47 protein-coding genes, 2 tRNA genes and 3 rRNA genes (2 of these 52 cut by a window edge) are annotated in these 57,671 nt (G+C 40.3%); 38 read left to right on the top strand and 14 right to left on the bottom strand.

Going from position 1 to position 57,671, the window contains the following annotated elements:
* The 4 genes from LW139_RS16875 to map all read right to left on the bottom strand — a co-directional run.
* On the bottom strand, positions 1–2 hold a 2-nt sliver of the coding sequence (locus LW139_RS16875; RefSeq protein ID WP_006535910.1) for a DUF3461 family protein. It extends 385 nt beyond the left edge of the window; only 2 of the gene's 387 nt are visible here; the start codon is cut by the window's left edge — 2 of its three bases fall inside, at positions 1–2; its stop codon lies beyond the left edge, outside the window.
* Between the two features lie 70 nt (positions 3–72).
* Positions 73–897: a 2,3,4,5-tetrahydropyridine-2,6-dicarboxylate N-succinyltransferase gene (gene dapD, locus LW139_RS16870; protein WP_247850280.1), complete on the bottom strand. Its 825-nt coding sequence runs from the start codon at positions 895–897 to the stop codon at positions 73–75.
* A 34-nt stretch (positions 898–931) separates the two neighbouring features.
* Positions 932–3,577 (bottom strand): bifunctional uridylyltransferase/uridylyl-removing protein GlnD, encoded by a 2,646-nt coding sequence (gene glnD / locus LW139_RS16865; RefSeq protein ID WP_247851235.1) that lies wholly within the window; start codon positions 3,575–3,577, stop codon positions 932–934.
* Positions 3,578–3,731: 154 nt separating this feature from the next.
* Positions 3,732–4,529 (bottom strand): type I methionyl aminopeptidase, encoded by a 798-nt coding sequence (map, locus tag LW139_RS16860; RefSeq protein ID WP_072070011.1) that lies wholly within the window; start codon positions 4,527–4,529, stop codon positions 3,732–3,734.
* A 598-nt stretch (positions 4,530–5,127) separates the two neighbouring features.
* On the opposite strand from map, the gene rpsB reads away from it, so the two are divergent.
* The 19 genes from rpsB (at position 5,128) to tilS (ending at position 27,183) form a co-directional block, all read left to right on the top strand.
* Positions 5,128–5,853 carry a 30S ribosomal protein S2 gene (gene rpsB, locus LW139_RS16855; RefSeq protein ID WP_036934040.1) on the top strand — a complete coding sequence of 242 codons (726 nt, stop codon included), beginning with the start codon at positions 5,128–5,130 and terminating at the stop codon, positions 5,851–5,853.
* 135 nt (positions 5,854–5,988) lie between these two features.
* Complete coding sequence (gene tsf / locus LW139_RS16850; RefSeq protein ID WP_109409066.1) at positions 5,989–6,840, top strand: translation elongation factor Ts; 852 nt, start codon at positions 5,989–5,991, stop codon at positions 6,838–6,840.
* Positions 6,841–6,976: 136 nt separating this feature from the next.
* Positions 6,977–7,705 carry a UMP kinase gene (pyrH, locus tag LW139_RS16845; protein WP_198623361.1) on the top strand — a complete coding sequence of 243 codons (729 nt, stop codon included), beginning with the start codon at positions 6,977–6,979 and terminating at the stop codon, positions 7,703–7,705.
* Between the two features lie 112 nt (positions 7,706–7,817).
* Complete coding sequence (gene frr / locus LW139_RS16840) at positions 7,818–8,375, top strand: ribosome recycling factor (RefSeq protein WP_166539365.1); 558 nt, start codon at positions 7,818–7,820, stop codon at positions 8,373–8,375.
* Positions 8,376–8,566: 191 nt separating this feature from the next.
* Positions 8,567–9,760, top strand: a complete 1,194-nt coding sequence (gene ispC, locus LW139_RS16835) for a 1-deoxy-D-xylulose-5-phosphate reductoisomerase (protein ID WP_166539364.1) — start codon at positions 8,567–8,569, stop codon at positions 9,758–9,760.
* Between the two features lie 283 nt (positions 9,761–10,043).
* The gene (gene uppS / locus LW139_RS16830; protein WP_208105101.1) at positions 10,044–10,745 is read left to right on the top strand and encodes a polyprenyl diphosphate synthase; all 702 of its coding nucleotides are present in this window, start codon (positions 10,044–10,046) and stop codon (positions 10,743–10,745) included.
* Between the two features lies 1 nt (position 10,746).
* Complete coding sequence (cdsA, locus tag LW139_RS16825; protein WP_166539363.1) at positions 10,747–11,610, top strand: phosphatidate cytidylyltransferase; 864 nt, start codon at positions 10,747–10,749, stop codon at positions 11,608–11,610.
* Between the two features lie 9 nt (positions 11,611–11,619).
* Positions 11,620–12,972, top strand: a complete 1,353-nt coding sequence (rseP, locus tag LW139_RS16820; protein ID WP_109409061.1) for a sigma E protease regulator RseP — start codon at positions 11,620–11,622, stop codon at positions 12,970–12,972.
* Between the two features lie 39 nt (positions 12,973–13,011).
* Positions 13,012–15,405 carry an outer membrane protein assembly factor BamA gene (bamA, locus tag LW139_RS16815; protein ID WP_166539362.1) on the top strand — a complete coding sequence of 798 codons (2,394 nt, stop codon included), beginning with the start codon at positions 13,012–13,014 and terminating at the stop codon, positions 15,403–15,405.
* A 92-nt stretch (positions 15,406–15,497) separates the two neighbouring features.
* Complete coding sequence (locus tag LW139_RS16810; protein ID WP_036934019.1) at positions 15,498–15,995, top strand: OmpH family outer membrane protein; 498 nt, start codon at positions 15,498–15,500, stop codon at positions 15,993–15,995.
* Positions 15,996–15,998: 3 nt separating this feature from the next.
* Complete coding sequence (lpxD, locus tag LW139_RS16805; RefSeq protein ID WP_227336009.1) at positions 15,999–17,027, top strand: UDP-3-O-(3-hydroxymyristoyl)glucosamine N-acyltransferase; 1,029 nt, start codon at positions 15,999–16,001, stop codon at positions 17,025–17,027.
* Positions 17,028–17,151: 124 nt separating this feature from the next.
* Positions 17,152–17,604, top strand: a complete 453-nt coding sequence (fabZ, locus tag LW139_RS16800; protein ID WP_006535887.1) for a 3-hydroxyacyl-ACP dehydratase FabZ — start codon at positions 17,152–17,154, stop codon at positions 17,602–17,604.
* A 3-nt stretch (positions 17,605–17,607) separates the two neighbouring features.
* Positions 17,608–18,411 carry an acyl-ACP--UDP-N-acetylglucosamine O-acyltransferase gene (lpxA, locus tag LW139_RS16795; RefSeq protein ID WP_109409058.1) on the top strand — a complete coding sequence of 268 codons (804 nt, stop codon included), beginning with the start codon at positions 17,608–17,610 and terminating at the stop codon, positions 18,409–18,411.
* Positions 18,412–18,418: 7 nt separating this feature from the next.
* Positions 18,419–19,591 (top strand): lipid-A-disaccharide synthase, encoded by a 1,173-nt coding sequence (gene lpxB / locus LW139_RS16790; RefSeq protein ID WP_247850279.1) that lies wholly within the window; start codon positions 18,419–18,421, stop codon positions 19,589–19,591.
* Positions 19,591–20,181 (top strand): ribonuclease HII, encoded by a 591-nt coding sequence (rnhB, locus tag LW139_RS16785; RefSeq protein WP_006535883.1) that lies wholly within the window; start codon positions 19,591–19,593, stop codon positions 20,179–20,181. The genes lpxB and rnhB overlap by 1 nt, the downstream gene beginning before the upstream one ends.
* Positions 20,182–20,202: 21 nt before the next feature.
* Positions 20,203–23,685, top strand: a complete 3,483-nt coding sequence (gene dnaE, locus LW139_RS16780; protein WP_166539359.1) for a DNA polymerase III subunit alpha — start codon at positions 20,203–20,205, stop codon at positions 23,683–23,685.
* A gap of 12 nt (positions 23,686–23,697) precedes the next feature.
* Positions 23,698–24,657: an acetyl-CoA carboxylase carboxyl transferase subunit alpha gene (gene accA, locus LW139_RS16775; RefSeq protein WP_166539358.1), complete on the top strand. Its 960-nt coding sequence runs from the start codon at positions 23,698–23,700 to the stop codon at positions 24,655–24,657.
* Between the two features lie 240 nt (positions 24,658–24,897).
* Positions 24,898–25,641 carry an SDR family NAD(P)-dependent oxidoreductase gene (locus LW139_RS16770; protein ID WP_247851234.1) on the top strand — a complete coding sequence of 248 codons (744 nt, stop codon included), beginning with the start codon at positions 24,898–24,900 and terminating at the stop codon, positions 25,639–25,641.
* A gap of 213 nt (positions 25,642–25,854) precedes the next feature.
* The gene (tilS, locus tag LW139_RS16765) at positions 25,855–27,183 is read left to right on the top strand and encodes a tRNA lysidine(34) synthetase TilS (protein WP_210813411.1); all 1,329 of its coding nucleotides are present in this window, start codon (positions 25,855–25,857) and stop codon (positions 27,181–27,183) included.
* Positions 27,184–27,219: 36 nt separating this feature from the next.
* Here the strand turns inward: tilS and LW139_RS16760 are convergent, their stop codons facing one another.
* Positions 27,220–27,480 carry a Rho-binding antiterminator gene (locus tag LW139_RS16760; RefSeq protein ID WP_109409052.1) on the bottom strand — a complete coding sequence of 87 codons (261 nt, stop codon included), beginning with the start codon at positions 27,478–27,480 and terminating at the stop codon, positions 27,220–27,222.
* A gap of 262 nt (positions 27,481–27,742) precedes the next feature.
* Here LW139_RS16760 and nlpE point away from each other — a divergent pair, with 262 nt between their 5' ends.
* Positions 27,743–28,423 carry an envelope stress response activation lipoprotein NlpE gene (gene nlpE, locus LW139_RS16755; protein ID WP_247850278.1) on the top strand — a complete coding sequence of 227 codons (681 nt, stop codon included), beginning with the start codon at positions 27,743–27,745 and terminating at the stop codon, positions 28,421–28,423.
* A 326-nt stretch (positions 28,424–28,749) separates the two neighbouring features.
* Here nlpE and LW139_RS16750 read toward each other — a convergent pair whose 3' ends face one another.
* The 7 genes from LW139_RS16750 to metN form a co-directional block, all read right to left on the bottom strand.
* A complete protein-coding gene (locus LW139_RS16750; RefSeq protein ID WP_166539356.1) occupies positions 28,750–29,145 on the bottom strand; it encodes a YceK/YidQ family lipoprotein in 396 nt (131 codons plus the stop codon).
* A 353-nt stretch (positions 29,146–29,498) separates the two neighbouring features.
* Positions 29,499–31,214, bottom strand: a complete 1,716-nt coding sequence (gene proS, locus LW139_RS16745; protein WP_166539355.1) for a proline--tRNA ligase — start codon at positions 31,212–31,214, stop codon at positions 29,499–29,501.
* Positions 31,215–31,422: 208 nt separating this feature from the next.
* Positions 31,423–32,130 (bottom strand): tRNA (N6-threonylcarbamoyladenosine(37)-N6)-methyltransferase TrmO, encoded by a 708-nt coding sequence (tsaA, locus tag LW139_RS16740; protein ID WP_247850277.1) that lies wholly within the window; start codon positions 32,128–32,130, stop codon positions 31,423–31,425.
* Positions 32,127–32,537: an Rcs stress response system protein RcsF gene (gene rcsF / locus LW139_RS16735; protein WP_166539353.1), complete on the bottom strand. Its 411-nt coding sequence runs from the start codon at positions 32,535–32,537 to the stop codon at positions 32,127–32,129. The genes tsaA and rcsF overlap by 4 nt, the downstream gene beginning before the upstream one ends.
* A gap of 130 nt (positions 32,538–32,667) precedes the next feature.
* Positions 32,668–33,483 carry a MetQ/NlpA family lipoprotein gene (locus LW139_RS16730; protein ID WP_036933990.1) on the bottom strand — a complete coding sequence of 272 codons (816 nt, stop codon included), beginning with the start codon at positions 33,481–33,483 and terminating at the stop codon, positions 32,668–32,670.
* Positions 33,484–33,549: 66 nt separating this feature from the next.
* On the bottom strand, positions 33,550–34,203 hold the full coding sequence (locus LW139_RS16725) for a methionine ABC transporter permease MetI (protein WP_036933988.1): 654 nt from the start codon (positions 34,201–34,203) through the stop codon (positions 33,550–33,552).
* Entirely contained in the window at positions 34,196–35,227 is a 1,032-nt protein-coding gene (gene metN, locus LW139_RS16720; protein ID WP_227336005.1) for a methionine ABC transporter ATP-binding protein MetN, read from the bottom strand. Before metN ends, LW139_RS16725 begins: the two co-directional genes overlap by 8 nt.
* A gap of 194 nt (positions 35,228–35,421) precedes the next feature.
* On the opposite strand from metN, the gene gmhB reads away from it, so the two are divergent.
* The 10 genes from gmhB to LW139_RS16670 all read left to right on the top strand — a co-directional run bounded on the left by gmhB (position 35,422) and on the right by LW139_RS16670 (position 45,885).
* Positions 35,422–35,988 (top strand): D-glycero-beta-D-manno-heptose 1,7-bisphosphate 7-phosphatase, encoded by a 567-nt coding sequence (gene gmhB / locus LW139_RS16715; RefSeq protein ID WP_166539351.1) that lies wholly within the window; start codon positions 35,422–35,424, stop codon positions 35,986–35,988.
* A gap of 396 nt (positions 35,989–36,384) precedes the next feature.
* Positions 36,385–37,927, top strand: a 16S ribosomal RNA gene (locus LW139_RS16710).
* Positions 37,928–38,011: 84 nt separating this feature from the next.
* Positions 38,012–38,087 (top strand) — tRNA-Glu (locus LW139_RS16705).
* 367 nt (positions 38,088–38,454) lie between these two features.
* A 23S ribosomal RNA gene (locus LW139_RS16700) occupies positions 38,455–41,531 on the top strand.
* A 119-nt stretch (positions 41,532–41,650) separates the two neighbouring features.
* Positions 41,651–41,766: ribosomal RNA gene (rrf, locus tag LW139_RS16695) — 5S ribosomal RNA — on the top strand.
* The 16S, 23S and 5S rRNA genes sit together here with 2 tRNA genes alongside, the layout of an rRNA operon.
* 51 nt (positions 41,767–41,817) lie before the next feature.
* A tRNA-Asp gene (locus tag LW139_RS16690) sits at positions 41,818–41,894 on the top strand.
* A gap of 217 nt (positions 41,895–42,111) precedes the next feature.
* The gene (locus LW139_RS16685) at positions 42,112–42,897 is read left to right on the top strand and encodes an endonuclease/exonuclease/phosphatase family protein (RefSeq protein WP_072070197.1); all 786 of its coding nucleotides are present in this window, start codon (positions 42,112–42,114) and stop codon (positions 42,895–42,897) included.
* Between the two features lie 183 nt (positions 42,898–43,080).
* Positions 43,081–44,274 carry an NAD(P)/FAD-dependent oxidoreductase gene (locus LW139_RS16680; protein WP_247850276.1) on the top strand — a complete coding sequence of 398 codons (1,194 nt, stop codon included), beginning with the start codon at positions 43,081–43,083 and terminating at the stop codon, positions 44,272–44,274.
* 11 nt (positions 44,275–44,285) lie between these two features.
* Positions 44,286–44,684, top strand: a complete 399-nt coding sequence (locus tag LW139_RS16675) for a hypothetical protein (RefSeq protein WP_109409738.1) — start codon at positions 44,286–44,288, stop codon at positions 44,682–44,684.
* 19 nt (positions 44,685–44,703) lie between these two features.
* On the top strand, positions 44,704–45,885 hold the full coding sequence (locus tag LW139_RS16670; RefSeq protein WP_166539742.1) for a methionine gamma-lyase: 1,182 nt from the start codon (positions 44,704–44,706) through the stop codon (positions 45,883–45,885).
* A 94-nt stretch (positions 45,886–45,979) separates the two neighbouring features.
* Here the strand turns inward: LW139_RS16670 and LW139_RS16665 are convergent, their stop codons facing one another.
* Positions 45,980–47,347, bottom strand: coding sequence for an amino acid permease (locus LW139_RS16665; RefSeq protein ID WP_247850275.1), 1,368 nt, complete (start codon positions 47,345–47,347; stop codon positions 45,980–45,982).
* Positions 47,348–47,513: 166 nt separating this feature from the next.
* On the opposite strand from LW139_RS16665, the gene queE reads away from it, so the two are divergent.
* On the top strand, positions 47,514–48,185 hold the full coding sequence (queE, locus tag LW139_RS16660) for a 7-carboxy-7-deazaguanine synthase QueE (protein ID WP_166539743.1): 672 nt from the start codon (positions 47,514–47,516) through the stop codon (positions 48,183–48,185).
* Between the two features lie 81 nt (positions 48,186–48,266).
* Here queE and queD read toward each other — a convergent pair whose 3' ends face one another.
* Positions 48,267–48,629, bottom strand: coding sequence for a 6-carboxytetrahydropterin synthase QueD (gene queD, locus LW139_RS16655; RefSeq protein ID WP_198622798.1), 363 nt, complete (start codon positions 48,627–48,629; stop codon positions 48,267–48,269).
* A gap of 301 nt (positions 48,630–48,930) precedes the next feature.
* On the opposite strand from queD, the gene cysJ reads away from it, so the two are divergent.
* The 7 genes from cysJ to cysC all read left to right on the top strand — a co-directional run.
* Positions 48,931–50,742, top strand: a complete 1,812-nt coding sequence (gene cysJ, locus LW139_RS16650) for an NADPH-dependent assimilatory sulfite reductase flavoprotein subunit (protein ID WP_247850274.1) — start codon at positions 48,931–48,933, stop codon at positions 50,740–50,742.
* Complete coding sequence (gene cysI / locus LW139_RS16645; RefSeq protein WP_247850273.1) at positions 50,743–52,473, top strand: assimilatory sulfite reductase (NADPH) hemoprotein subunit; 1,731 nt, start codon at positions 50,743–50,745, stop codon at positions 52,471–52,473.
* Positions 52,470–53,201 carry a phosphoadenylyl-sulfate reductase gene (locus LW139_RS16640; protein ID WP_247850272.1) on the top strand — a complete coding sequence of 244 codons (732 nt, stop codon included), beginning with the start codon at positions 52,470–52,472 and terminating at the stop codon, positions 53,199–53,201. Before cysI ends, LW139_RS16640 begins: the two co-directional genes overlap by 4 nt.
* Positions 53,202–53,407: 206 nt before the next feature.
* Positions 53,408–54,832 carry a siroheme synthase CysG gene (gene cysG / locus LW139_RS16635; RefSeq protein WP_247850271.1) on the top strand — a complete coding sequence of 475 codons (1,425 nt, stop codon included), beginning with the start codon at positions 53,408–53,410 and terminating at the stop codon, positions 54,830–54,832.
* A gap of 11 nt (positions 54,833–54,843) precedes the next feature.
* Positions 54,844–55,752: a sulfate adenylyltransferase subunit CysD gene (gene cysD, locus LW139_RS16630; RefSeq protein ID WP_109409747.1), complete on the top strand. Its 909-nt coding sequence runs from the start codon at positions 54,844–54,846 to the stop codon at positions 55,750–55,752.
* Between the two features lie 11 nt (positions 55,753–55,763).
* On the top strand, positions 55,764–57,215 hold the full coding sequence (gene cysN / locus LW139_RS16625) for a sulfate adenylyltransferase subunit CysN (RefSeq protein ID WP_247850270.1): 1,452 nt from the start codon (positions 55,764–55,766) through the stop codon (positions 57,213–57,215).
* A gap of 2 nt (positions 57,216–57,217) precedes the next feature.
* Positions 57,218–57,671, top strand: partial view of an adenylyl-sulfate kinase gene (cysC, locus tag LW139_RS16620; protein ID WP_166539749.1) — the 5' portion only. The gene runs 158 nt beyond the window's last position; the window shows 454 of its 612 coding nt (coding positions 1–454); the start codon lies at positions 57,218–57,220; the stop codon falls past the right edge of the window.

The following is a 57,671-nucleotide window of genomic DNA, read 5'->3' as shown; positions in this document are numbered from 1 at the left end:
ATATATTGGCACCTGATAGAAAAATGGGTGAAAGAATAGCGAACAGAATTAATTCTATCCGCTGTTCTTATATTAGTCGATAGTTCTTAACAATTCATTAATACCAACTTTTCCGCGTGTTTTAGCATCCACTTTTTTTACGATCACTGCACAGTACAGACTATAACTCCCATCTTTAGACGGTAAATTACCTGACACAACGACAGAGCCGGCGGGTACTCGGCCATAATGTACTTCGCCCGTTTCTCTGTCATAAATTTTGGTACTTTGGCCAATATAAACGCCCATTGAAATAACTGCACCTTCTTCGACAATTACGCCTTCAACAATTTCAGAGCGTGCGCCAATAAAACAATTATCTTCAATAATGGTTGGGTTTGCTTGTAGTGGTTCTAAAACACCGCCAATTCCTACACCGCCAGAGAGGTGAACATTTTTACCGATTTGAGCACATGAACCTACTGTTGCCCATGTATCGACCATGCTACCTTCATCGACGTAAGCACCAATGTTGACATAAGATGGCATTAAAACAGTGTTGCGGGCGATATAAGCACCTTGTCTAACGGCTGCTGGAGGGACAACACGAAAACCTTCTTTTTCAAAACGATCTTGGTCATAGTCAGCGAATTTCATAGGTACTTTGTCAAAATAGCGACTTTCACTGCCATCTATCACTTGATTGTGATTAATACGAAAAGAGAGTAGAACCGCTTTTTTCAACCATTGATGAGTCACCCACTGACCGTCAATTTTTTCCGCCACTCGCAGTTTCCCGCTGTCTAACTGTGCAATAACGTTATTAATTGCGTCACGAATATGAGGCTCAACGTTGTTTGGAGTGATATCGGCACGATGTTCAAAGGCGTTATCAATAATAGATTGTAATGCTTGCATCAATAGTATTTCCTATATGTATTGTCGTGGGTTCCTATATTTTATCCTTTGAAACTAGGGCTTTTGTCAACCTTTCTACGACTTCATCCTTCATTTTTTGGTTTAATGCCTTATTTTCGCTATCGGTTAATACGAAGAAATCCTCAACACGTTCACCTATTGTGGTGATCCTTGCGCCATGTAATGACAATGAAAGATCAGCAAAAACTTTACCAATAATTGCTAATAATCCTGGGCGATCTCGTGCAAATAATTCCATATAAGTGCGTTTATTATGATTAGACGCAACAAAGTTAATTTTTGTTGGAACATCAAAGTGGCGTAATTTTGCAGGCAGAGAACGTGTTTTCGCGTTGTTGTTATAAGGAGCTGATACAACTTGGATCAAAGCGTTGCGGATAGCATTATATCTATCAGTAGCTAGAGGCTTACCATTAGGCTCTAACACAATAAAGGTATCCATAGCCATATTATCGCGGTTAGTAAATATTTGTGCGTTATGGATGCTTAAATTACGTCTATCAAGTTCACCTGCAACGGAGGCAAAAAGAGAGGGTCTATCTGCGCACCAAATAAATATTTCTGTGCCACCATGTTCTGTTTGTTGGCTGATTAATACCATGGGATCAGCACTATTATGTTTAATTAAAGCAAGGGCATGCCATGCAATCTGTTCTGGTGTGTGCCGCAAAAAGTAATCGGCGTGACAACGCCCCCAAATTGCTTGCAATTTTTCTTCATCAACATGCTCTGTACGTAAAATAGTTAGTGCTTGCAAACGATGATGACGGATGCGTTCACGTAAATCAGGAATAGAATGCATACCTTGGCGTAATTGGGCTTCTGTAGATAGAAAAAGCTCACGTAATAAGCTCTGTTTCCAACTATTCCATAGACTACTGTTGGTTGCGCAGATATCAGCAACAGTCAAACATAAAAGGTAACGTAATCGACTTTCATTTTTTACTTCTGATGCAAATTGAAAAATGATGTCGGGATCTTGAATATCACGTCTTTGTGCTGTGACAGACATAAGTAAGTGATGACTAACTAACCATTCAACTAATGCTGATTCCCTTTGATTTAAACCATGTTGTTGGGCAAAGTGGGCAACATCTTGAGCACCTAGCACAGAGTGATCACCATGCCGACCTTTAGCTATATCATGAAAGAGTGCAGCTAAACGGAGCAATTCAAGCTGTGGCAGTTGTGGGTAAATATCAACACAGAGTGGGTGTTTTTCATGATTTTCTGGGGAACCAAAGCTTTCGAGCTTTTGTAAAACACGGATAGTGTGTTCATCAACAGTATAAGCATGGAATAAATCAAACTGCATTTGCCCCACAATGTTATTCCATTGTGGAAAATAAGCTGCGAGTACACTGTGTTTGTGCATAGGAATAAATGCACCAGAAACAGCATGAGGATGACGCAAAATCTGCATAAAAACTTGGCGTGCTAGTGGGTACTCACACAAAGGCTGAACTAAATGACGGCGCGCATAACGTAAATGGCGTAATGTTGTAGAATAAATTCCAGTGATCTCTTTATGCTCTGCCATACGCAAAAATAGGCGCATAATGGCGATAGGATCATCAAGAAAACAGCTATCATCGATAACATCAATCAAAGAGCCTCTTAGCTGGAATTCATTATCTAATGGTCGAGGTTTTACATTGGGTTGTAAAGCAAGGATGGCTTCATCAAATAACTGAAGCAGCATATCGTTTAACTCACTAACACGGCGAGTAACGCGATAATAATCCTTCATCATTTTTTCAACCGGCTGATTGCCTTCTCCTTGATAATTTAAGCATTGAGCAACGTTAAGTTGTCTATCAAATAGTAGGCGATTATCGTAGCGAGAAAGCACTAGGTGTAATGCAAAACGAATTTTCCACAGAGTGTATTGGCACTCTAGTAATTCTTGTCCTTCTGCGGGAGTTAAAAAGCCAAAGTTCACCATTTCTGAGATGGAGGTTGCACCAAAATGTCGATGAGCGACCCAAATTAAAGTATGAATATCGCGAAGACCGCCAGGGCTACTTTTAATATCTGGTTCTAGGTTATAGCTGGTACTATGAAATCGTTGATGTCTTTGTTTTTGTTCTTCTATTTTGGCTGCGAAAAAATCAGGTGATGGCCAAAATCCTTGGCTGAAAATATGATTAATTAACTGTTGATAAAGTGATTGATTACCACAAACCAAGCGAGCTTCTAGCAAATTTGTCGCTACCGTTAAGTCAGAGAGACCTTCTAAAAGACACTCTTCCATTGTTCTAACACTGACACCGATCTCAAGACGTACATCCCAAAGTAAGGTAATTAATTTACTGATTTTTTCGGCTATTTCTGGTGATAAAGCTGAATCACTTAAAAATAGAAGGTCAATATCAGAAAGGGGGTGTAGCTCTTCTCTACCATAACCACCAACAGCAATAATACTAAGGTCAGGATAATCAGATAATTGAGTATAACGCCATAATTGAGTTAAGAGTTGGTCAATGAAATGGCTACGGGCTTGAAGCAATAAAGTTACATCGACATTGTGGTGAAAAGCATCAGCTAACCAAGACTGAAATTGTTCGATAGATTGTTTTAGTTCAGTGTGATTTTGTGTGTTTTTCGTCAGCAAAAAAGGGGAAGGGGGCTGTGTTTGAAATACGTTATTAGTGGTCATCATTCGTCTTCTTACTCAATGTTTGCTTATAGCATTAAGACTAATGTTAAAACGATAACCTGACTAGCAATTCTGTTATTCCATTATAAATAAAATAAAAAAAGCGACACATCTCGAAAGAATATGTCGCCTTTACACTGTAAACTGAAGAGTATTATTCGTTAATTAAAACCGCAGAAATAAATGGTTCTTCTTCTTTGCGTAATGTCATGATTTCACAGCCGTTATCAGTAACGACTAAGGTGTGTTCATACTGTGCAGACCAGCCTCTGTCTTTGGTTTTAACAGTCCAGCCATCTTTCATTGTACGAATACGGTAATCACCAGTATTAACCATAGGTTCAATGGTGAATGCCATCCCTTTTTGTAACACCACACCACTATCATCTGCATCATAGTGGAGGACTTGTGGTTCCTCATGGAATCCTTCGCCAATACCATGGCCGCAGTATTCACGAACAACAGAAAAATCATGCCCTTCAACAAATTTTTGAATAGCTTTACCCAGTTCACGTAAGCGAATACCTGGTTTTACCATTTTAATTGCTAAATATAGGCTTTCTTGGGTGATGCGACATAAACGCTCACCTTGAATGGTCGGTTTTCCTACGATAAACATTTTTGAGGTATCACCATGAAAACCGTCTTTAATAACAGTGACATCAATATTAACAATATCACCATCTTTAAGGATTTTTTCTTCGCTAGGAATTCCGTGGCAAATAACATCGTTAACAGAAATACAAACTGATTTAGGGAAACCATGGTAGTTCAGACAAGCAGGGATTGCTTGTTGTACATTAACAATATGTTCATGACAAATACGGTCTAATTCAGCGGTATTTACGCCAGGTTTTACGAAAGGTGCGATAATTTCAAGAACTTCTGCCGCAAGACGACCTGCGACGCGCATTTTTTGAATATCTTCTTCTGTCTTGATTACAATAGCCATTTGAGTTCTTCGTCTAGATTAAGGCCACAATACGCATGACATAACACAAGTTGGTTGTTTCATATTTTGTATTGCAGGTTAAATGAATGATGATGAGAAATAATTCTGATTACCATTTATGATATCAGCAGAAAGTAGGCATGCCAATAAAGAGGATGTGTGTAATCTGTCTAATATCGAGAATAATTACGAACATTACGCCTTCTGAATCTGATTGTCTTTACATATTGCGCTTTTCTCTTTGGCTTTTTTTATAGAGATTTGATATTAGAGCAATATTCATAGTAATCACTTTAATAATCTCTTTTTTTCTCTATTTAATATCGCCAGTTTTATGTCAAATTCGCCATTATCAAACACAAGTAATAGTGGTTTCTTAAGGTTATTTATGGTATAAAGCGCGCCGGAGTTCTGTTATTGCATCACATCTAGAGCAGTAACAGTAAATCTGAACATTCAATTGTGTTAATTACACACACAAATCGGCACATAACGCCGGGGTGCTCTTATGTAAAGGTTAAACCTTTACAGCTGATGAGTCGGTCGTATGGGATTTGTGGACGAAATAACCCCAAATTTAAATTTATAGAGGTCTAAAATGGCAACTGTTTCAATGCGCGATATGCTGCAAGCCGGTGTTCACTTCGGTCACCAAACTCGTTACTGGAATCCAAAAATGAAACCATTCATCTTTGGTGCGCGTAACAAAGTTCATATCATTAACTTGGAAAAAACTGTTCCAATGTTCAATGAAGCTCTGGTTGAACTGAACAAAATTGCTTCTCGTAAAGGCAAAATCCTGTTTGTTGGTACTAAGCGCTCTGCCGTTGAAGCTGTTAAAGAAGCAGCAGAAAGCTGTGACCAGTTTTTTGTAAACCACCGCTGGTTAGGCGGTATGCTGACTAACTGGAAAACTGTTCGTCAGTCAATCAAACGCCTGAAAGATTTAGAATCTCAGTCTCAGGACGGTACTTTTGACAAACTGACCAAGAAAGAAGCGTTAATGCGTTCTCGTGAACTTGGTAAGTTAGAAAACAGCCTGGGTGGTATCAAAGACATGGGCGGTTTACCTGACGCTCTGTTTGTTATCGATGCTGAACACGAACACATTGCTATCAAAGAAGCAAACAACCTGGGTATCCCAGTATTTGCTATCGTTGATACTAACTCTGATCCAGATGGTATCGACTTCATTATCCCTGGTAATGACGATGCAATCCGTGCGGTTAAATTATATCTGACCGCTGCAGCTACAGCTGTTCGTGAAGGTCGTTCTCAAGATCTGGCTGTTCAGGCTGAAGAAGGCTTAGTCGAAGCTGAATAATAAGGCATGCTCGTAAGAGCCCTTATTTAACCAGGTATTGCTATATATTGGTTAGGGGGCCTCAATAGGCCCCCTTTACACATCTGCTATGAGAACATCTATGGCTAGTCCATAGAAAAGTCGAGGAAGAAACAAATGTCTGGAATTACCGCTGCATTGGTAAAAGAACTGCGTGAACGTACTGGCGCAGGCATGATGGAATGTAAAAAAGCGCTGGTTGAAGCTAATGGTGATATCGAATTAGCAATCGACAATATGCGTAAATCAGGTCAAGCAAAAGCGGCTAAAAAAGCAGGCCGTGTTGCTGCTGAAGGTATCATCCTTGCAGAAGTTGCTGCTGATGGTAAATTCGGTGCGCTGGTTGAACTGAACTGTGAAACAGACTTCGTTGCTAAAGATGCTGGTTTCATCGCTTTCGGTAAAGAAGTTATGGCTACTGTATTAGCAGACAAAACTGATGATATCGAAGCTCTGAAAGCTAAATTTGAAGAAGCTCGTACTGCATTAGTTGCTAAAATCGGTGAAAACATCAACATTCGTCGCGTTGCTGTATTAGAAGCTGAAGAATTAGGTACTTACCTGCACGGTGCTCGTATCGGTGTTTTAGTTTCAGCTAAAGGCGCTAACGAAGAACTGATCAAACACATTGCTATGCACGTTGCTGCAAGCAAACCAGAATATGTTCGTCCTGAAGATGTTCCTGCTGACGTTGTTGAGCATGAGCACCAAATTCAGATGGATATCGCAATGCAATCAGGTAAACCACGCGAAATCGCAGAAAAAATGGTTATCGGTCGCATGAACAAATTCACCGGTGAGATTTCTCTGACTGGTCAGCACTTCGTAATGGAACCAAGCAAAACTGTTGGTGAACTGCTGAAAGAAAACAATGCTGATGTTATCAACTTCGTTCGTTTCGAAGTAGGTGAAGGTATTGAGAAAGTTGAAGCTGATTTCGCAGCAGAAGTTGCTGCAATGAGCAAATAATAACGCTTAGCGTTAATAGAGCCGCCTAATGGCGGTTCTGTTTTGTTTTAATCTCCACTGACCGTTTGCTTTTTTTTGTTAAAAAGAGAAGCTATCTAAAACCTCCAATTAACTAATCTGCTTAGGACAGAACACCATGGCAACCAATGCAAAACCCGTATATCAGCGAATTTTACTAAAGCTGAGTGGCGAAGCTCTACAAGGCGCAGAAGGTTTCGGTATCGATGCGAGCGTACTTGATCGCATGGCTCAAGAAATCAAAGAACTCGTTGAATTGGGTATACAAGTCGGTGTCGTAATTGGCGGTGGTAACTTGTTCCGTGGCGCAGGTCTTGCGGCGGCAGGTATGAACCGTGTTGTGGGCGACCACATGGGAATGCTCGCGACAGTAATGAATGGCTTAGCAATGCGTGATGCATTGCATCGTGCTTATGTTAACGCACGGCTTATGTCAGCATTTCCACTAAATGGTGTCTGTGATAACTACAGTTGGGCGGAAGCAATTAGCTTATTACGCCATGGTCGAGTCGTTATTTTCTCGGCTGGTACAGGCAATCCATTCTTTACTACCGATTCAGCTGCGTGTTTACGCGGTATTGAAATTGAAGCTGACGTTGTATTAAAAGCAACGAAAGTGGACGGCGTTTATTCAGCCGATCCAACCAAAGATCCTGATGCAGTACTTTATGAACAACTAACTTATCAGGATGTATTAGAACGTGAATTGAAAGTCATGGATCTTGCTGCATTCACATTAGCCCGAGATCATAATTTACCTATCCGCGTATTCAATATGAATAAACCGGGTGCATTACGTCGGGTTGTAATGGGTGAAAGTGAAGGAACTTTGATTTCTCACGCTTAATACACAGAGACAACGGTATAATTTGGCGTTAACATCAAGAGTACGCCAATTCATTTATGTCGATATAGTTTGATATCGACTGGAAGATAACCAGTTCCCAAGGGTTTATAACGTGATTAATGAAATCAAAAAAGATGCTCAAGAACGCATGGATAAAAGCGTTGAAGCACTAAAAAGCCAGATTAATAAAGTTCGTACTGGTCGTGCGTCTCCAAGCCTTTTAGACGGTATTGTAGTGGAATACTACGGAGCGCCAACCCCATTAAACCAAGTTGCTAACGTTGTTGCAGAAGATGGCCGTACACTGGCAATTACGGTTTTCGACCGTACTTTAGCTCCAGCTGTCGAAAAAGCGATTATGGCATCAGATTTAGGTTTAAACCCTTCATCTGCTGGTACGATTATTCGCGTTCCACTGCCACCATTAACAGAAGAACGTCGTAAAGACCTAATCAAAGTTGTTCGTGGTGATGCAGAACAAGGCCGTGTTTCTGTTCGTAATATCCGTCGTGATGCTAACGATAAAATAAAAGCATTACTGAAAGATAAAGAAATCAGCGAAGATGATGAACGCCGTTCTCAAGATGACATTCAGAAATTAACTGACATGTTCATTAAAAAAATTGATGAAGCATTAGCACTGAAAGAAACAGAGTTAATGGAATTCTAATTTTATATCTTTTTTTGATAATGCCGCTTTTAGCGGCATTATTTTTGGTTATTTATTTGAAATTTCGTGCTTAATATCTTCTTTTTGTCACATTATTTATTAAAGTTTTCATCTTTCTCCCTCATTTACCTTGTCATACTGATATAATTCTCTTTAATTAAAACGTTGTAGACATACTGATTGATTAATAAATGAAACAAATAACTATATTAGGCTCAACAGGGTCTATCGGAACGAGCACACTTTCCGTTATTGAAAATAATCCTGGTGAATATCAGGTTCTTGCCCTAGCAGCAGGAAAAAATGCAAATAAAATGGCGCAACAATGTGTCACTTTTCAACCTAAATATGCTGTGATGTCTGATGAACAAAGCGCAAATCAGCTTAGACAGTTACTCGCCAATACATCCTGTAAAACAGAAATCTTATCCGGCTCCCATGCAATTAATGAGATAGCAGCACTCGATGAAGCTGATCAAGTCATGTCTGCGATAACCGGTGTTGCTGGACTAAAACCAACACTTGCAGCTATAGAGAAAGGTAAAAGAATTTTATTAGCCAATAAAGAATCACTGATAACCAGTGGGCGTCTTTTTTTTGATGCGGTGGCTAAATATGGTGCAACTGTATTGCCGATTGATAGTGAACATAACGCGATTTATCAAAGTTTACCTAAAGCTATCCAAGAAAATTTAGGCCATGCATCTTTAGCTGATGAAGGCGTGACCAGTATATTACTAACGGGTTCAGGTGGGCCTTTTCGTTATACCCCGTTAGAAGAACTAGAGGCAATGACGCCAGACCAAGCTTGTGCACATCCAAATTGGTCGATGGGGCGAAAAATCTCAGTTGATTCAGCAACAATGATGAATAAAGGGTTGGAATATATTGAAGCTCGCTATTTTTTTAATGCTTCAGAAGAAGAAATGGAAGTAATTATTCACCCTCAATCCGTTATTCATTCAATGGTTCGCTACCGTGATGGCAGTATTATTGCTCAAATTGGTGAACCTGATATGAGAACACCGATTGCGTACTCAATGGCTTATCCTCATCGTACTCAATCAGGTGCAAAAGCATTAGATTTTTTTGAGATTCAATCGCTAGAGTTTATTCGTCCAGATTATCAACGTTACCCTTGTTTAGCACTTGCCATTGAAGCATCTAAGCGTGGGCAAGCGGCAACAACAGTGTTAAATGCGGCTAATGAAGTCGTTGTTGATGCTTTTTTACACGAAAAAGTGAAGTTTACTGATATTGCTAAAATTAATCGCAAAGTTGTTGAACATTTTGACCTATCAGAGCCTCAAAGTATTAATGATGTTCTAGAAATTGATAAATTAGCCAGATTAGAAACTCATCAGATAATCACTCAATTTGTATAATGGTGATTATATTTAATATAGGGTGTTTGTTCGTCTTTCTGGCTAATGGTATAGTTGCCGAATCACTAAAGACAATAATGAAAATTAACAGTTCATTACTAAAGCTACTGCTTTAGCAACTTTGAGGCTTTGCCAAAGGCCGTGGGTGACACGGTTTTTTTTTGTGCATGGGTTATCCGAAGAGGACTGTCTGTATCAGTATCAGATTAGCAAAGGGTTAAATTGAGTGAACTTATCCAGTGACGATTCATCCGCATCAAAACCAAAGCATGTTGCTATCATTATGGATGGCAATGGACGCTGGGCTAAAAAGCAAGGGAAACTCCGAGTAACGGGGCATCGCGCGGGAATTAAAGCAGTTCGGGATGCGGTTAGCTTTTCCGTAAAACACAAAATTGAATCACTGACGTTATACGCATTTAGTAGCGAAAACTGGAATAGGCCTGAGCAAGAAGTCAGTTCTCTCATGGAATTATTTGTCTTCGCCTTAGACAACGAAGTGAAAAGCCTACATAAACACAATGTTAAACTTACGGTTATCGGCGATATCAGTCGTTTTAGCCGTCGTCTACAAGACAGAATTAAAAATTCTGTTGCACTAACTGCGAATAATACAGGACTTAATTTAAATATTGCTGCTAATTACGGTGGACGATGGGATATTACTCAAAGCGTAAAACAATTAGCGACCTCTCTCTCAAAAGGAGAAATTAATCTCGAAGATATTAATGAAAATGCCATATCTTCACATCTTTGCTTGCATAATCAACCTTGTGTCGATCTTGTGATCCGTACAGGTGGTGAGCATCGCATAAGTAATTTTCTTATTTGGCAGATAGCTTATGCTGAGCTTTATTTTACACAGGTTTTATGGCCTGATTTTGATGAACAAGTTTTTCAGAATGCACTAGATGCTTTTGCTAAACGGGAAAGACGTTTCGGTGGTACTACATCAGAAACAGATACTATAAATCTGGGAGGATAACTTGCTTAAGTATCGTGTCATCACCGCATTAATTTTAATCCCTATTGTTATTGCAGCACTATTTCTACTGCCTCCGGCAGGTTTTGGGTTAGTGATTATTGCAATATCAGGCTTAGCAGGTTGGGAGTGGGCGCAATTTATTGGCTGGCATTCTCAAGGTAAACGTATTGCAACAGGGATGGGTTTTGCTGCATTGTTGTTAATTATGCAGTTATCTTTACCCAATTATGACCACCTACTCGACACTCCAATGATAAAAAATGGTTTGTGGGCTGGTTTAATTTGGTGGGTAGCCGCAATTTTATTAGTTGTAAGTTATCCTAATTCAGCCAATATGTGGAAAAATTCAGTTTTTATTAAGCTATTGTTCGGTATATTGACGATTGTTCCTTTTTATTGTGGCATGATGGCATTACGCATGTTGGGGTATAGCACTGATACTTACACAGGCGCATGGTGGTTATTGTATGTCATGATATTAGTTTGGGCTGCTGACTCTGGTGCTTATGCATTTGGACGCTTAATGGGGAAACATAAAATGGCCCCTAAAGTGTCGCCAGGTAAAACCCTTGAAGGGTTGGTTGGTGGATTGATTACTGCTGGTGTGGCTTCGTGGTTATTTACCCATTTTGCACCCGTAATTGAAGTTCCCAATAATTTATTATTAATATCAGGTGTTGTTGTCATTGTATCGGTATTTGGTGATCTGGCTGAAAGCATGTTTAAACGTGTTTCAGGCATAAAAGATAGTAGCCAATTAATACCTGGGCATGGTGGTGTGCTTGATAGAATTGATAGTTTGACTGCAGCTATCCCAGTTTTTGCAGGATTGGTCTTCCTGATTTCTTCTGGCTTTAAACTATAAAGGTAAGTAATGGGTATCCTGTGGAATCTTGCCGCATTTATTATCGTTTTAGGTATTTTGATTACGGTACATGAGTTTGGGCATTTTTGGGTAGCTAGGCGTTGTGGGATCTATGTTGAGCGTTTTTCTATAGGTTTCGGAAAAGCTATTTGGCGAAAGGTAGATAAACACGGCACTGAATTTGTTATCGCATGGATACCTTTGGGTGGCTATGTAAAAATGTTAGATGAACGTGTTGGTGAGGTTCCTCCTGAGCGACGTCATCTAGCTTTTAATAATAAAACGGTAGGGCAGCGAGCTGCCGTTGTTGCTGCAGGACCTATTGCTAACTTTTTGTTAGCAATCGTCGCCTATTGGATTGTTTTTATGATAGGTGTTCCTGCATTAAAACCTGTAATTGCAGACATTCGTCCGAATTCTATCGCAGAACAAGCAAAATTAACGCCTGGAATGGAACTAAAATCCGTTGCAGGTATCGAAACGCCTGATCAGAACTCAGTTCGTTTAGCATTAGTCAGTAAAATTGGTGCCAAAGAGGTTTCATTCGTTGTATCAGATCCAAATTCTCTCTCAGAGAGTGAGAATATACTGAATTTACAGCAATGGAATTTTGATCCTGAGAAACAAGATCCCATCTTATCTTTAGGGATTATGCCTGTTGGCGCGAGATTGGACTCGAAAATTGTTGAAGTAACGGTGGGTTCTGCTGCTGAAAAAGCAGGTTTACAGGCAGGGGATCGTATCGTTACAGTTGATGGTCAGCCAATTGATACATGGCATCCATTTACTTATTTTGTTCGACAAAGCCCAAATAAAACATTGGCGCTTCTTGTTGAACGCAATGGCTCGTCATTGGAATTAATGATTACACCGACAGCTATTGCACTGAAAGACGGCACTGAAGTAGGGCAAGTTGGTGCGCAATTACAAGTATTACCTCCTGATGAGCAATACTTGATAATGCAACAATACAACCCATTTTCAGCACTGTATGAAGCTTCTGATAAAACATGGCAGTTGATGGGTTTAACTGTCAAAATGATTGGCAAGTTAGTGGTTGGTGACGTCAAACTAACTAACCTTAGTGGACCTGTTTCTATCGCGAAAGGCGCAGGAATGTCTGCTGATTCTGGGTTTGTTTATTATTTGATGTTTATGGCGCTTATTAGTGTCAATTTGGGGATCATTAACTTGTTTCCCCTGCCTGTCTTAGATGGCGGGCACCTGCTTTTCCTGGTTATCGAAAAGATAAAGGGAGGGCCGGTATCTGAGCGTGTACAAGATTTCTGTTATCGTATTGGTATTATGGCACTGATGCTTTTAATGGGACTTGCACTTTTCAATGATTTCTCTCGCTTATAATTGGTAAGCAGGGACCGGTTAGGAAAACACAAAACAACGATGGCGATGAAAAAGTTGCTTATAGCGTCGCTGCTGCTGGGCAGCGCCACTGCATACGGTTCAGACGGATTCGTAGTTCAGGACATTCAATTTGAAGGTCTTCAACGCGTCGCCGTTGGTGCAGCATTACTGAACATGCCTGTCCGGGTTGGAGACTCGGTTAGCAATGATGATATCAGTCGAACAATCCGTTCGTTATTTGCGACAGGAAACTTTGATGATGTCCGTGTTCTACGTGACGGAAGTACATTAATTGTTCAAGTAAAAGAGCGTCCAACAATTGCCAGCATTACTTTCTCTGGTAACAAAGCAATCAAAGAAGATATGCTAAAACAGAATCTTGAGGCTTCTAATATTCGTATCGGCGAAACGCTCGACCGTACAATGTTAGCGAACATCGAAAAAGGGCTTGAAGATTTCTATTATAGTGTTGGTAAATATAATGCAACTGTAAAAGTGGTTGTTACACCTCTTCCTCGTAACCGTGTTGATTTAAAACTCGTGTTTGCAGAAGGTGTATCAGCAACAATTCAGCAAATCAACATTGTTGGTAATAAAGCGTTTTCTACCGCTGAGCTCGTTAACCGCTTCCAATTACGTGACGATGTGCCTTGGTGGAACTTAGCTGCGGATGAAAAATATCAGAAACAAAAACTAGCTGGTGACTTAGAAACATTAAGAAGTTTCTATCTCGATCGTGGTTACGCTCGTTTTGATATTGAATCAACTAATGTCAGCTTAACGCCAGACAAAAAAGGAATTTACATTACCATTAACCTGAAAGAAGGTGATAAATACACGGTAGAAAATACCGAAATCAATGGTAATACGGCAGGCTATACCAAAGATATTGAAGAGCTTATCCAAATTGCTCCAGGCTCTCTTTATAATGGCGCACAAGTGACTAAAACAGAAAATGATATTAAAAATCTGTTAGGTCGTTATGGATATGCCTATCCTCGTGTTATGACTAACCCTGAAATTAATGATGAAAATAAAACGGTTAAACTGCATGTAAACGTAGATGCAGGAAACCGTTTCTATGTTCGCCAAGTACGTTTCGCAGGTAATGACATCACGAAAGACTCTGTTTTACGCCGTGAAATGCGTCAAATGGAAGGTGCATGGTTAGGTAGCGATTTAGTTGAACAAGGTAAAGAGCGTTTAAATCGTTTAGGGTATTTCGAAACGGTTGAAACAGAAACGCAACGTATTCCGGGTTCACCTGATCAGGTTGATATTGTTTATCGTGTAAAAGAGCGTAACACAGGTTCTCTTAACTTTGGTGTCGGTTTCGGTACTGAAAGTGGTGTGAGCTTCCAAGTGGGGGTTACTCAAGATAACTGGTTAGGTACAGGTAACGCAGTCGCGATTAATGCGAGTAAAAATGATTACTCAACTTACGCAGAATTGTCTGTTACTGACCCATACTTTACCGTTAATGGTGTGAGTTTAGGTGGTCGAGTTTTCTATAATGACTTCCGTGCAAATGATGCTGATTTATCAGGTTATACCAATAAATCTTATGGTGTAGATGGTACGTTAGGCTTCCCAATTAATGAATATAACTCAGCCCGTCTTGGCTTAGGCTATACTCATAATGGTCTGTCACGTATGGAACCTCAGGTTGCTATGTGGCGTTATCTTGAAAGTATGGGTGAAAACCCAGGCTTTGATAAGCGTGAATCCTTTAATGCTGACGACTATACTGTCAGCCTGGGTTGGACCTTTAATAACTTAAACCGTGGTTTCTTCCCAACTTCGGGTGTGAGAAGTAACTTAAGTGGGCGTGTGACTGTACCTGGCTCCGACAACAAGTACTATAAAGTAACTTGGGACGGTATGGCTTATTACCCAATTAATGAAAAAGAATCTTGGGTAACCCTGTTTAAAGGCCGTTTAGGCTACGGTGATGGGTTAGGTGGTAAAGAATTACCATTCTATGAAAACTTCTATGCCGGTGGTTCTGGTACAGTTCGTGGTTTCCGTTCAAATAACATTGGTCCTAAAGCGATTTATCTTGATGCAAATGGCAAGCCAAAACCAGGTGAACCATCAAGCGATGCAATCGGTGGTAATGCTATGGCCGTGGCAAGCTTTGAGCTGATCACACCAACGCCATTCGTAGATGATAAATATTCATCTTCAGTTAGAACGTCGGTGTTTGTTGATGCGGGTACAGTGTGGGATACCAATTGGAGTAGTACAAACTCTGCTTGGACCGCAGGTATGCCTGATTATAGCCGTGCAAGTGATATACGTGTTTCAACGGGTGTTGCGTTACAATGGTTATCACCGTTAGGTCCGTTAGTATTCTCTTATGCTAAACCAATAAAAGATTACGAAGGCGATAAATCAGAGCAATTCCAGTTTAATATTGGTAGAACGTGGTAGCGATGTAAGTAAGGTTGATGCCTGATTCACTTTGTTGAAAAAGGCATCCGATTTCTGACAAAAAATTATTTTTGGTTTTAAGGAGTTTAATCGTGAAAAAATTGTTATGTGCCGCTGCCCTAGGAATGGCATTGACCATGTCAGCAGGTGTTCAAGCCGCAGATAAAGTAGGTGTTGTGAACATCGGTCAAGTTCTCCAACAAATTCCTAACCGTGATGCGGTAGAGAAACAATTGGAAAATGAATTCAAATCACGTGATACTGAATTGCAAAACTTAGGTAAAGCATTACAGACTGCTGTTGAAAAATATCAAAAAGATGCACCAACCATGAATGCAACACAACGTGCAAATACAGAGAAAGATCTGGTTGCTAAACGTGAAGCATATGCACAAAAAGCACAAGCTTTTGAGCAAGACTTTAGCCGTCGTCAAGCTGAAGAACGTAACAAAATCATGAAACGTGTATTAGACGCTGTTGACGCAGTAGCGAAGAAAGAAGGTTATGATGTAATTTTAGATGCTAACACTGTACCTTATTTCGCAGACGGTAAAGATATTACTGCTCAGGTTCAAAAACAGGTTAAATAATAGATGTTTTCAATTCGATTAGCTGATCTTGCTCAGCAATTGAATGCACAGTTACACGGCGATGGTGATATCACTATCGCCGGTCTTGCTTCAATGAGCCTAGCAAATAGCGAACAAATTACATTTCTTTCTGATAGTCGTTATCGTGAGAAATTGACTGAATGCAAAGCAGCTGCCGTTGTATTAACAGAAGCTGATCTTCCATTCTGCCCAGTTGCCGCACTTGTGGTAAAAAATCCGTATCTTGCCTATGCTCAAATGGCGCAGATTATGGATACAACCCCACAACCAGCACAAAATATTCACCCAAGCGCTGTGATTTCTCCTGATGCTAAATTAGGAAAGAATGTGTCAGTGGGTGCAAATGCCGTTATCGAGTCAGACGTTATCCTTGGTGATAATGTTGTGATCGGTGCAGGTTGTTTTGTTGGTAAAAAAGCGCATATCGGCGATAATAGCCGTTTATGGGCAAATGTATCTATTTATCATGAAGTTATTATTGGTAAAGATTGCTTAGTTCAATCAGGAACAGTTATTGGCTCTGATGGTTTTGGTTATGCTAATGAACGTGGTAATTGGATCAAAATTCCACAATTAGGTTCTGTTGTTATTGGCGATCGTGTAGAAATCGGTGCATGTACAACAATTGACCGAGGCGCATTAGATAACACAGTTATCGGTAATGGTGTTATCATTGATAACCAGTGCCAAATCGCACATAACGTCATTATTGGTGACAACACCGCTGTTGCGGGAGGCGTCATCATGGCGGGCAGCCTAAAAATAGGCCGTTACTGTATGATTGGTGGAGCAAGTGTTATCAATGGTCACATGGAAATCTGTGATAAAGTAACGGTAACAGGAATGGGTATGGTAATGCGTCCTATCACTGAGCCGGGAGTTTATTCTTCAGGTATCCCGCTACAACCGAACAAAGCATGGCGTAAAACCGCAGCACTTGTGTTGCGAATTGATGAAATGCAAAAAAGACTTAAGTCGCTTGAACGTCAAGTAGAAAGTAGCGACAAGTAACAAAGTACGTCATCGACGGTTGTTACCTATTTTGCGACCTGCGGGTTAACTCACTTTTTTGAGTCACAGCAGGTCGTGTTATTATTAATTAGACGCAGTTTTATTAGACAGGAAGAGTATTGCAATGAGTGAGAATCATACTCTGCAAATCGAAGAAATTTTAGATTTACTTCCACACCGTTACCCATTCTTATTGGTTGATCGTGTCCTTGATTTTGAAGAAAAGAAATTTCTAAGAGCAGTAAAAAATGTATCTTTTAATGAGCCTTTCTTTCAAGGTCACTTCCCAGGAAAACCTATTTTCCCAGGTGTATTGATCCTAGAAGCCATGGCACAAGCAACGGGTATTTTAGCATTCAAAAGTGTAGGAAAGCTGGAACCTGGTGAGCTCTACTATTTTGCTGCTATTGATGGTGCTCGCTTTAAACGTCCTGTCTTACCAGGGGATCAAATGATCCTAGAGGTAGAATTCATTAAAGAACGCCGTGGTGTTGCTCGCTTTAAAGGCGTCGCTAAAGTTGATGGGGAAATTGCCTGCGAAGCTGAAATGATGTGTGCTCGCCGCCGTGAGGTCTAGCCTATGATAGATAAATCCGCAGTCATTCACCCTTCCTCAATTATTGAAGAGGGTGCGGTAATTGGTGCTAATGTTCGCATTGGCCCTTTTTGCGTTATTGGTGCAAACGTTGAAATTGGTGAAGGTACTGATATCAAATCTCACGTTGTTATCAATGGGCATACGCGTATTGGTCGAGAAAATCAGATTTATCAATTTGCTTCTATTGGTGAAGCTAATCAGGATCTGAAATATCGTGGTGAACCAACACAAGTTATTATTGGTGATCGTAACCTTATTCGTGAAAGTGTGACTATTCATCGTGGAACAACCCAAGGTGGCAATATCACAAAAATTGGCAATGACAACTTACTGATGATTAATACGCATGTTGCACATGATTGTATTATTGGTGACCGCTGTATTATTGCTAATAACGGAACACTTGGTGGTCACGTCACTTTAGGTGATTTTGTGATTATCGGTGGTATGAGTGCGGTTCATCAGTTTTGCCAAATTGGCTCTCACGTTATGGTGGGCGGATGTTCAGGTGTGGCACAAGATGTTCCTCCTTTTGTTATTGCACAAGGAAACCACGCAACCCCTTATGGGCTGAATATTGAAGGATTAAAACGCCGAGGTTTTGCTAAAGAAGATCTTCATGCAATTCGCAATGCTTATAAGGTTCTTTATCGTAATGGTAAAACTCTGGAAGAAGCACGTGAAGAGATTGGACAACTGGTTACTGATAATAATAATCCGTATGTTAAGTTGTTCAGTGATTTTCTGGAAAACTCAGCAAAATCTAACCGTGGCATCATTCGCTAATTAGGATATGACCTTGTCAGGCCAATTATCTACTGTTCAGCGTCCGTTAGTTATCGGCTTAGTCGCTGGTGAAACGTCCGGTGATATCTTGGGCGCGGGATTAATCCGCGCTCTAAAACAAATGCATCCCAATGTCCGTTTTGTCGGTGTTGCAGGGCCTCTTATGCAAGCTGAAGGCTGTGAAGCTTGGTATGAGATGGAAGAGCTTGCCGTCATGGGGATCGTTGAAGTTCTTGAACGTTTGCCTAGATTATTAAAGATCAGAAAAAATCTCACTCAACGATTTTCAGCATTAAAGCCGGATGTCTTTGTGGGAATTGACGCGCCTGATTTTAATATCACACTTGAAGGTCGTTTAAAGCAAAAAGGGATCAAAACTATTCACTATGTCAGTCCATCTGTGTGGGCTTGGCGTCAAAAACGTGTTTTCAAAATTGGTAAAGCGACAGATCTCGTCTTAGCTTTTCTGCCTTTTGAAAAAGCGTTTTATGATAAATATCAGGTTCCTTGCCGTTTTATTGGCCATACAATGGCGGATGCAATCGCTTTAAATCCAGATAAAAAAGCAGCTCGTAAACATCTTGGTATACCTGAAAATGTCTCTTGTTTAGCTCTCCTTCCTGGTAGTCGTCATGCAGAAGTTGAGATGTTGAGCGCTGATTTTATAAAAACAGCACAGTTACTAAAACAACAAATACCAACACTTCATATTGTTGTGCCTCTGGTGAATACTAAACGACGTATTCAATTTGAGCAGATCCACCAAGATATCGCTCCTGAACTCGACATTCAGTTACTTGATGGGCAAGCAAGAGAAGCAATGACAGCCAGTGATGCGACGTTGTTAGCGTCAGGTACAGCAGCATTAGAATGTATGCTGACAAAATGCCCGATGGTTGTTGGCTATCGCATGAAACCATTTACTTTTTGGTTAGCAAAAAAGTTAGTGAAAACACCTTATGTTTCATTACCCAATTTATTAGCTGGTAGAGAAATAATTAAAGAGTTATTACAAGAAGAGTGTGAGCCAAGAGCGTTGGCAGAACAACTTTTACCTCTTTTAACGGATGAAGAAAAAGTACATCAATTAAAAGAAGTATTTTCACAACTTCATAGTGCTATTCGTTGTAATGCGGATGAGCAAGCAGCAAATGCAGTATTAGAATTGGCAGAGAAATAATGGAATTTGTATATCCAAAAGCAAATCTTATTGCTGGAGTTGATGAAGTCGGCCGGGGACCTCTGGTTGGTGCTGTAGTGACGGCCGCTGTTATTCTTGATCCGGCAAACCCGATTGAAGGATTAACAGACTCTAAAAAACTAACAGAAAAAAAACGTAATGCCTTGTATGACGAAATAAAAGAAAAAGCATTATGTTGGGCAATTGGTCGTGCAGAGCCTGAGGAAATAGATGAGTTAAATATTCTTTGGGCAACGATGAAAGCAATGGAACGTGCGGTTGCAGGATTATCTATTACACCTGATATGGTTTTGATTGACGGTAATCGCTGCCCTAAATTACCTATGGCTTCTCAAGCTGTTATAAAAGGTGATAGCTTAGTTCAAGAAATTAGCGCAGCGTCTATTCTTGCTAAAGTCACTCGTGATAGAGAAATGGAAGAGTTAGATAAGCTTTACCCTGATTATGGTTTTGCTAAACATAAAGGGTATCCAACAGTTTTCCATATGGAAAAACTGGCCTTATTAGGGGCAACCCCTTATCATCGAAAAAGTTTTGCGCCTGTAAAACGAGCATTAAATTTAAAGTAATCCACAGAGTAATTAAATATTATGGCAGATCCTCGTTTTATCCATCTTAGGGTACACAGCGATTATTCAATGATCGATGGATTGGCAAAAACAGGGCCTCTTGTGAAGAAAGTGGCTTCGCTGGGAATGCCTGCTTTTGCGATTACTGATTTCACTAACTTATGTGGGTTAGTGAAATTTTATGGTGCCGCACATAGTGCAGGCATTAAACCTATCATTGGTGCCGATGTTTACCTCGAAACAGAATTATTAGGTGATGAATATGCACACCTCACTATTCTTGCCCGTAATAATGTAGGTTATCAAAATCTTACCTTACTGATTTCAGAAGCTTACAAACATGGGTATGGTGCTGCAGGGCCGATTATTAAACAAGAGTGGCTAACAACCTATAAAGAAGGACTCTTGTTGCTTTCGGGTGGAAGAATGGGCGATGTAGGCAAGTTCTTGCTTCGTGGAAATCGTGCCTTAGTTGATCAATGTCTTGAGTATTATCAAACTCACTTTCCTGATAGTTATTATTTAGAACTTATCCGAACTGGTCGCCCTGACGAAGAAAGCTATTTGCATGAAGCTGTAGCTCTCGCTTCTGAAAAAGGTTTACCCGTTATTGCAACGAATGACGTCTGTTTTCTTGATAGTGATGATTTTGACGCACATGAAATTCGCGTTGCAATCCATGATGGGTTTACACTCTCAGATCCCAAGCGTCCAAAAAATTATAGCCCTCAGCAATATATGCGCACAGAAGAAGAGATGTGTGAATTATTTGCTGATATACCTGAAGCATTAGAAAACAGCGTTGAAATCGCCAAACGTTGTAATGTTACCATTCGTTTAGGGGAATACTTTCTTCCTCAATTCCCAACAGGGGATATGAGTACTGAAGATTTTCTCGTTAAAAAATCTCAAGAAGGTTTGGAAGAGCGTTTGGCTTTTCTGTTTCCAGATCCCGAAGAACGAAAAAAAAGACGTCCTGAATACGATGAACGTCTTGATATAGAGCTAAAAGTAATCAACCAGATGGGATTCCCTGGTTACTTCCTTATCGTGATGGAGTTCATTCAGTGGTCTAAAGATAACGGTGTTCCTGTAGGGCCGGGACGAGGTTCGGGGGCTGGATCATTAGTTGCTTACTCACTCAAAATTACTGACCTTGATCCTCTGGAATTTGATTTACTTTTCGAACGTTTTCTTAACCCTGAACGTGTTTCAATGCCTGACTTTGACGTTGATTTCTGTATGGAAAAACGCGATAGGGTAATTGATCACGTTGCAGATATGTATGGTCGTGATGCGGTATCTCAGATCATTACATTTGGTACGATGGCGGCAAAAGCGGTTATCCGAGATGTTGGACGTGTTTTAGGACATCCTTACGGTTTTGTAGATAGAATTTCGAAGCTTGTACCGCCTGATCCTGGAATGACGCTAGAAAAAGCATTTGCAGCAGAACCTCAGTTACCTGAAATTTATGAAGCTGATGAAGAGGTTAAATCTCTTATTGATATGGCTCGTAAATTAGAAGGGGTGACACGTAATGCCGGAAAACATGCGGGTGGTGTAGTTATATCACCAACAAAAATTACCGATTTTGCGCCGCTTTATTGTGACGCAGAAGGAAATAACCCAGTTACACAATTTGATAAGAATGACGTTGAATATGCAGGTCTTGTTAAATTCGACTTCTTGGGATTAAGAACACTCACTATCATTAACTGGGCATTAGAAATGATTAATGCCCGCCGTGAAAAAAAATCACTGGAACCTATTGATATCTCTGCGATCCCATTAACAGATCAGCGTAGTTTCGATATGCTGCAACGTTCTGAAACGACCGCGGTATTCCAGTTAGAATCACGTGGTATGAAAGATCTTATCAAGCGTCTACGTCCTGACTGCTTTGAGGATATGATTGCGTTAGTGGCCTTATTTCGCCCAGGTCCATTGCAATCAGGTATGGTGGATAACTTTATTGACCGTAAACACGGCGTTGAAGAGATCTCTTATCCAGATGTTAAATGGCAACACGAGAGCTTGCAGCCTGTTTTAGAACCTACCTATGGCGTTATCTTATATCAAGAACAGGTTATGCAAATTGCGCAGGTTCTTGCTGGATATACGCTGGGTGGCGCGGATATGTTACGACGCGCAATGGGTAAGAAAAAACCTGAAGAGATGGCAAAGCAGCGCTCTGTATTTGAAGAAGGGGCTATCAAAAACGGTGTAGATGGCGAACTTGCCATGCGGATCTTTGACTTGGTGGAGAAATTTGCCGGTTATGGATTTAATAAATCGCACTCAGCTGCTTATGCTTTAGTTTCTTATCAAACGTTATGGCTAAAAGCCCACTATCCTGCTGAATTTATGGCTGCTGTAATGACGGCTGATATGGACAACACAGAAAAAGTGGTGGGATTAGTTGATGAATGTTGGAGAATGGGATTAAAAGTTCTTCCTCCTGATATTAATAGTGGTTTATATCATTTTCACGTAAATGATGAAGGTGAAATCGTTTACGGTATTGGTGCGATTAAAGGAGTGGGTGAAGGTCCAATTGAGGCAATCGTAGAAGCGCGTCAGCAAGGCGGCCACTTTAAAGATATTTTTGATCTCTGTGCTAGAACAGAAACGAAAAAATTGAATCGCCGAGTGATGGAAAAACTGATAATGTCAGGCGCATTCGATAAGCTAGGGCCTCATCGTGCCGCATTGATGTCTTCATTAGAAGATGCATTAAAAGCTGCTGATCAACATGCCAAAGCTGAAGCAATAGGGCAATCAGATATGTTTGGCGTGTTAGCAGAAGCTCCTGAACAAGTCGAGCGTTCTTATGCCAATATACCTAAATGGCCAGAACAAGTTGTTTTAGAAGGTGAGCGAGAGACATTAGGTTTATATTTAACAGGTCATCCGATCACACGTTATTTAAAAGAAATTGAACGATATGCAGCAGGAACGCGTCTAAAAGATTTAGTACCAACGCCACGCGGTCAAATGGTGAAAGTCGCGGGCTTAGTGCTCGCTTCTAAAGTATTTACGACAAAACGAGGAAATCGAATTGGCATATGTACCTTAGATGATCGTTCAGGTCGCTTAGAAATTATGTTATTTTCTGATGCATTGGACAAATACCAACATTTATTAGAACAAGACAAGATTTTAATTGCTACTGGGCAGGTCAGCTTTGATGATTTCAATGGTGGGCTTAAAATGACAGTCCGCGAACTTATGGATATCAACGAAGCCCGTGAAAAATATGCACGAGGACTTGCTATCTCATTATCAGACAGGCAAATTAATGAGCAATTATTAAATCGTCTTCGCGGCGTTTTAGAACCTTATCGTTCAGGCACGATACCGGTTCATCTTTATTTTGAAAAGCATGATGCCTGCGCACGTTTACGATTTGGTGCGTCTTGGCGTGTAACGCCAACTGATATGCTTTTAACAGATCTGCGAACTCTGCTGGGTAATGAGCAGGTAGAATTAGAATTTGACTAAAATAGGAATGTTATGAGTCTTAATTTTCTGGATTTTGAACAGCCAATTGCCGAGTTAGAAGCGAAAATTGATTCGCTAACCGCAGTTAGCCAACATGATGAAAAAATTGATATTAATATCGATGAAGAAGTTTCACGCTTAAGAGAAAAAAGCCTAGAGCTAACGCGTAAGATTTTTTCTGATCTTGGTGCATGGCAAGTTGCACAACTTGCACGTCATCCATTAAGACCTTACACACTGGATTATATTCATCGTATCTTTACTGATTTCCAAGAATTAGCAGGCGATCGTGCTTATGCTGATGATAAAGCGATTGTGGGTGGTATTGCGCGTTTAGATGGCCGTCCTGTTATGGTTATTGGCCATCAAAAAGGGCGTGAAACAAAAGAGAAAATCCGCCGTAACTTCGGTATGCCAGCACCGGAAGGTTATCGCAAAGCGCTTCGTTTAATGGAAATGGCACAACGTTTTAATCTTCCTATTATCACCTTTATCGATACTCCAGGTGCTTATCCAGGCGTTGGTGCAGAAGAACGTGGTCAATCAGAAGCGATCGCACGTAACTTACGTGAAATGTCACGTTTTGGCGTGCCAATCATCAGCACTGTCATTGGTGAAGGTGGTTCTGGTGGTGCATTAGCTATTGGTGTGGGTGACAAAGTGAATATGTTGCAATACAGCACCTATTCTGTTATTTCACCAGAAGGTTGTGCTTCTATCCTTTGGAAAAGTGCAGACAAAGCACCATTAGCGGCAGAGGCAATGGGAATTACTGCAAACCGCTTAAAAGAGCTTAAGCTGATCGATAACGTTATTTCTGAGCCTTTAGGTGGCGCTCATCGTCACTATGACGAAATAGCAGCTTCATTAAAAGCACAAATCCAATCTGATTTAAAAGAATTAGATGCATTTGATTCAGAAGAGCTGACTAATCGCCGTTACCAACGTTTAATGGAATACGGTTATTGCTGATCTCGTGATATTTGAATAAATTCTAATAAGCCTCATGTTGATTACATGGGGCTTTTTTATTGGTCCATTTTAAACTATCTCTATCGAAACAATTAGAATTTGTGATATTAACTATAATATATTATATATCAATGTGTTAACTCGATCTCAAAACTAATATTAATTCACTTTTTTACTAAAAGAATAATAAGTCATATCTATCATTTTATAGGGCATTAAATCTTTAATGAGGATAAAGTGATGATATCGTTTAGTGGCAAAGTGGGAATTATTACAGGTGGTAATAGCGGTATTGGTTTAGCCTCTGCGGAAAAATTTTTATCCTTGGGTGCATCTGTGGTTATTACAGGTAGTAATTTAGCACGAGGACAAAAAGCAGAAAAATATCTAAAAGTGAAAGGATTTGTCGGTGAATTCGTGCAAATGGATGTGACGAGCGAGAAAGAAAATAAACAACTTGTTGATTATGTTGTAAATAAGTATGGGCGAATAGATTTTGTGTTTGCTAATGCGGGGGTTTTAACAGATAACATTGCTGATAAATTAGAGTATGAAAAGTGGAAGGGTGTTTTAGATGTTAATCTAAATGGACTCTTTTTGATTAATCGAGCAGCAATTCAATATTGGCTAAAAAACAAAATATCAGGTGCAATTGTTAATTGTAGTTCAATTTGTTCTTTTGTTGGGCAACATGAATTTCCTGCCTATTGTGCATCAAAAGGTGGGGTTAAATTACTGACACAAACACTTGCTATTGATTACGCAAACAAAGGTATTCGTATTAATGCGGTTTGCCCAGGTTATATTGATACACCTTTGCTGGATGGTCGCGAATTAGATAAACAAAAGTTAGCGGCATTGCATCCTATTGGACGTCTCGGTACACCAGAGGAAGTGGCTAATGTTGTCGCATTTTTGGCCAGCGATGCGGCTTCATTTGTGACTGGGGCTTCTTATTTGGTTGATGGCGGTTTTACTGCTTAATGGTGTTTTTAATAAAAAGCAGAATAACGATTATTCTGCTTTTTACTTCTTTAATTTCTTTATAACCTCGTATTTATCTTATTTCTAATTTTTCTTGTTGTTTGTGTAATAGAGCTACACCTTGTTTTATTTATAGGATTACTTTGTACTCGTGCAAAACCAGCGAGAAAAGCTTAACATAATCACCTGAATTCACTGATAAATGATAAAGCGATGAAACAGGAATATGACTCACTTCTTAAAGAAATCAAACTGCGCATTGATCCTCACATTAAAATTTTGGTGGGCTTTAGTGGCGGAGTAGATTCCACCGTTTTATTGCAAGGGCTTGTACGTTTACGTGATGAATACCAATTACCTTTAGAATTAACGGCTATCTATATTCATCATGGATTAAACATCAAAGCAGATGACTGGCTTGCTCATTGTGAACAATGCTGTCAGCAATGGCATGTCGATTTTATCAGTGAAAAAGTGAATGTAGATCCTAAAGAAGGCGGTCTTGAAAATGGTGCAAGAGAGGCGCGTTACCAAGCCTTTCGTCGATATTTACAGCCACAACAAGTGTTAGTGACTGCTCAACATCAAGATGATCAAGCCGAAACTTTTTTACTGGCTTTAAAGCGAGGTAGTGGCCCATCAGGGCTTTCTTCAATGCCAGTAAAAATGGTATTTGAAAATAGCTACTTACTTCGGCCATTACTCAATATTACGCGTGAGCAAATCGAATCTTATGCTACTGAACAAGGGCTAGATTGGATAGAAGACGATAGTAATCAAGATGACCGTTATGATCGTAATTTTTTACGTTTACGAGTTATGCCATTATTAACGCAGCGATGGCCTCATTTTTCGCAATCGGTGACTCGCAGTGCGGCACTGTGTGGTGAGCAAGAAGCCCTATTGGATGAGCTTTTGGAGCCAGAACTTAATGCTTTAATGGATAGCGAGCACAGTTTAGACATCAAGCAACTTGCTCTTTGTAGTGTGATAAAGCGTAATGCATTATTAAGGCGTTGGTTTGCTCAACATAATAAAACAATGCCTTCAAGACAACAAATTTTACGATTATGGCAGGAAGTTGCTTTAGCCAAAGCCGATGCAGAGCCTAAGTTACAATTTTATCAAGATGAAGTGAGACGTTATAAACAACGCCTTTATCTTGTACCAATAATTGATGATCCTGTTAATAAAATTATTGAATGGCCACTTACTCAATCACTGTCTTTACCTAGTGGATTAGGGGTTTTATCACTAACAACTGCAACAGGCAAAAATACCGTTAGAGCGCCTTCAAAGGATGAAAAAGTTACCGTTCGTTTTGGTTTGACACAAACATCTTTGCGTATTGTTGGACGAGAACATGCTCGGCATAGTAAAAAGATTTGGCAAGAGCTTGACGTTGCACCTTGGCGTAGGACACGAATTCCTTTGATTTATTATAATGACACGTTAATTGCTGCTCTTAATACATTTGTGACTTTTGAGGGAAAAGCAACATCAGAATATGCGATTACTATTGAGTGGCGAGAGGCTCATTAACGAACAACCGCCGGTTGGCGGCTGTTCCTTATTCGGTTATTCCGATTTTATAACAATAGTCCCAAGTTCGGGATTAGAAAAACTGGCAATGATATCCAGTCGTAAATCTTTAGAGCCTTCAGACGTCTTAATTTTTAGGTATTCAACCTTTTTGCTTAAGAAAAGATCATCAGCAATGCCTTCAATAAGCTTACCATCATGTAATTCAATATGGAGTGCTAAACCACGTTGGCATGCTAACTCCAGATACTCGTAATCATCACAGTTAATTGGTTGATATTCTGTATTTGTTGACATATTCCCTCACCACTCTTTCGTGGCGGTGTAGCCGCCAGTGAATAATTCAGAATAAAATCATTATGCTGTTATTCGATGTGAGCACAATAGTTATTATAATAATTTTCCGAAATAGTTCTTTATTCGAAGTGATTTGAGAAATAACTGACAATTATAGGTGCATTTATCTTAAAGCGTATTTTATTACCCCCTTTTATTTTAAAAAATGTTAGAATCATATTGAGAATGATTTATTAAAAAGTACCCAGAATGTAGGGAGTCGATGATGGGGAAAAAATTTTTATTTGCAGCCGTTGCTGCTGGGTTATTTGTACTATCAGGTTGCCAAAATAATATTGGCTTATCACTTGATGGAAAAATTGTAGACCAAACTTACAACAGTATTCTGCCGTGTGCCGATTGTTCTGGTATCGACACCACAATTCTTGTTAATCAAGATGGCTCTTATGTCATGGAGCAAAGCTACCAAGGTTCACCTGATGATAAACGTAGTTTCTTTGAATCAGGAACATGGGTATTAGGTAAAGATAAGCTGACGTTGACTAATAGTTACGGTGAAAAGAGCTATTATTTACCTCGTGAAGATAAATTAGTCATGCTTGATATTGATGGCAACGTCATTAATTCAGAACTAAATTATACTTTAGCTAAGGTTCAGCCTAAACAGCTTGCTGGCGAGTTTACCTATTTTGCTGATGCTGGAACATTTAAAGATTGCCAATCAGGACGTGTTTACGCAGCAAATGGTATTGAATTAGAAAAAGGCTATTTCTCAACCGGTGTTGATGGTGGAACACCGGTTTACCTTGAAGTTAATGGTTATTACAGCATTCGTCCTTCAATGGAAGATGGTAAATATGATCGAGCTTTAGTAGTTACAGATGATAAGCCTCGTTTTAATCGCCATGGCTCTTGCGGAAACCATCGTGGTGGCAGAAGCTAAGTTTTAGCGGTTTTGTTTTAATAAAAAAATCGCTTATTGAATAGCCTTGCGTTTATTAGACAGTTAAAATGAGTTGAGTAAAGACTGAGTCCGGTATTGAGCTGAACTCAGTCTTTTTATTTTAAGTTTATCTGTGCAGTATTATTGTGCTTGATATATGCATAAAGTATTTTTCTAATTCATCTATCTCTTTAAATTACTTTGTATAAAAAAATTTTATTTTTAATATATCAAAGAAATTTCCTATTACTGTATTATCTAAATAATTTCCTTTTCGTAATGTATTTTAAATAACCTATTATTTTTAAAGATATTACAATAATAACTTATTTTGTATTGTTCTCTAGCCAGCGCTCATGAGTAGGAGAAACTGGAGAGGGGGGAGTGGAAGGCGTTAACGTTAAATGTTGCTGATCATCTGAGATACTTTCAGTTTCTTGTTTATGTCTATTGCGCTCTTCGGTGTGCGCCTTTTCTTTCTGGGTTTTTATCACATGATCAACGGGAAGAAGGGCGGTATCAAGGACAACATCAATAGGTAAACTGATAATTGAGAATATAGGGTATATTCCCAGAGTAACTAACCAAATATAAGGTTCATTAATAACTTCAACATCAGTATCAGTACCTCGGTAATAATCATTACTACTCTTTGCTCTATTTATTGTTCCACATCCCGATAATATAAAAAGAATACCAACTATTGCTCCAAGTCTTTTCATAATATTTCCTATGTAAATTTAAAATAATAGAAAAATAGTGAGTTAAAATCGCCATTTATATAACGAAATAATAAATAACATACTCGTTTTAATTTCTATTTATTACTAGATCATTCTGATAAAAACAGCTAACTGCGCTATTATAATGATTTGGGTCAAAGAACCTCAATATGTTGAAATGAGTGATTATCAGCGGTATATGACTTTGTTCGGGAAGTTAGAGCTGGAAGGAAACGTATAAAAAAGATGTAATCGGCGATTGATATATTATTCTGATTATAGTTACAAGCGTGTCTGAGAGGACACGCTTGTTATTTATCAATCAAGCCCCTTAAAGATAAGGAGCCTAATAATTAAGCGAGTTGCTCTTTAATAAAGGCAACAACATCGTCAACATTGACTAGTGATTTATCATCACTACGACGCGCTTTATATTCGATTTGATTGTTGTCTAGATTACGATCACCAATCACGATAGTGTGTGGAATACCAATAAGTTCCATATCAGCAAACATCACACCCGGACGCTCTTTACGGTCATCAAACAGAACATCAACACCTTGAGCACGTAATTCGTCATAAAGTCTGTCAGCAACTTCTTTAACGCGATAAGAACGATGCATATTCATTGGTAAAATAGCGACTTGGAATGGTGCAATCGCATCAGGCCAAATAATACCGCGAGCATCATGGTTTTGTTCAATAGCGGCAGCAACAATACGAGTTACACCGATACCATAACAACCCATAGTCACGATTTGGTTATGACCTTCTTCGTTTTGTACCGTTGCTTTTAATGCTTCTGAGTATTTTGTGCCAAGTTGGAAAATATGACCAACTTCAATACCACGTTTGATCAGTAATGTTCCTTTACCGTCTGGGCTTGGATCACCTTCAACAACATTACGGATATCAGCAATTTCAGCAACAGGCAGGTCACGCTCCCAGTTGATACCAAAATAGTGTTTACCATCAACGTTTGCACCAGCACCAAAATCACTCATTACAGAGACAGAACGATCCATAATAACTGGTAGTGGCAGATTAACTGGGCCTAATGAACCTGGACCTGCATTTACAGCTTGGCGAATTTCAGCTTCAGTCGCGAAAGTTAAAGGTGCCGCAACGATAGCGCATTTTTCTGCTTTAACTTCATTAAGCTCGTGGTCGCCACGAACTAATAATGCAACTAATGGGTGACCACTTTCTTTCGTACCATGAACAATCAGTGTTTTAACTGTTTTTTCAATTGGTAAATTGAATTGTTCAACTAATTCAGCAATTGTTTTAGCGTTTGGTGTATCTACTAAACGTAATTCTTCAGTCGCGGTAGCTCTTGGAGTTGCAGGCATTACTGCTTCTGCTAATTCGATATTAGCTGCATAGTCAGAGCCAGTAGAGAAGACGATATCATCTTCACCGCTGTCCGCTAAAACTTGGAACTCATGAGAGGCATTACCACCAATAGAGCCTGTATCTGCAAGCACTGGACGAAAATCTAAACCAATACGAGAGAAAATTTTGCTGTAAGCTTCGTACATTCTGTCGTAAGTCTCTTGTAAAGACTCTTGAGAGATATGGAAAGAGTAAGCATCTTTCATGATAAATTCACGAGAGCGCATAACACCAAAACGAGGGCGTACTTCGTCGCGGAATTTAGTTTGAATTTGATATAAGTTCAGTGGAAGTTGTTTATAAGAGGTAATTTCATTACGAACAATATCAGTAACAACTTCTTCGTGGGTTGGGCCTAAAACAAATGGGCGCTCGCCTCTGTCTGCAAAACGCAGTAATTCAGGGCCATATTGCTCCCAGCGACCACTTTCTAACCATAAATCAGCGGGTTGAACAACGGGCATTGAAATTTCAAGTGATCCTGCATTGTCCATCTCTTCACGAACAATTTTTTCAATTTTTCTCAGAACACGAACCCCTGTCGGCATCCAATCATAAAGACCAGAAGCGAGTTTACGGATCATGCCTGCGCGAAGCATAAGTTGATGGCTGACAATTTCTGCATCAGCAGGTGTCTCTTTTAAAGTAGAGAGCAAATAGTGGCTAGTACGCATTATTAGGTTCCATTAGAACAAAAATACTTAGGCTGACTGTCACGCCAGTCTACATCAATATAATTAGAGAAAGACTTTAGTCTACCAGTGACTTAGGTCTGCCAAAAGGGGCAAAGCATTTTTTTCAATCTGATTTGTTTAAAGACAACGAGAATGACGTTCAGATTGGATAATTCATGATAGCAATATCAATGAAGATAGTAGCAAGTTACCGCGGTTCAATATCAAGAACAAGTGTCTGTTGCCCATTCACTTGCCAGCGAACATTAAATTCAAGCAAATGCACCGCATAGATCCTATCACTTTGCTCATTTTTTTTATAAGCAGGGCGAGGATCTTGTTGTAATACTTGAGTAATAAAACGCGAAAGATGAGGATATTCGTTCGCATAATGTTGCAGTTGTTCTAAAGCGAGTTGTGAAAAGAAGACCGGCATTTCATTAGCTGGTGCTTCTTGTGCAAAACCAGCAATCGCATTTGGTCGAGACTCTGCAAAGGGTAAATAAGGCTTAATATCAAGAACAGGAGTTCCATCAACTAAATCAAGGCTGCCTAAGTCTAAAATAACAGACTGGTTCTGTGTGTTTACTTTTTTTAATTCGACTAAAGACATGCCGATGGGATTGGGACGAAAAGTTGAGCGGGTTGCAAAAATACCTATTTTGGCATTCCCACCAAGCCTTGGGGGGCGAACTAAAGGGTGCCAACCCTGTTGTGCTGTTTGATGAAAAACAAAAATCAGCCAAAGATGACTAAATTGTTCTAAGCCTCGAACTGCATCTGGGTGATTATAAGGTGCATGTAGAATAAGTTGGCCGCCGCCATCCTGGATTAACCCAGGTTGGCGTGGAACGGCAAATTTTTCTTTATAAGGACTTGATATATGCCCTATAGGATTCATTTGGTAGGTATTCATTTTGTAATGAGTAATGCGGTGCCTTCACAAATGGCAGATTGGTAGCAACCTAAACCAGTGACAATTTGGCATTCATGCAATAAAACAGCATTGGCATTTTTGTAAGCTGCTTTGGTCGCCATTCTTTTTTTAGCAATAGGTAAACTTGCTGGTGGATCTTGTAATGTTTGACGGCAAGATTCACCGGCAACAATACCGAGATCTTTAAACGGAGCACCTAAAAGGTCTTCTGTTTTTTCAACAATACGCACTGAAGGTAATGTTTGTGATCTTGGTTTTTGGGGTTGTCCTGGTTTATTTAAACGCATATCCGTAAATTTAGACTGATCAACATCAGATGAATTCTGCATTGAACAACCTGTCATAAACAGCGCCATGATGCCAATAAGTAGCAAGCGCATGTGCATGGGTTATATCCTCTTTATTATTGTCTATACAAAAATTAAACGGCTATAATTTAATGCAAATTAGCCAAGTAAAAAAGAGAAAGGCGAACAAATGTCCGCCTTTTTTATAATTAAGTTAAATATTGACGTATTACCAGCCTTTTACTGCACCACCGTTAAAAATTTTATTGGCAGCACTATCCACTTCATCAGTTTGATAGGCTTGAATAAATTTCTTCACATTCTCGCTGTCTTTATTGTCTTCACGAGCAACAATGATATTTACGTATGGTGAGTCTTTATCTTCAACAAAAATACCGTCTTTTGCTGGTGTTAAATTGACTTGGCTTGCATAAGTAGTGTTAATTACCGCTAAGTAGATTTTTTGATCATCTAATGAGCGAGGTAATTGTGGTGCTTCTAATTCAACTAATTGTAATTTTTTAGGGTTTTCAATAATATCAAGCTTGGTAGGTAACAGACCTACACCATCTTTTAATTTAATTAACCCAACTTTTTCTAATAACAGCAGTGAGCGACCTAAGTTTGTTGGATCATTAGGAATAGCCACTTGTGCTTCATCAGGTAAATCGGCTAAATCAGTGATCTTTTTAGAATAACCCGCGATAGGGTAAATAAATGTATTTCCTACAGCTGTTATTTTGTAATTACGATCTTTAATTTGTTGGTCTAAATAAGGTTTATGTTGGAATGCATTAATGTCGATATCACCGCGACTTAATGATTCATTAGGCATGACGAAGTCATTGAAAGTAACGAGTTCTACATCAAGACCATATTTATCTTTAGCAACTTGTTTCGCTACTTCAGCGACTTGTTGTTCTGAGCCTGAAATAACGCCGACACGAATATGGTTTGGATCTTTTTCTTTTTCACCACAACCAGCTAATGCCAATGCACCAACTAAAGCACTTACAACTGCGAGCGATTTAAATTTCAATGACATACATTTACCCTTATTGATCTGTTAATTAAAAGGTTTCGTTATTAATAATAGAAACCTTCAATCTATTTATTTATGTGTTGTCAGCTTCACTAAGCGATCGCCGAAAAACTGAATGATAAAAACAAGAATAACGAGTAGAACAATGACTGTATTCATTACTGTAGCGTTATAGCCAACGTAACCATATTGGTAGCCAATTTGACCTAAACCACCGGCACCAACAGCACCTCCCATTGCGGAGTAACCCACTAATGTAATTAAAGTAATGGTTGCTGCATTAATCAAGCCAGGTAAAGATTCGGGTAATAAAATCTTCTTAATAATTTGCATTGGCGTTGCACCCATAGATCGGGATGCTTCAATTAATCCTTGAGGGATTTCTAATAGTGTATTTTCTACCATACGTGCAATAAATGGTGCTGCGCCAACAGTTAATGGCACTATGGCTGCTTGCAAGCCAATTGACGTCCCCACGACCATACGTGTAAAAGGGATCATCCATACTAATAAGATAATAAAAGGGATTGCCCTAAAAATATTGACGAGTGCTGAAATAATCCGGTAGGCAGGTGGGTTTGCCATGATTTGTTCAGGACGCGTAACATAGAGTAAAACCCCCAAAGGTAATCCGATAACAAAACCAAAGAAGCCTGAAACAAAGGTCATGACTAAGGTTTCCCAGATCCCACTAATTAATAAATAAATCATTCCTTCAGACATAACCGAGAACCTCTACTTTCACATGATGCTCTTCTAAAAACGCAATCGACTTTTCCGTGTTACCATTCTTACCGTGTAGTTCTGCTAACATCACACCAAATTTCACACCACCGGCATAGTCCATTTGAGAACTTAAAATATTAATATCAGCGTCAAAACGACGTGCAACGATAGACATCAATGGTGCATCTACAGATTGACCGTTAAATTCAAGTTTCAATAATGGGAATAAACCTTCCTCCCACTCTGGCTTCAAGCGTTCTTTATAGTCTTCAGGAATATCTAATTGTAGTGTTGATTGAATAAAAGCTTGTGAAACAGGCGTTTTAGGGTGTGAGAAAACCTCACTGACGGCATCACTTTCAACTAATTCGCCACCACTAATAACCGCAACTTGGTCACAAATACGTTTTACAACGTCCATTTCATGAGTAATTAATAAAATAGTGAGGCCTAAGCGACGATTAATATCTTTCAATAATTCTAAAATAGAACGTGTTGTTGCCGGATCTAGTGCGCTAGTGGCTTCATCACACAATAAAACATTAGGTGAGTTTGCCAATGCGCGTGCTATTGCAACACGTTGTTTTTGTCCACCAGATAAGTTAGCTGGGTAATACTCTTTCTTATCAGATAAACCAACTAATTCTAGTAATTCATTAACACGCTTATTGATTTCAGCTCGTGGCGTATTATCAAGTTCTAATGGCAATGCGACATTATCAAATACGGTACGAGAGGACAGTAAGTTGAAATGCTGGAAAATCATGCCAATACCGCGGCGTGCTTTTGTTAATTCTTTATTTGATAATTTTGTGAGATCTCGTCCATCAACCAATACTTCACCTGAAGTTGGTTTCTCTAACATATTTACGCAACGTATAAGTGTACTTTTACCCGCACCTGACGATCCGATAACACCAAAAATCTGCCCTTGTGGCACATGCAGGTTTATATTTGATAGCGCCTGTATAGAACGCTCTCCCTGCTTAAATACTTTGTTTATATTCGTCAGTTTAATCATGTTTTTCTTTATATAAGTAGATATGGGACATAAAGACTATTCTGCCCGAGTTAAAATAGATGTTAAGGCGTCTAGACGGCCAAGTCAATAAAAAAGAGTAGAAGACTAATAAAGAAAGAAAGCCATGGATATCATTCTCTATATAAGAAAAAACATGCGATACTAATAAAAATATCTAAATGGAGTAATGTGCTGTGAGTAAGGGGATTTCAGCGATTTTCTTAGATCGCGATGGAACTATTAATATAGACCATGGTTATGTATCTGAAATTGATAACTTTGAATTTATCGATGGTGTTATTGAGGCAATGGCTGAATTAAAAGCTATGGGTTATGCCTTAGTATTAGTCACCAATCAATCAGGTATTGGTCGAGGCTATTATAGTGAAGATCAATTTTTACACTTAACAGAGTGGATGGATTGGTCTTTAGCGGATAGAGGCGTTGATTTAGACGGTATCTATTATTGCCCTCATCATCCTGATGCAAGTGTAGAAGAATATAAGAAAGCATGTGATTGCCGTAAACCTGCATCTGGTATGTTTATGGATGCTAAAGCGCAATTAAATATCGATATGGCTTCTTCTTATATGGTCGGTGATAAAAAAGAAGATATGTTGGCAGCAAAAAATGCAGGTGTTGGTCATAAAATTCTAGTTCGTACAGGAAAAGAGATAACAGAAGAAGCACAAGAGTGTGCAGATTTTGTTCTTGATAGCCTTGCAGACTTGCCAAAATGGCTAAAAAGCCACAAAAAATAAGCACTTCGTTTAATTTACCAACAAACGATCATTTTTTTTAAAAAAACTATTGCCAGCCTCAGAAAACTCCCTATAATGCGTCCTCGTTGTCACGGAACAGGGCGCTAAGCGAACTGACTGAGAGAACAAAGAAAAAAAGTGAAAAGCCTTGAAAATAAACGCTTGACACTGAATGAGGAAGATGTAGAATGCACCTCCTCGCAACAACGCAGAAGACCGGAAACGGCAGCAAATGTTGCACTGCTCTTTAACAAATTATCAGACAATCTGTGTGGGCACTCGCAGAGACGATATCTTCTAAAATATTAGATGTATCAAGTCTTGAAGAGTGAACAACAAAAGTAAATTCATTTATGAATAGCTAAGTTTTCGATTTCTTTGAGCATCAAACACTTTTAATTGAAGAGTTTGATCATGGCTCAGATTGAACGCTGGCGGCAGGCCTAACACATGCAAGTCGAGCGGTAACAGGAGAAAGCTTGCTTTCTTGCTGACGAGCGGCGGACGGGTGAGTAATGTATGGGGATCTGCCCGATAGAGGGGGATAACTACTGGAAACGGTGGCTAATACCGCATGACGTCTACGGACCAAAGCAGGGGCTCTTCGGACCTTGCGCTATCGGATGAACCCATATGGGATTAGCTAGTAGGTGAGGTAATGGCTCACCTAGGCGACGATCTCTAGCTGGTCTGAGAGGATGATCAGCCACACTGGGACTGAGACACGGCCCAGACTCCTACGGGAGGCAGCAGTGGGGAATATTGCACAATGGGCGCAAGCCTGATGCAGCCATGCCGCGTGTATGAAGAAGGCCTTAGGGTTGTAAAGTACTTTCAGCGGGGAGGAAGGTGATAAAGTTAATACCTTTATCAATTGACGTTACCCGCAGAAGAAGCACCGGCTAACTCCGTGCCAGCAGCCGCGGTAATACGGAGGGTGCAAGCGTTAATCGGAATTACTGGGCGTAAAGCGCACGCAGGCGGTCAATTAAGTCAGATGTGAAAGCCCCGAGCTTAACTTGGGAATTGCATCTGAAACTGGTTGGCTAGAGTCTTGTAGAGGGGGGTAGAATTCCATGTGTAGCGGTGAAATGCGTAGAGATGTGGAGGAATACCGGTGGCGAAGGCGGCCCCCTGGACAAAGACTGACGCTCAGGTGCGAAAGCGTGGGGAGCAAACAGGATTAGATACCCTGGTAGTCCACGCTGTAAACGATGTCGATTTAGAGGTTGTGGTCTTGAACCGTGGCTTCTGGAGCTAACGCGTTAAATCGACCGCCTGGGGAGTACGGCCGCAAGGTTAAAACTCAAATGAATTGACGGGGGCCCGCACAAGCGGTGGAGCATGTGGTTTAATTCGATGCAACGCGAAGAACCTTACCTACTCTTGACATCCAGAGAATCCTTTAGAGATAGAGGAGTGCCTTCGGGAACTCTGAGACAGGTGCTGCATGGCTGTCGTCAGCTCGTGTTGTGAAATGTTGGGTTAAGTCCCGCAACGAGCGCAACCCTTATCCTTTGTTGCCAGCGCGTGATGGCGGGAACTCAAAGGAGACTGCCGGTGATAAACCGGAGGAAGGTGGGGATGACGTCAAGTCATCATGGCCCTTACGAGTAGGGCTACACACGTGCTACAATGGCAGATACAAAGAGAAGCGACCTCGCGAGAGCAAGCGGAACTCATAAAGTCTGTCGTAGTCCGGATTGGAGTCTGCAACTCGACTCCATGAAGTCGGAATCGCTAGTAATCGTAGATCAGAATGCTACGGTGAATACGTTCCCGGGCCTTGTACACACCGCCCGTCACACCATGGGAGTGGGTTGCAAAAGAAGTAGGTAGCTTAACCTTCGGGAGGGCGCTTACCACTTTGTGATTCATGACTGGGGTGAAGTCGTAACAAGGTAACCGTAGGGGAACCTGCGGTTGGATCACCTCCTTACCTAAGAGATACGTGTTATGTGTAGTGCTCACACAGATTGTCTGATGAAGAACGAGCAAAAGCGCGTCTGCGAAGCTGACTGAAGTCCCCTTCGTCTAGAGGCCTAGGACACCGCCCTTTCACGGCGGTAACAGGGGTTCGAATCCCCTAGGGGACGCCAATTGCGCGGTATGAGTGAAAGGCGTACCACACTATGTCTGATGAAAATCAGAGAATAGTTAAGATAATTTTAGCAAGTTATTTTAACTATTATGCTCTTTAACAATCTGGAACAAGCTGAAAAATTGAAAACAAATCAATATATCACCGAGGTATATTGATGAGTCTCTCAAAATCTCAAACTTTGAATGTGTTTTTCGACATCGAAGTGGGATGAGCGAGCAATTTACAGTTCGAGGCGGCCAGCGCACAGCCAGCGCAACATACATGAGTATGTGAGCATGGCGAGCACTGCCCAACGACGAAATGTAATCTGCACAGCCATCACCACCCAGACGTCTTCAAGAAGAAACACCTTCGGGTTGTGAGGTTAAGCGAATAAGCGTACACGGTGGATGCCTAGGCAATCAGAGGCGATGAAGGACGTGCTAATCTGCGATAAGCGTCGGTAAGGTGATATGAACCGTTATAACCGACGATTTCCGAATGGGGAAACCCAATATCCAATGGATATTATCATGACGTGAATACATAGCGTCATGAAGCGAACCGGGAGAACTGAAACATCTCAGTACCCCGAGGAAAAGAAATCAACCGAGATTCCCCTAGTAGCGGCGAGCGAACGGGGAACAGCCCAGAGTCTTAATCAATGGCAGCATCAGGAGAACGGTCTGGAAAGTCCGGCAGTAAAGGGTGATAGCCCCGTATCTGAAGATGCTGTTATTGTGAACTCGACGAGTAGGGCGGGACACGTGTTATCCTGTCTGAATATGGGGGGACCATCCTCCAAGGCTAAATACTCCTGATTGACCGATAGTGAACCAGTACCGTGAGGGAAAGGCGAAAAGAACCCCGGCGAGGGGAGTGAAAAAGAACCTGAAACCGTGTACGTACAAGCAGTAGGAGCCCCATCACTCAAGTGCCTTGCACTGAGTGATTGGACAAACCACTCGAAAACAGCGAAGCGTTTACCTACAAAATGGGTTGATTATTTCAAGCCGTCGCGCAGTGTACATAGAAGTACACGAGCAACGGAAGTTAAAAAATCGAGCCAGTTTGACAGTAAAAGCAAGCGGGACATTTGAGGATGGGGTGACTGCGTACCTTTTGTATAATGGGTCAGCGACTTATATTCTGTAGCAAGGTTAACCGTATAGGGGAGCCGTAGGGAAACCGAGTCTTAACTGGGCGAATGAGTTGCAGGGTATAGACCCGAAACCCGGTGATCTATCCATGGGCAGGTTGAAGGTTGGGTAACACTAACTGGAGGACCGAACCGACTAATGTTGAAAAATTAGCGGATGACTTGTGGATGGGGGTGAAAGGCCAATCAAACCGGGAGATAGCTGGTTCTCCCCGAAAGCTATTTAGGTAGCGCCTCGTGAACTCATCTTCGGGGGTAGAGCACTGTTTCGACTAGGGGGTCATCCCGACTTACCAACTCGATGCAAACTGCGAATACCGAAGAATGTTATCACGGGAGACACACGGCGGGTGCTAACGTCCGTCGTGAAGAGGGAAACAACCCAGACCGCCAGCTAAGGTCCCAAAGTCATGGTTAAGTGGGAAACGAAGTGGGAAGGCTCAGACAGCCAGGATGTTGGCTTAGAAGCAGCCATCATTTAAAGAAAGCGTAATAGCTCACTGGTCGAGTCGGCCCGCGCGGAAGATGTAACGGGGCTAAACCATGCACCGAAGCTGCGGCAGCAATACTATGTATTGTTGGGTAGGGGAGCGTTCTGTAAGCCTGCGAAGGTGTACTGTGAGGTATGCTGGAGGTATCAGAAGTGCGAATGCTGACATAAGTAACGATAATGCGGGTGAAAAACCCGCACGCCGGAAGACCAAGGGTTCCTGTCCAACGTTAATCGGGGCAGGGTGAGTCGACCCCTAAGGCGAGGCTGAAAAGCGTAGTCGATGGGAAACGGGTTAATATTCCCGTACTGGTGGTAACTGCGATGGGGGAACGGAGAAGGCTAGGTTGTCCGGGCGACGGTCGTCCCGGTTCAAGCATGTAGGCAGAGTGATTAGGCAAATCCGGTCACTTAATGCTGAGGTGTGATGACGAACCACTAAGGTGGTGAAGCAATTGATGCCCTGCTTCCAGGAAAAGCCTCTAAGCTTCAGGTTACCAACAATCGTACCCCAAACCGACACAGGTGGTCAGGTAGAGAATACTCAGGCGCTTGAGAGAACTCGGGTGAAGGAACTAGGCAAAATGGTGCCGTAACTTCGGGAGAAGGCACGCTGGCGGTAAGTGAAGTCCCTTGCGGACGGAGCCGAAGCCAGTCGAAGATACCAGCTGGCTGCAACTGTTTATTAAAAACACAGCACTGTGCAAACACGAAAGTGGACGTATACGGTGTGACGCCTGCCCGGTGCTGGAAGGTTAATTGATGGGGTTATCCTTAGGGAGAAGCTCTTGATCGAAGCCCCAGTAAACGGCGGCCGTAACTATAACGGTCCTAAGGTAGCGAAATTCCTTGTCGGGTAAGTTCCGACCTGCACGAATGGCGTAATGATGGCCAGGCTGTCTCCACCCGAGACTCAGTGAAATTGAACTCGCTGTGAAGATGCAGTGTACCCGCGGCAAGACGGAAAGACCCCGTGAACCTTTACTATAGCTTGACACTGAACATTGAGCCTTGATGTGTAGGATAGGTGGGAGACTATGAAATGTGGACGCCAGTCTGCATGGAGTCAACCTTGAAATACCACCCTTTAACGTTTGATGTTCTAACCTAGGTCCATAATCTGGATCGGGGACCGTGTCTGGTGGGTAGTTTGACTGGGGCGGTCTCCTCCTAAAGAGTAACGGAGGAGCACGAAGGTTGGCTAAGCATGGTCGGACATCATGCGGTTAGTGCAAAGGCATAAGCCAGCTTGACTGTGAGAGTGACGGCTCGAGCAGGTACGAAAGTAGGTCTTAGTGATCCGGTGGTTCTGAATGGAAGGGCCATCGCTCAACGGATAAAAGGTACTCCGGGGATAACAGGCTGATACCGCCCAAGAGTTCATATCGACGGCGGTGTTTGGCACCTCGATGTCGGCTCATCACATCCTGGGGCTGAAGTAGGTCCCAAGGGTATGGCTGTTCGCCATTTAAAGTGGTACGCGAGCTGGGTTTAGAACGTCGTGAGACAGTTCGGTCCCTATCTGCCGTGGGCGTTGGAAGATTGAGAGGGGTTGCTCCTAGTACGAGAGGACCGGAGTGAACGCACCACTGGTGTTCGGGTTGTCATGCCAATGGCATTGCCCGGTAGCTAAGTGCGGAAGAGATAACCGCTGAAAGCATCTAAGCGGGAAACTTGCCTCGAGATGAGTCTTCCCTGTCACCTTGAGTGACCTAAAGGAACGTTTAAGACTAAGACGTTGATAGGCTGGGTGTGTAAGCGTAGCGATACGTTGAGCTAACCAGTACTAATGAACCGTGAGGCTTAACCTGACAACACCGAAGGTGTTTTGTCTGAGAGACGAAAAGTAGATGAAGTAAGCTTGTTTAAGATTGAATATTGCTGGTTATTGCGTAGAGATACAAAATAACGGGTGATTAAACAGAATTTGCTTGGCGGCCATAGCGCAACGGTCCCACCTGATCCCATGCCGAACTCAGAAGTGAAACGTTGTAGCGCCGATGGTAGTGTGGGGTCTCCCCATGTGAGAGTAGGGAACTGCCAGGCATTAAATTAAAGCATTAGTGTTGGAAAACATTAATCGCGAAAAGAATACGCGGAGCGGTAGTTCAGTTGGTTAGAATACCTGCCTGTCACGCAGGGGGTCGCGGGTTCGAGTCCCGTCCGTTCCGCCAACATTAAGAAACCTAAGTCTAATGACTTAGGTTTTTTTTTGCTTAAAATTTAAGAGTAAACAGACATTAAATCTCTAAAATTAAGTAAAAATAACTAATTTATATAAAAATAATTACTTTTGTTGATTATGGTGTCCTTTTAAAAGATGAGGGTAGCGCTAGGCTTTGGTATACTTAAGTTATAGCAAGAAATCTTGCTGCTTATCTGAGGTTGTTAATGGCGAAGAAACCGACTTATTCAGTACGTTTTGTGGCAGGTCAACCTGTAGAAAGGATTGAACCAAGCCCGCCTTTAAGTGAAAGAAAGGATACGTTACCTATTGGAATGCCTCTTTATACAGAAGGCACGCTAAAAATTGCGGTTTGGAATATCTATAAACAGCAACGACCCAATTGGCGCAATATGTTAGAGATCTTATCAACCGATACGCATTTACTTTTATTGCAAGAGGCTCAAACTACGCCTGAACTTGTTCGTTTTGCAGGAACCCATCATTTAATCGCAGATCAAGTACCTGCCTTAGCTTTTCAGCAACATCCAGCGGGGGTAATGACTTTATCAAGTTCTCATCCTATCTATTGTTGTCCTTTAAGAGAAAAAGAACCTTTTCTACGTTTATCAAAATCAGCATTAATTACGGTATATCCGCTGATCACGGGTGATCATCTAATGGTGATTAATGTGCATGCGATTAATTTTAGTTTTGGTGTTGATGTGTATCAGCGTCAATTAAGTAATTTATCTGTTCATATCATGCATCATAAAGGCCCTATTATTCTTGCAGGTGATTTTAATGCATGGAGTCGTCCTAGAGTGAATGTATTAAAGCGTTTTGCGAGAAGGTTAAGACTTAAAGAGGTTATTTTTGATAATGATTGGCGTACTAAAGCATTTGGTAAACCGTTAGATTATATTTTCTATCGCGGATTATCGCTAAATAATGCAGAAGTGCTGATCACTGATGCTTCAGATCATCATCCTTTAATTGCAACATTTTATTAGTGAGTGATGATAACGATAGTTAATATTAAATTTAAATATTTAAATTCGATATGATTATAACGATTATCAATTAGAATAATTATTTTAAAGATAGTTTATTTATCTATTTAATCTATTTGTTATATTAATGCCTTTTACTATACTTTTTTTGTCTATCTAATATCACTAGATATAGGAAATAAAATGCCAACAAAAAATATAGTTATTATTGGCGGTGGTACCGGCGGAACTATTCTTGCTAATATCCTGGCTAAAAAATTAAATGAAGAAATATTTTCAAATAAAATTAAAATAACACTTATTTCAGATAACCCTCATCATTATTACAAGCCTGCATTTATGTATATTGCATTTAATCTCTTTTTAAAAGAAGAGTTAATGCGATCAGAAAGAAGTTTATTAAGACCTGAAATTGAATTTGTTATAGATAAAGCTGAGCGTTTTGACTTTAACAATAAAGTTATCTATTGCGAGTCCAAGAAAAAATATAATTATGATTTCTTAGTTTTGGCAACTGGCTGTGTTCCTAGCCCTCATAGAATTGAAGGTTTAAAAGAAGCAGGTAGTCATTTTTATCAATATGAAGCAGCAAGAGCGCTCGCTGATAAACTTGCGACAATTGAAAAAGGGCGTGTATTTATTACAGTGAGTTTTCCTGAAACGCCGAATGTGCCTCATCAATGTGGTATTGCTCCAATGGAAACAACCTTGATGCTTGATGAACTATTACGTCAACGTCGAGTAAGAAACAATATTGAAATTGTTTATACCTATCCTACAGTTGCTCAACTTTTAAGAAACTGTTTGTTTATGCAACAAGAGGTTTGCGAAGTCCTTCCTGCGGTATTTTCAGAGCGCGATATTAAAGCTAAACGTGGATTTACATTAAGCCATGTTGATCCAGATAAAAAGATAGCTTACTCAAAAGAGGGTGAAGCAGAGCCGTTTGATATTCTGATGAGTACTCCGCCAATTACTGCGGTTGAAGCTATTCGTAACACGGGTTTAAGTGAACATAATAACGGTGAGGGGTGGTTACCTACAGATCCTGAAACATTACAAGTTTATGGATTAAACCAAGTTTATGTTATTGGTGATACCGTTGATTTACCGATCAGTAAAGCCGGTGGTAGCTGTCATAACCAAGCCGGTGTAATTGCTAATAATATCTGTGGTGAACTGCGCTATGGTTATCCTGCCACTATTTATGATGGTCGAGTACAAGCCGTTGCACAAATGGGGCTATCAGCAGGAATGCCATTACAATATGATTATAAGCACGACGTAATACCTACACCGCCAACAAAGTTAGGGGGATTATTACGTAATAGTTATAACAGAGGTTTATATTGGGCAACAGTTAGAGGATTATTATAGGGGATACAATAATGAGTGAAAATAATTTAAGCCCAGCAGATATTCAACTGTTAACGGATGAAGATAAATTACATCTTCAACATTTATTAGAAAAAGCAAGACCATTATTAGCATTAAAGCGGTTTGATAATATCGTCGATTTATTATCTTTAATATCAGATTCAATAGATATTATGGATAACGCAACGGTTGAAAAACTGTCGGTCGCATTTGAAGAAACATTAATTCCAGTATGGGAATTAAGTGCCGCTTATAATATGGCAAAGAAAGAATCTATTTATCAAGATAAAAAATATACTTTAGGATCAACTTTTGCGTTATTAAGAAATCCTGATACGCTTAAAGGAATTTCTATTATTCTAAGAACAGTTCAAATTATCGGGGAAAATAACCAACGAATAGAAAACTAATTAATAATTAGGTGATGTAATGACGCAAGGTAATAAACATTTTAATACTCAAGCAATACATTATGGTTATTCTCCGTTAGACTCTCAGGGGGCGTTAGTGCCTCCTGTTTTTCAAACGTCTACTTTTGTTTTTCCGACGGCTCAATATGGAGCTGATTGTTTTGCAGGGCGGCAAAAAGGACATTTTTATTCACGGATTTCTAATCCTACATTAGATTTATTAGAAAAACGTTTAGCACAATTAGAAGATGGTGAAGGTGCAGTTGTTTTTTCTTCAGGAATGGGCGCGATTACATCAACCTGTTGGTCGTTACTTCAGCCTGGTGATGAATTGATTGCAGATATGACACTTTATGGATGTACTTTTACTTTTTTTAATCATGGGCTTGCCAAGTTTGGCATTAAAATAAAACACGTTGATTTAACTAATCTAAAAAAACTGAAAGAAGCGATTACTGAGAAAACAAAAATAATTTTTTTTGAAACTCCTGCTAATCCTAATATGCGTGTCAGTGATATAGCAAACATATCAGAAATAGCTCATCAGCATAATATTTTAGTGATAGTGGATAGCACTTACTGTTCACCTTATTTACAACAACCCTTAAAACTTGGTGCAGATATTGTTGTGCATTCTATGACCAAATACTTATCAGGCCATGGCGATGTGACTGCGGGTGCAATTATTACTACACATGAATTAACCAATAAAATACGTGTTGAGGGTTTAAAGGATATGACAGGGGCTTGTTTGTCTCCTCACGATGCCTCGTTAATATTACGAGGTATAAAAACGTTAGGCATAAGAATGGAGCAGATCTGCGAAAATGCACAACGTATAGCACAATACCTTGAAGATAATCCTAAAGTCGAAACTATTTATTATCCTGGGCTGACTTCTTTTCCTCAATATGAACTAGCCAAACGTCAAATGCGGTTAGCTGGAGGTATGATAGCTATTGAGTTAAAAGGAGGCATTAAAGCAGGTAGAGAGTTTCTCAATCGCTTAAATCTTTTTAGTCGAGCTGTGAGCTTAGGAGACTGCGAATCTTTAGCTCAACATCCAGCGACAATGACTCATGCTACTTATAGTGTAGAAGAACGGCAAAGACATGGCATTAGTGACGGTTTGGTTCGTTTATCAATTGGCCTAGAAGATGTGGATGATTTAATTGCAGATCTAGAACAAGCACTGGCTTAGTAACAATCGCTATTATGTAATAAAGAAAAAGGCTGTGAAATTATCCACAGCCTTTATTGCCCAACTTAAATATTGGTTAACTCAGAAATATGATTTATTTCTGGTTCATTCTTGGTTTGATACCCACATAGTAGCCGATAGTTAAAATCGCTACCCATACCATACCCACAATCAATGCCATTCTAGTTGATTCAAAATACCCTAAGATTGCGATAACAAACGCCATAAAGACGATAGTTAGTGCTGGTGCAACAGGCCATAGTGGTACTGGGAATTTAAGTGTTTTTACTTCTTCAGCGCTCATCTTACGACGCATAGCGACTTGTGAAAGTAAAATCATTAACCAAACCCAAACTGTTGCAAATGTCGCAATAGAGGCAATTAAAACAAAGATTTGCTCTGGAATAAGATAATTAAGCACTACGCCAAGTAACAGTACCACTGACATTACTAGTACTGTCATCCAAGGCACGCCATTACGGGTAAGCTTCATAAAGGATTTAGGTGCTTGCCCTTCTTGAGCCATACCGTACATCATACGACCTGCCCCAAAGATATCACTATTAATTGCAGAAATTGCGGCTGTAATAACCACAAGGTTTAAGATATTTGCAGCTGAATTGATCCCTAGATTTGAGAAAATCTGTACAAATGGACTACCGTTATGGCCGATTTGTTGCCAAGGGAAAATACACATTAGAATAAATATTGTTAGAACATAGAATAATAAGATACGAAACGGTACAGCATTGATAGCTTTAGGAATGGTTTTCTCAGGATCTTTAGCTTCACTGGCAGTAATACCAATGACTTCAATCCCACCAAATGCAAACATCACAATGGCAAGCGAGGCGATAACCCCTTCAATACCATTTGGCATAAAACCACCAAACTCCCATAAGTTAGAGATACCAATAGGATGCTCAGTTTGTTGGCCAAAGCCATACATCATAATAACAACACCACCAATGATCATTGCGATAATAGCGGTGACTTTAATAATAGAAAGCCAAAACTCCATTTCCCCAAATATCTTCACATGGCAAAGGTTTAAGGCACCAATAAAGCAAACTATGCCTAATACCCATATCCATTGATCGACATCAGGGAACCAAAGTTTCATATAAAAACCAAATGCTGTGACGTCAGCTAGACAAACAATCAGCATTTCAAAAACGTAGTTCCAACCGGTTAAGAAGCCTGCTAAAGGTCCCATATAATGGCTAGCATATTGTGAGAAAGAGCCCGCAACAGGATGATGAACGGCCATTTCCCCTAATGCACGCATAACCATAAATACCGCAGCACCACCGATAAGGTAAGCCAATAATACTGCGGGACCTGCTTTTTCAATGGCTGCAGCTGAGCCATAAAATAGACCTGTCCCGATCGCAGAGCCTAGCGCCATGAAACGAATGTGCCGCCCTGATAATCCTCGTGAAAGTTGATTCTCTTTTTGCATCTAAAGTATTCCCATCTCTGTCCAACGGAGGAACTCTATCCTCTTTTTCAGTGTCTTCTCGCACGTTAGCTATTCAAAACAAACCATGTACCTTATCATAAAGCCTCTTACGGTGAGATAGTTATCTGTAATAATCATCAGCATTCATTGGATATCAGAGTTTCTTATGCAATACCCCATTAATGAAGTGTTTCAAACCTTACAGGGTGAAGGTGTTTTTACTGGCGTTCCTGCGCTTTTCGTTCGATTACAAGGTTGCCCAGTCGGCTGTAGTTGGTGTGATACAAAGCATACTTGGGAAAAAGAGGGCGAAAAAAAAGTTCCTCTTGGTGATATCCCGATTAAAACGCAAGAAAGCGATACTTGGGGCGAAGCCAGTGTTGCTGAAATTTTATCACTTTTTCAGCAACAAGGTTATAGTGCAAAACACGTTGTTATCACGGGAGGGGAACCTTGTTTATATGATTTGCGTCCTTTAACGCAAGGATTAGAGCAAGCGGGTTTTGCCTGCCAGATAGAAACCAGCGGTACTCATGACATTCTATGTAGTGAAAAAACATGGGTCACACTCTCACCTAAAGTGGGAATGCGAGGCGGTTTTAGTGTTTTATCAAACGCTATCAATCGTGCTAATGAAATAAAACATCCTGTTGGACGTGAAAAAGATATTGAAGCGTTGGATACATTATTGGCATTACGCACAGAACAACCTGCACCTGTTGTTGCTTTACAGCCCATTAGTTGTAAAGAGAGTGCAACTGCATTATGTATTAAAACTTGTATTGAACGTAATTGGCGTTTCTCAATGCAAACGCATAAGTATTTAAATATTGCGTGATCAGATTTTTAATATGAAAAAAATCAGCCAATAAAAGGCTGATTTTCTTTTAGGTGATAACGGTTTAATCTTAATACAGAGCTATTCACCGCGATAAATACATCCTGCTGTACACGTCTCTTTCACCATTACCGCAGATAATAATGGTAATACCGGTTTTACTTGCTGCCAAATCCATTTTGCGAGCACTTCGCTGGTCGGATTTTCAAGGCCTTCAATTTCGTTAAGATAGTAGTGATCAAGACGCTCAAGAGTGGGTTTAAATGCGGCTTTAACATCAGCAAAATCAATAAGCCAACCTGACTGTGTATCAACTTCACCTGTTAGCTCTAATCGAACCAAAAAGGAGTGTCCGTGCAGGCGCCCGCATTTGTGGCCTTCAGGAACATGCGGTAAATGGTGGGCGGCTTCAAACTGAAAATCTTTAAAGATGGTGGTTGTCATCAAAACTCTCTTGACTTAATTAGTAAAAAAAAGACACAAATAGAACGAAGTCTACCAGTGTAGCCGATTTAGCGTATCACGCCTAATCTCCCTTAATCTTAATGACTTGTTATGTTCCTTTTTGCTTATTAATTTTATTGGTAAAGGAAACCGATAAATAAATTTAGCATTTAAGGTTATTAGATAGAGCCAACAGGTCTTTAATTCACCTTCTAGTCGTGAGATACCCTCTCAATATTAGAAATATTATCAAAGAACAATAAAGCACAGATAAGTGCATCGCTTTTTTAAGGCAGGATAAATGAGCAATCAACCCCCATTATTATCAATGCTTCCATTAACACCAGAGCAATTGAATAAATTACAGGATGCAACAAAAGATCTCTCAACAGCGCAAATTGCGTGGTTATCTGGGTATTTATGGGGGCAGTTGGATCATGCTGGCGTACCCGTGTCAACAGCGGTTGTTTCACCACAAGTTCCTGAACAAGAGACTATTACATTAATCTCTGCTTCTCAGACTGGTAATGCCCGCCATCTGACAGAACAATTACGAGATAATCTAGTTGCTCATAAATTGAATGTTGAGTTGTACTCTGCCAGTGAATATAAATTTAAGCAGATCCATAAAGCGACAACTTTAATTATTATTGCATCTACACAAGGAGAGGGTGAGCCTCCAGAAGAAGCGATTGCTTTCTATAAATATCTGCACTCTAAAAAAGCAGCTGAAATGAAGGAAACGTCTTATGCGGTATTCAGTTTAGGCGATACTTCTTACGAACATTTCTGCAAGGCAGGCAAAGACTTTGATGAAAGAATTGCCCAACTTGGTGCAATGCGCTTATTACCTAGAGTTGATGCTGATGTTGAATATCAGGCCATTGCGGATGAATGGATAAAACAGCTTACAGAAATCTTAAAAGTAAAAGTACCTGCACAGAGTACGCAAGTATTACAGCAAACGCAGTCAGGTACAACAGATACGATAGAAACTTCTATTTATCATCGTGATGCGCCTTTTACTGCCACATTACTGACTAATCAAAAAATCACAGGTCGAAATTCGGATAGAGATATTCGCCATATTGAAATCAGTCTTGAAGGTTCTGATTTGCAATATCAACCCGGTGATGCACTGGGTGTTTGGTTTAATAACTCGCCTGAAAAAGTCGATGAACTTATCACGTTATTGTGGCTAAAAGGTGATGAACCTGTCACGTTAAAATCTCAAACATTCACCTTAAAAGAAGCCTTATTACATCATTGTGAATTGACTCAAAATAGCGCGCCTATCGTCAAGGCCTATGCGCAACTTACACGCCATGAAGATTTATTGTCACTTATTGCTGATAAAACAAAGCTTCAGCAATATGCACAAAAACACCCTATTAATGAGATGGTGCGCCAATATTGTGCTCAGCCAACGGCACAAGGTTTTGTGGATATTTTACGTCCTCTTACTCCTCGCCTTTACTCTATTGCATCATCACAACAAGAAGTGGAAGACGAAGTACACCTTACATTAGGCGTTGTGCGTTATGACGTAAACTCGCGTGCGTATACTGGTGGAGCTTCTGGCTTTTTAGCGGATAACTTGAAAGAAGGCGATACCGTCAATGTTTTTATTGAAAAGAATGAACATTTTCGCTTACCAAACAATAACGATGCACCCGTGATTATGATTGGGCCAGGTACAGGTATTGCACCTTTTAGAGCCTTTATGCAACAGCGTGAAAATGACGGTGCAACAGGTAAAAACTGGTTATTTTTCGGTAACCCTCATTTTGTTGAAGATTTTCTCTATCAAGTGGAATGGCAACGTTATGTCAAAAGCGGCCTGTTAACCCATATTGATTTAGCATGGTCACGAGATCAAGCACATAAAATTTATGTACAAGATAAATTACGTGAACGTGGTAGTGATATTTGGCAATGGTTACAACAAGGCGCTTATCTTTATGTCTGTGGTGATGCATCACATATGGCAAAAGATGTTGAACAAGCGTTGTTAGATATTGTGATGGAGTATGGCAATAAAAATAGTGAAGCAGCAGATGAATATTTAAGTGAGCTACGTCTAGAACGGCGTTATCAGAGGGATGTCTATTAAATGAAATCACATACTCAAGCGCCCTTAGTGGTTGAAGGGAAACTGGCCGATAGTGAACGCATGAAAAAAGAGAGTCATTTTTTACGCGGCACTATTACAGAAGACTTACAAAATGGTTTAACGGGTGGGTTTGAAGGCGATAACTTTCTATTGATCCGCTTTCATGGCATGTATCAACAAGATGACAGAGATATTCGTGCAGAACGTGCGGAGCAAATGTTAGAGCCTCGTCATGCGATGATGTTACGTTGTCGTTTACCCGGTGGTATTATCTCACCTAAACAGTGGCTTAGCATTGATCAGTTTGCGACAAAAAATACACTTTACGGCAGTATTCGAATTACTAACCGCCAAACTTTTCAATTTCATGGCATTTTAAAGGGTAATGTAAAACCTGCCCATCAAATGTTAGCCGCCACAGGACTTGATTCTCTAGCAACAGCGAATGATGTTAACCGTAATGTCTTATGTACTTCAAATCCAGTGCAATCTTCATTACATCAAGAAGCGTATGAGTGGGCAAAAAAAATATCAGAGCATTTATTACCACGCACTCATGCATATGCTGAAATTTGGTTAGACAAAGAAAAAGTTGCAACAACAGATGAAGAGCCTATTTTAGGAGAAACCTATTTACCGCGGAAATTTAAAACCTCGGTGGTGATCCCGCCTCATAATGATGTCGATCTTCATGCTAATGATATGAATTTTATTGCAATTGCTGAAAATGGGCGTCTTGTCGGGTTTAATGTGCTGGTGGGGGGCGGTCTTGCGATGACTCATGGTGATAAGAATACCTTTCCTCGCTTAGCCAGTGAATTTGGCTATATCCCTATTGAAAAAACCTTAGCAATTGCTGAGGCGATTGTGACGACCCAGCGTGATTGGGGAAATCGTACTGAACGTAAAAATGCAAAAACAAAATACACATTAGAACGTGTTGGAATAGAAACATTTAAGCAGGAAGTTGAACGTCGTTCAGGTGTTATTTTTGATGCTATTCGGCCTTATGAATTTACACATAGAGGCGATCAAATTGGTTGGTTAAAAGGCGTTGATGATAAATGGCATCTTACTTTATTTATTGAAAGTGGTCGATTGATTGATAAGCCTGATGCTCCATTGAAAACGGGTGTGGCTGAAATTGCTAAAATTCATCAAGGTGATTTTCGTCTTACTGCCAATCAAAATTTGATTGTGGCGGGTGTACCTGAAAATGAAAAAGCAAATGTTGAAGCTATTGCTCGTCAATATGGATTAATTGATGACAAGGTGACCCCACTGCGTGAACATGCAATGGCCTGTGTCTCTTTTCCAACTTGCCCATTGGCAATGGCTGAAGCAGAGCGTTTTTTACCCTCATTCACCGACACACTTGATAGCTTAATGACAAAACATGGCGTCAGTGATGAGCACATTGTTGTGCGCGTAACTGGATGCCCGAACGGTTGTGGTCGCGCTATGTTGGCAGAAGTGGGACTGGTGGGGAAAGCCCCCGATCGTTATAACCTACATTTAGGCGGTAATCGTATTGGTACACGCATACCTAGAATGTATCGTGAAAATATTACCTCGCAAGAAATTATAGCAATACTTGATTCATTGATTGGTGATTGGGCCATTTCTCGCCATAACAATGAAGGGTTTGGTGATTTCCTTATTCGTACCGATGTTGTTAAACCTGTACTCAATTCTGCCGTGGATTTTTATGAAGTGCAGGAGGCGGTATGAATATATTTCAGCTTGAACAACTAAGGTTATTATCGATAGAAGAACAACAAAAAACGTTAGCTGAAATTAATCAAAAACTTGAGCAACTTACCGCTATTGAACGTATTACTTGGGCTTTAACACATTTGCCTAAAGCTTATGTATTAAGCTCTAGTTTTGGTATTCAGTCTGCAGTCTGTTTGCATTTAATTACAAGGCAATATCCTGATATTCCTGTGATTTTGACAGATACGGGTTATTTGTTTCCTGAGACTTATCAGTTTATTGATACATTGACTCAACAGTTACAACTTAATTTAAAGGTGTATCGAGCTGAAATATCTTCATCTTGGCAAGAAGCCCGTTACGGCAAACTTTGGTTAGAAGGCATTGAGGGGATTGAACGTTATAACCAAATAAACAAAGTTGAGCCGATGGAGAGAGCATTAAAAACGTTACAGGCTCAAACATGGTTTGCAGGTCTTCGCCGACAACAATCTATAAGCCGTGAGCATTTACCAGTGCTTTCAATCTCAAAAGGGATCTTTAAGTTTTTACCGATAGTAGATTGGGATAATAAGCAAATTCATCAGTATCTTAAAGAAAATGATTTACCTTATCACCCCTTATGGGAGCAAGGTTATCTCTCTGTGGGTGATACTCATACAACCCGAAAATGGGAAGAAGGTATGAGTGAAGAAGAAACTCGTTTTTTTGGCTTAAAACGTGAGTGTGGGTTACACGAATAACGCCATTATTTATCAATAAAATAATTAGGGTAATAGTTCAATCTATTGCCCTATTTGTCGTTTTGAAAAAAAATAACTCATTGAAATTATTTTATTTTTCCTTATTCCTTTCTGTTCCATCACATAGCTTTTTGTCATTTCATAAGCCCTAAAGCACCTTTTATAGTCGTTACTCATAAAGTGAACAATGAAGGTGAGATACGCGTATGGATTACCTACCCTTATTTGTGGAATTAAAAGAACGCCCGGTGTTATTGGTGGGTGGTGGTCATGTTGCCGCGCGTAAAGCTTTGCTGTTATTAAGAGCAGGTGCTCGATTAAGAGTGATCGCTCCTCAATTATGTGACGAATTACATCTTGCTTATCAGCAAAATAAAATTGAATGGGTGTCAGCAAAATATCAATCTGAACATCTATTAGGAATGATGTTGGTTATTGTAGCTACAGATGACAGTGTACTCAATCAACAAGTTTATCTTGATGCACAAGCACGACATATTTTTGTCAATGTTGTGGATTCACAGCCTCAATGCTCATTTATCTTTCCTGCCATTATTGACAGAAACCCTATTTTGATTGCGATTTCCTCGGCGGGAAAAGCGCCTGTTTTAGTTCGTATGATACGTGAGAAGTTAGAAGCTTTATTGCCAAGTTCATTAGGCACAATGGCGACAATTGCAGGAAAATGGCGCCATAAAGTGAAACAACACTTAGATACTTTTCAAGCGCGTTGTCGTTTTTGGGAACAAGCCTTTGGTGGTAAATTTGCCACTCTAGTGGCGAGTGATCAATTGGTTCAAGCCGAGGCCCAACTTGAACAACAGCTAAAACAAAAAGAGAGCCAACAAGGTGAACTCGCATTAGTTGGGGCAGGCCCTGGTGATGCAGGTTTATTAACATTGCGTGGTTTACAGGTTATTCAACAAGCTGAAGTCGTCCTTTATGACAGTTTAGTAAGCCCAGAAGTTTTAGAACTGGTACGACGCGATGCTGACACTATTTGTGTGGGCAAAAGAGCTGGACATCACAGTGTTTCTCAAGAGGAAACAAATGCACTGATTGTGAAATATGCGCAATTAGGTAAACGAGTTGTTCGGTTAAAAGGGGGAGATCCCTTTATTTTTGGGCGTGGTGGCGAAGAAATCGAAATTGCTATCGCGCATGGTATTGCGTTTCAGGTTGTACCAGGAGTCACCGCTGCCAGCGGAGCAAGTGCTTATGCTGGGATACCGTTAACTCACCGACAATATGCTCAAAGTGTCACTTTTATGACAGGACATTGTAAAGCTGATGGAATAGAACCAGATTGGGCATCGTTAGCGCAAGCTAATCACACACTCGCTATTTATATGGGAACGGCAAAAGCAGAACTGATTAGTCAGCGTTTAATCAAACTCGGACGTTCTCCATTAACACCTATCGCTGTTATTAGTTGTGGCACACGCCGTGATCAGCAAGTTTTCACGGGTGATTTAACGCAATTAGCGCAATTGGCAGAAAAAGCGCCCACTCCGGCTCTATTAATTGTAGGAGAGGTGGCTGCATTGCACCATCAACTTGCGTGGTTTGGCGATAGACACGCTTATCCGTCTTTACCTTCGCACCATTCATCTTTGGTTCATTTTGCCTAAACGAGGTTGTTATGAATGAAACACAGTTAACGCATCTCCAGCAATTAGAAGCAGAAAGTATTTATATTCTGCGTGAAGTTGTCGCTGAATTTGCAAATCCCGTCATGCTTTATTCAATAGGCAAAGATTCCTCGGTGATGTTGCATTTAGCACGCAAGGCATTTTATCCCGCTAAATTACCTTTTCCTTTGCTACATGTTGATACTGGCTGGAAATTTCGAGAAATGTATGATTTTCGAGATAAAACAGCTAAAGAGTATGGTTTTGATCTTAAGGTTTATCGCAATCCACAAGGTGAAGAGCTTGGAATTAATCCGTTTATTCATGGTAGTGCAAAACATACGGATATCATGAAAACAGAAGGGTTAAAACAAGCTTTAGACAAATATGGTTTTGATGCGGCATTTGGTGGCGCTCGTCGTGATGAAGAAAAATCGCGAGCCAAAGAACGTATTTATTCATTTAGAGATAGATCTCATCGTTGGGATCCAAAAAATCAACGTCCTGAATTATGGAAAAACTATAACGGCCAAATTAATAAAGGTGAAAGTATTCGAGTATTTCCATTATCTAACTGGACTGAACTCGATATTTGGCAATATATCTATTTAGAAAATATCGATATTGTTCCTCTTTATTTTGCAAAAAATAGACCTGTTATTGAGCGTGATGGCACATTAATTATGGTTGATGACGACAGAATTGATCTTAAGCCGGGTGAAGTTATCACTCAGCAACAAGTGAGATTTAGAACTTTAGGATGCTGGCCATTAACAGGAGCCATTCCTTCACAAGCCGAAACGCTACCTGCCATTATTGAGGAAATGCTGATTTCCACCAGCAGTGAACGACAAGGGCGTTTAATTGATAGTGATCAGTCCGCTTCAATGGAGCTGAAAAAACGTCAAGGTTACTTTTAATTGGAGGATATATGGGACTTGCAGTCGTGAAAACAAATCAACTTATTGCTGGTGAGATTGCACATTTTGGTGGCGTGGAAAGCTATCTTAAAATGCAACAAAACAAAGGGTTATTACGATTTTTAACCTGTGGTGATGTTGATGATGGTAAAAGCACATTAATAGGGCGTTTGCTTCATGATACAAGGCAGATCTACGAAGATCAGCTTTCTACATTACAAACGGAAAGTAAAAAAATAGGTACTCAAGGTGAAAAGCTCGATCTGGCTTTGCTGGTGGATGGATTAGCAGCGGAAAGGGAGCAAGGGATCACGATTGATGTTGCTTATCGTTATTTTTCAACGGCAAAACGCAAATTTATTATTGCTGATACACCCGGACATGCCCAATATACCCGTAATATGGCGACAGGAGCATCAACCAGTACACTTTCTATTCTGCTGATCGACTCTCGTAAAGGCGTACAAGAGCAAACGCGACGTCACAGTTTTATCAGCACACTTTTGGGGATACGCCATCTGATTGTGGCGATTAACAAAATGGATCTAGTGGATCACCAACAAGCTATTTTTGACTCGATCAAACAAGATTATCTTAAATTTGCCGATCAACTTCCTACAGATCTAACCATTGAATTTGTACCTATCTCTGCGCTTGATGGTGATAATGTCGTTTTACCTTCCTTGAATATGCCTTGGTATCAAGGGAAAACTTTGATTTCACTATTAGAAGACGCACCAGTTAAATTGGGATCATCTACACAATCGCTACGTTTCCCAGTGCAATATGTAAATCGCCCTGATCTAGATTTTAGAGGATACAGTGGCACGATTTCTTCTGGTGTTATTTACCAAGGACAACAAATCAAAGTATTACCTTCGGGGCAACGTTCTACTATCAAACGTATTGTTACTTTTGATGGTGATTTAACCCAAGCGAGTGCGGGACAAGCTATTACACTTGTTTTAACTGATGAAATTGATATTAGTCGTGGAGATATTATTGTTGATAGTAGTGATACAACTGCCAATATTAGCACTCATGCATTGATAGATGTGGTATGGATGTCAGAGCAACCCTTAGTTCAAGGGCATATACTTGATATCAAGATTGCAGGCAAAAAGAGTCGAGCAAAAATAGAGAATATTCATTATCAAGTAGATGTGAATAAGCTTACTCAACAAGTTACAGATAACTTAAGTTTAAATGCAATAGGTAGTGTTGAAGTCTCATTCGAAGAGCCTTTGGTGCTTGATAACTATCAAGCCAATGCCGATATGGGAGGGCTTATTTTTATTGATAGGTTAAGCAATGTCACGGTAGGGGCGGGGCTTATTCGAGAAACTCGCAATACGCTTATACAAGCTACGACACAATACGATGCTTTTGAGGTTGAGCTTAATCAGCTTATCCGTCGTCATTTTCCTCATTGGGGAGCAAGAGATCTTCTTGGAGGAAAATAAAGATGATAAGTGAAGATATTGTCTGGCATTCGCATAAAATTGGATTAAACGATCGTGAATCACAGCAAGCACACAAAGGATGTGTGCTTTGGTTTACTGGATTATCAGGATCGGGTAAATCCACGCTTGCTGATGCATTAGAGCAAGCACTTTATCAACACTCTGATTCGCCAATTCACACCTATTTATTAGATGGCGATAATTTACGCCATGGATTATGCCGTGATCTTGGGTTTAGCGAAGAAGATCGACATGAAAACATCCGCCGTGTGGGTGAAGTCGCTAAATTGATGGTAGATGCGGGGCTTATTGTCTTAACTGCTTTTATTTCACCTTATCGAGAAGATAGGCAACAGGTTAGACGTCATTTTGAGCAAGGTCGATTTATTGAGATCTTTGTCGATACTCCCCTTCATATTTGTGAGGATCGTGATCCGAAAGGGCTTTATCAAAAGG

The organism is Proteus vulgaris (genome assembly GCF_023100685.1).
In the GTDB taxonomy this organism is placed as follows: Bacteria; Pseudomonadota; Gammaproteobacteria; order Enterobacterales; family Enterobacteriaceae; genus Proteus.
Note: the sequence above shows the minus strand (reverse complement) of the source record. Positions and strands in the feature narration are given on the sequence as shown.

What these genes read in the sequence shown, in the direction of transcription:
- dapD (WP_247850280.1), bottom strand. Translation starts at nt 897, where the DNA reads ATGCAAGCATTACAATCTATTATTGATAACGCCTTTGAACATCGTGCC.
- glnD (WP_247851235.1), bottom strand. Translation starts at nt 3,577, where the DNA reads ATGACCACTAATAACGTATTTCAAACACAGCCCCCTTCCCCTTTTTTG.
- map (WP_072070011.1), bottom strand. Translation starts at nt 4,529, where the DNA reads ATGGCTATTGTAATCAAGACAGAAGAAGATATTCAAAAAATGCGCGTC.
- rpsB (WP_036934040.1), top strand. Translation starts at nt 5,128, where the DNA reads ATGGCAACTGTTTCAATGCGCGATATGCTGCAAGCCGGTGTTCACTTC.
- tsf (WP_109409066.1), top strand. Translation starts at nt 5,989, where the DNA reads ATGTCTGGAATTACCGCTGCATTGGTAAAAGAACTGCGTGAACGTACT.
- pyrH (WP_198623361.1), top strand. Translation starts at nt 6,977, where the DNA reads ATGGCAACCAATGCAAAACCCGTATATCAGCGAATTTTACTAAAGCTG.
- ispC (WP_166539364.1), top strand. Translation starts at nt 8,567, where the DNA reads ATGAAACAAATAACTATATTAGGCTCAACAGGGTCTATCGGAACGAGC.
- uppS (WP_208105101.1), top strand. Translation starts at nt 10,044, where the DNA reads ATGGATGGCAATGGACGCTGGGCTAAAAAGCAAGGGAAACTCCGAGTA.
- rseP (WP_109409061.1), top strand. Translation starts at nt 11,620, where the DNA reads ATGGGTATCCTGTGGAATCTTGCCGCATTTATTATCGTTTTAGGTATT.
- bamA (WP_166539362.1), top strand. Translation starts at nt 13,012, where the DNA reads ATGGCGATGAAAAAGTTGCTTATAGCGTCGCTGCTGCTGGGCAGCGCC.
- lpxD (WP_227336009.1), top strand. Translation starts at nt 15,999, where the DNA reads ATGTTTTCAATTCGATTAGCTGATCTTGCTCAGCAATTGAATGCACAG.
- fabZ (WP_006535887.1), top strand. Translation starts at nt 17,152, where the DNA reads ATGAGTGAGAATCATACTCTGCAAATCGAAGAAATTTTAGATTTACTT.
- lpxA (WP_109409058.1), top strand. Translation starts at nt 17,608, where the DNA reads ATGATAGATAAATCCGCAGTCATTCACCCTTCCTCAATTATTGAAGAG.
- lpxB (WP_247850279.1), top strand. Translation starts at nt 18,419, where the DNA reads ATGACCTTGTCAGGCCAATTATCTACTGTTCAGCGTCCGTTAGTTATC.
- rnhB (WP_006535883.1), top strand. Translation starts at nt 19,591, where the DNA reads ATGGAATTTGTATATCCAAAAGCAAATCTTATTGCTGGAGTTGATGAA.
- dnaE (WP_166539359.1), top strand. Translation starts at nt 20,203, where the DNA reads ATGGCAGATCCTCGTTTTATCCATCTTAGGGTACACAGCGATTATTCA.
- accA (WP_166539358.1), top strand. Translation starts at nt 23,698, where the DNA reads ATGAGTCTTAATTTTCTGGATTTTGAACAGCCAATTGCCGAGTTAGAA.
- LW139_RS16770 (WP_247851234.1), top strand. Translation starts at nt 24,898, where the DNA reads ATGATATCGTTTAGTGGCAAAGTGGGAATTATTACAGGTGGTAATAGC.
- tilS (WP_210813411.1), top strand. Translation starts at nt 25,855, where the DNA reads ATGAAACAGGAATATGACTCACTTCTTAAAGAAATCAAACTGCGCATT.
- LW139_RS16760 (WP_109409052.1), bottom strand. Translation starts at nt 27,480, where the DNA reads ATGTCAACAAATACAGAATATCAACCAATTAACTGTGATGATTACGAG.
- nlpE (WP_247850278.1), top strand. Translation starts at nt 27,743, where the DNA reads ATGATGGGGAAAAAATTTTTATTTGCAGCCGTTGCTGCTGGGTTATTT.
- LW139_RS16750 (WP_166539356.1), bottom strand. Translation starts at nt 29,145, where the DNA reads ATGAAAAGACTTGGAGCAATAGTTGGTATTCTTTTTATATTATCGGGA.
- proS (WP_166539355.1), bottom strand. Translation starts at nt 31,214, where the DNA reads ATGCGTACTAGCCACTATTTGCTCTCTACTTTAAAAGAGACACCTGCT.
- tsaA (WP_247850277.1), bottom strand. Translation starts at nt 32,130, where the DNA reads ATGAATACCTACCAAATGAATCCTATAGGGCATATATCAAGTCCTTAT.
- rcsF (WP_166539353.1), bottom strand. Translation starts at nt 32,537, where the DNA reads ATGCACATGCGCTTGCTACTTATTGGCATCATGGCGCTGTTTATGACA.
- LW139_RS16730 (WP_036933990.1), bottom strand. Translation starts at nt 33,483, where the DNA reads ATGTCATTGAAATTTAAATCGCTCGCAGTTGTAAGTGCTTTAGTTGGT.
- LW139_RS16725 (WP_036933988.1), bottom strand. Translation starts at nt 34,203, where the DNA reads ATGTCTGAAGGAATGATTTATTTATTAATTAGTGGGATCTGGGAAACC.
- metN (WP_227336005.1), bottom strand. Translation starts at nt 35,227, where the DNA reads ATGATTAAACTGACGAATATAAACAAAGTATTTAAGCAGGGAGAGCGT.
- LW139_RS16685 (WP_072070197.1), top strand. Translation starts at nt 42,112, where the DNA reads ATGGCGAAGAAACCGACTTATTCAGTACGTTTTGTGGCAGGTCAACCT.
- LW139_RS16680 (WP_247850276.1), top strand. Translation starts at nt 43,081, where the DNA reads ATGCCAACAAAAAATATAGTTATTATTGGCGGTGGTACCGGCGGAACT.
- LW139_RS16675 (WP_109409738.1), top strand. Translation starts at nt 44,286, where the DNA reads ATGAGTGAAAATAATTTAAGCCCAGCAGATATTCAACTGTTAACGGAT.
- LW139_RS16670 (WP_166539742.1), top strand. Translation starts at nt 44,704, where the DNA reads ATGACGCAAGGTAATAAACATTTTAATACTCAAGCAATACATTATGGT.
- LW139_RS16665 (WP_247850275.1), bottom strand. Translation starts at nt 47,347, where the DNA reads ATGCAAAAAGAGAATCAACTTTCACGAGGATTATCAGGGCGGCACATT.
- queE (WP_166539743.1), top strand. Translation starts at nt 47,514, where the DNA reads ATGCAATACCCCATTAATGAAGTGTTTCAAACCTTACAGGGTGAAGGT.
- queD (WP_198622798.1), bottom strand. Translation starts at nt 48,629, where the DNA reads ATGACAACCACCATCTTTAAAGATTTTCAGTTTGAAGCCGCCCACCAT.
- cysJ (WP_247850274.1), top strand. Translation starts at nt 48,931, where the DNA reads ATGAGCAATCAACCCCCATTATTATCAATGCTTCCATTAACACCAGAG.
- cysI (WP_247850273.1), top strand. Translation starts at nt 50,743, where the DNA reads ATGAAATCACATACTCAAGCGCCCTTAGTGGTTGAAGGGAAACTGGCC.
- LW139_RS16640 (WP_247850272.1), top strand. Translation starts at nt 52,470, where the DNA reads ATGAATATATTTCAGCTTGAACAACTAAGGTTATTATCGATAGAAGAA.
- cysG (WP_247850271.1), top strand. Translation starts at nt 53,408, where the DNA reads ATGGATTACCTACCCTTATTTGTGGAATTAAAAGAACGCCCGGTGTTA.
- cysD (WP_109409747.1), top strand. Translation starts at nt 54,844, where the DNA reads ATGAATGAAACACAGTTAACGCATCTCCAGCAATTAGAAGCAGAAAGT.
- cysN (WP_247850270.1), top strand. Translation starts at nt 55,764, where the DNA reads ATGGGACTTGCAGTCGTGAAAACAAATCAACTTATTGCTGGTGAGATT.